This window comes from Klebsiella spallanzanii (genome assembly GCF_902158555.1).
Lineage (GTDB): Bacteria > Pseudomonadota > Gammaproteobacteria > Enterobacterales > Enterobacteriaceae > Klebsiella > Klebsiella spallanzanii.
This window is the reverse complement of the sequence record NZ_CABGGS010000047.1, coordinates 172,771-230,319: the sequence shown is the minus strand read 5'-3', so window position 1 is coordinate 230,319 and position 57,549 is coordinate 172,771. Positions and strand designations below refer to the sequence as shown.

Below are 57,549 nucleotides of genomic sequence, written 5' to 3'. Positions count from 1 at the left end.
ACGGGATAGCCTGGGTTCCAGGGCCGTATCGACCATGACCGGCTCACCGATGGCCATCAGCAATCTTTCTGCTGCGTTAGCATAAGCACTGCGATCTTGCCGACAAATGGTAAGAAACTCCTGCAGTGTGAACTCTTCGTCCTTGGCAGCTTCATAGCGCTGGCGATAGTGATCGAATATATTCATGGCATGCCGTCCTTTCGTTTTTAGCACAGGTTGAGAGCCGTTCATATGAATAGTGGGAGCCCCCGGAAGAGGTAAGCCGTACAGCGCTCTCTGATTCCACAGCAACCCTTATGCCAGGTTGGCGAAGTCTCTGGATAACGTGCCCTGCAATTACTTCTTCTAAATTAAAGCGTAGATGCATTTGGAAAACTTGCATGGCGCAGAAAATCAATTTCAATGACATATCAATAACTCATCCAGAAAAACGACCTCTTTTTCGCATCGGGTGTTCCTCGGCGTCATGGCGTTGTCATTAAGTTGTCAGTTTGTGGTCATCTGATGATGAGAGATTGGCGAGTTTAGTGTAATGACAGGTAAAGAATTTGAGGCGTAGCGTATACAACGTTAAACTGCCTGCGCTGATAATTTGACAACAGGAATATGGATCGTGACTAAAATCAAACTTCTGGCACTAGGTGTGTTGATTGCGACTTCAGCATCCGCTGTACACGCTGAAGGGAAGTTCACTTTGGGGGCGGGTGTGGGTGTCGTCGAACATCCATATAAGCAATATGATGCTGACGTTTACCCGGTGCCTGTTATTAATTATGAGAGCGATAACTTTTGGTTTCGCGGTTTAGGTGGTGGTTACTACCTGTGGAATGATACCAACGATAAGCTCTCTGTGACCGCATACTGGTCGCCGATGTACTTTAAGCCAGGCGATAGCGACAGCCAGCAAATGCGTCGTCTGGACAAGCGTAAATCCACGGTGATGGCGGGGCTTTCGTACGTTCACAATACGCAGTACGGTTTCCTGCGCACTACGCTTGCAGGCGACACGCTGGATAACAGCAACGGTATTGTGTGGGATCTGGCCTGGCTGTATCGCTACACCAACGGCAACCTGACGCTTACGCCGGGCATTGGCGTTGAGTGGAACAGCGATAACCAGAATGAGTACTACTATGGTGTTTCGAAGCATGAGTCGAATCGCAGCGGCATGCGCAGCTACGATCCGGACAGCAGCTGGAATCCGTACCTGGAGCTGTCGGCAAACTATCGTTTCCTTGGCGACTGGAGCGTATACGGTGTTGCCCGCTATACGCGTCTGTCCGATGAAATCACCGATAGCCCGATGGTGGACAAATCCTGGAGCGGTGTGATTTCTACTGGGGTCACTTACTCCTTCTGATTGTGCTTCATTACAAGGCAATTCGTGCATCTAAACAGGGCGTAATGCCCTGTTTTGCATTACGGTGGTGCAATCAAATAACAGGAGGTATCAATGGCAGAAAGGACAATCCGTTTTGGCGAGCATCCGGCGGTTCCCGTCATCGGGCAGGGAACCTGGTATATGGGCGAAAACCAGGCGCTGCGCGCTCAGGAGGCCGCTGCACTACGTGCGGGCATCGATCTTGGCCTGACGGTTATCGATACGGCGGAAATGTATGCTGATGGCGGCGCTGAAGAGGTGGTCAGTGAGGCAATTCGCGGGCAGCGCGATCGTGTGGTGCTGGTCTCCAAAGTCTATCCGTGGAATGCTGGTGGACGAAAAATAGCCAGCGCCTGCGAGGCCAGCCTGCGCCGCCTGAATACAGACTATCTTGATCTGTATTTGCTGCACTGGCGCGGTGATTATTCATTGCAGGAAACGGTTGAAGGTATGGAAGCGCTGGTTGCGCAGGGCAAAATTCGCCGTTGGGGTGTGTCGAATCTCGATTTCGATGATATGCAGCAGCTCTGGCAGGCGGACGGTGGCGATCAGTGCGCGACCAATCAGGTGCTCTATCACCTGGCTTCCCGCGGTATTGAGTATGACCTGCTGCCATGGTGTCAGCAGCAGCGGCTGCCGGTGATGGCCTACTGCCCGCTTGCTCAGGCCGGACGCCTGCGTAATGGACTTTTAAATCATACCGTTGTGAAAAATATCGCTGAAGCCCGGGGCGTCACCGCCGCACAAGTGCTGCTGGCGTGGGTGATTAGCCATCAGGGTGTGCTGGCTATCCCAAAAGCCGCAAGTATTGAGCACGTAGAGCAAAACGCCGCGGCGCTGGATGTCGTACTGACCGCTGAGGAGTTGGCGCTACTGGATAAAGCCTACCCGGCGCCGGGAAGAAAAACGACGCTGGATATGGTTTAAAGAAAAAACCGACTCAGCGGGGCTTAAGTACCGTAGGCCGGGCAAGGCGTTAGCCGCTGCCCGGCACAAATACAAGACTATCCAATCTGGATCTTAGCGTTTTACCACGCGAATGGTTTGCGCCAGGCGTGAAGGTTTCTCTTCACTAGCCTTCTGCGGTTCGACAGCACAGCAGCTTTCTACGCAAACGAAGGTTTTGTAACCATCATCCGGCATATCGCCCATACTGACAGAAAGCGCCGGTCCCGGATTCCAGCCAACCACATTGCTATTATGGTGATGGATAACGTCGATATTGCGGTTCAGCGCATCATCGTGAATCACGCTGCAGGTTTCGGCATTCAGATACACGCGGTCGGTACGATCAGGGAAAGTCTGTACGCCGTTGCTTAATACGCCTTCTTCTGCATTATTGACTTTATCAATATAACGGTCGCCCAGACCGCTCACTTTCACTGCCGCAATATCACCGACGTTGAAGTAGGTGTGCAGAGCGGAAGTGGTTTCAAATTCGCCGTGCGCTTCCAGTTCAATCTCACAGGTTTTGCCCAGTTTGAAACGCGCTAACAGCGTGAAATCGTGCGGCCAGTACTGACGAGTTGCATCGCTGCTCTTTAGTTCAAAGGTCAGCACCGCGCCGTTGTCATCTTCATCGTGTCCTTTCAACGTCCACGGCAGATTACGGGCGAAGCCGTGTGACGGCAGACCCTGCTGAGCCGCAGGACCAAACCATGGCCAGCAAATCGGCACGCCGCCGCGCAGGGCAACGCCATTTTTAAACGGGGTATTGTCGCTGAGCCACAGAACTTCCTCTTCACCTGCGGGCTTCCAGGAGAGCAGGTGAGCGCCCTGGAGGGCAAATGAGGCTTTAACCTGAGGATGGTCAACAACGATCAGTTCCAGGTCATCAAGCTGGCGGCGGGAGAGAACAGGGGTAAGCTGTTCGATAACCGGAAGAGCAAAAATTTTATTAATCATTATGCAATCCTTTAATGCTCAGATAAAAAAAAGAGCGACCGAAGTCGCCCTTACAGATTACTGTCTCATCTCAACTTATTTGGAGATGTGAGCAATCAGGTCCAGAACTTTGTTGGAATAACCAGTTTCGTTGTCGTACCAGGAAACCAGTTTCACAAAGTTGTCGTTCAGAGCGATACCTGCTTTAGCATCGAACACGGAAGTGCAAACTTCGCCGTTGAAATCGGTAGATACAACGTCGTCTTCGGTGTAACCCAGAACGCCTTTCATTGCGCCTTCGGAAGCAGCTTTGATTGCTTTCTTAATTTCTTCATAAGAAGCAGCTTTTTCCAGACGAACGGTCAGGTCAACTACGGATACGTTCGGAGTAGGAACGCGGAACGCCATACCGGTCAGTTTGCCATTCAGTTCTGGCAGTACTTTACCTACAGCTTTAGCAGCACCGGTAGAGGACGGGATAATGTTCTGAGCTGCGCCACGACCGCCACGCCAGTCTTTGTGAGACGGGCCATCAACGGTTTTCTGAGTTGCGGTGGTTGCGTGAACGGTAGTCATCAGACCTTCGATGATACCGAAGTTGTCGTTGATAACTTTAGCCAGCGGAGCCAGGCAGTTGGTGGTGCAGGATGCGTTAGAAACGATGTCCTGGCCTTCGTATTTGTCAAAGTTAGCGCCTTTAACAAACATCGGAGTGTTGTCTTTGGATGGGCCAGTCAGAACGACTTTTTTCGCGCCAGCGGTGATGTGTTTACGAGCAGTCTCGTCAGTCAGGAACAGACCCGTTGCTTCTGCAACTACGTCAACGCCTGCTTCGTTCCACTTCAGGTTAGCCGGGTCACGCTCAGCGGTAACACGGATTTTTTTACCGTTAACGATCAGATGACCGTCTTTCACTTCAACGGTACCGTTGAAACGGCCGTGAGTGGAGTCATACTTCAGCATGTAAGCCATGTAGTCAGCGTCTAACAGGTCGTTGATTGCAACGATCTCGATGTCAGAACGTTCCTGAGCAGCACGGAAAACAATGCGACCGATACGGCCAAAACCGTTGATACCTACTTTGATAGTCATATATTCCACCAGCTATTTGTTAGTGAATAAAAGGTTGCCTGTAAAATTACAAAAACCTTACGCAGCGTCAAGCGGAATCGTGTCAATCATTGCGACAAATCAATCCAGCACATACCTTTGCGAGGTCGATTTATCCCACTTTCCCTTTGAGCCCAATTCCATATGGGGGCTGCGCCCGGAATTTTAAAGGTCATTTAAGATAAAAATGTGATATTCATCACAATTGTGTGGCTGCCTTTTGCCATCGCCTAAGTTTAGAACAAAAGTCTACGCTTCATTGTTAATATTTTGTTAGAATCGACGTGAAAAAGTTGTCCTTTCACAGCGAGAAGCAAGCCAATGTCGAATAAACCCTCTTCGGACGAACTCAAAAAAAATTTGAGTGAGATGCAGTTTTACGTGACGCAGAATCACGGTACTGAACCGCCGTTCACCGGACGGTTGCTCCACAACAAGCGCGATGGCGTCTACCACTGCCTGGTGTGCGATGCCGCGCTGTTTCACTCGCAAACCAAGTATGATTCAGGTTGTGGCTGGCCGAGCTTTTATGAACCGGTAAGCGATGACGCGATCCGTTATCTCAATGACTACTCCCACGGTATGCAGCGCACGGAAATTCGCTGCGGAAACTGCGATGCTCACCTTGGGCACGTATTCCCGGATGGTCCACAGCCAACCGGCGAACGTTTTTGTGTTAATTCGGCCTCTTTAAGCTTCACCAACGATGAAAACGGTGAGCAAATTAAAGGTTGAAAAAACGATTCAGCAAATTATTCCAAACGGGGTTGGCGGAAGATGGAAATTGATCAGATTATCGACAGCATGACGCCGGAAGTTTATCAGCGTCTGGCGACGGCGGTGGAGCTGGGGAAATGGCCGGATGGCGTAGCATTGACTGCGGAACAGAAAGAGAACAGCCTACAGCTGGTTATGCTCTGGCAGGCCCGACACAACGTTGAGGCGCAGCACATGACCATCGACACCAATGGACAGATGGTGATGAAGAGCAAACAGCAGCTGAAAGTTGACTTCGGCATTACGCCGCAACCTATTGCGACGTTTAAATCCTGAGTGCGCGTGCCCGGCTAACCGAGCGCCGGGCCCTGTTGCACAACTGCGTTATTTTTTGTTCATCATCGCCTTAAGATCGGCGAAAGGGTTATATTTCGCTTCGCCGATATCTTTCTGCGCATCTTCACCTGCGACCACCGTTGAGCCGTACTGGTCCGCTTCGGTGTATTTGGAATGCTCGTGATCGTGGCAGTACAGGCACAGCATCTCCCAGTTGCTACCATCTTCCGGATTATTGGAGTGGTCGTGGTCGATGTGGTGTACCGTCAGTTCGCGCAGGTTTGAATAGACAAACTCGCGGGAGCAGCGTCCGCAGACCCAGGGGAAGATTTTCAGCGCTTTTTCGCGATAACCGACTTCCAGACGGGCGTAGTTTTTTGGGATATAAGCCATAATACCCATACCTTCTGTTGCAAATGAAAAGCTGCGCCGGGGTTGGCGCAGCGGAATACGGTTATCATAACCTATAGTGTATCCGGTGACACAGGGCAGATCAGTGTTTGATCCCTAATGATTCAGCCAGCTGTTTCGCTAGCTGGTTTTGGTCATCTGCGCCATACTCCCAGAACATCGCGCCTCCCAGACCCTTGCTCTTGATATAATCGGCCTTAATCGCCACCGAACGCGGGTTTTCATAGGAGAGGGCAAAAAGCGCTTTGCCATCGGTGGACTGCACCGACAACCACGGCACTTTCGCTTCATCATCCCAGTGCTGGGTAAAACGCTTCTGCGGATCGTTGATGAGCTTAGCCACGATATCGTTGTATTTCACATAGGTGTCTTTTGTCAGGTCAAAGCCCAGTGCTTTAAACAGTTCAACCTGCTGTGCCTCGAAGTAAGGCTGCGTTGCCGGATTTTTCTGCGCGTCTGGTTTGCTCCAGTCAATGCCCGGCTCGACGGCGCGTTTTGGTACCCGGCCATAGAAACCAATCCCCAGATTCATCTGGCTCGGTTTTAGACCAGCGGCAAGATAGTTATTGACTACAAAATCGGCGCTGTATTTATCCGCCGCTGCCACCGTCGGCCACTGCGTCGAGTCATACAGGTTGGAGTTGAAGTACTGGGTGCCGTACGCCATGTCGTAAGTCATCAGGTTGATGTAATCAAGCGACGGGGCAATCGCTTTCACATCCACCCAGCTTTTAGGACTCTCTGCGTTAGCACCCACGGCAATGGTGACCAGTTTTTTAGTACCAAACGCTGCGCGCAGCTCTTTTAACAGCGCAGTAAAGTTATCGCGATCGGCCGGTTGGCTGGCGACCAGGCCCCATGCACCGTTGACCGGGTACTCCCAATCAAGATCAATCCCATCCAGACCATATTTTTCAACAATCTCCTGTGCCGACTGAATAAACACCTCACGGGTTTCTTTGGTTGCCGCCGCGCCGGAGAATCCGCGCGCTCCCCAACCGCCGACGGAAAGCAGAACTTTCAGGTTCGGATTCTGCTGGCGCAATGTGGGGATTTTCTGCAAATCAGCCTGCACTTTTGGCGATAGCCAAATCTGGTGCAGTTTGCTTGGATCTTTTAACGCGTCGTTGGTTTCGTCTTTTTCGTCGTTATAGACCAGACCAAATGAGTAGTTGAGATGGGTAATCTGGCGTACGTCCAGCTTGTCGATATCGCCGCCAGGACCGGCAGTGACGTCGCCGCCGCCGTTAAAGTAGCCGACGGACATCAGTGAGTTAGCGGAAACAACGCTCGCGCAGAGCAGGGGTAAAGCTGCCAGTAAAGGCAAAAGTTTCATATCGAATCCTCTTTGACTTAAAAAGTAACATTGCAAAACAAACACGCCACGGAAATGGCGTGGCGAAAAAACAACCCTGGCAGGCTAGCATCTTCCGCTACGTAAAACTGCGAGGGTGTTCACGGCTACACCAGCGCAGCGGCACAGGATCCTCTCTCCTGCATTCGATCTGTCTTCAGGCGTATTTGTGATCTGAGTTGTGAAATGCAGATCAATATCTGTGTTTTAAAGATTTTTTGTTGACCTTAAAGATTTTGTGGTTAAGTATTGCTTCCACTGATGCAAAATCGATAAACAAAGGAAGACGCAATGAAAGCACTGGCAAGATTTGGCAAGGCCTTTGGCGGCTATAAGATGATTGATGTACCGGAACCGGTTTGTGGCCCGGATGACATCGTGATTGAAATCATAGCGGCGGCTATCTGCGGCGCGGACATGAAACACTACAATGTTGATAGCGGATCCGATCAGTTTAACTCCATCCGCGGCCATGAGTTCGCCGGTAAAATTGTCCGCGTTGGCGACAAAGTTAAGGACTGGAAAGTTGGTCAGCGGGTGGTTTCTGACAATAGTGGACATGTCTGCGGCGTTTGCCCAGCCTGCGAACAAGGCGATTTTCTGTGTTGTACAGAAAAAGTGAACTTAGGTCTCGACAACAACACATGGGGCGGAGGGTTCTCGAAATATTGCCTGGTGCCGGGGGAAATCCTCAAAATTCACCGCCATGCGCTGTGGGAAATCCCACAAGGCGTTGATTATGAAGAAGCGGCGGTGCTGGATCCTATCTGTAACGCCTACAAATCTATCGCTCAGCAATCCAAATTCCTTCCCGGCCAGGACGTTGTGGTTTTCGGCACCGGCCCATTAGGGCTCTTTTCCGTGCAAATGGCGCGCATCATGGGGGCCGTCAATATCGTGATGGTCGGGCTGGAAGAGGACGTCGCCGTACGCTTCCCGATCGCCAAAGAGCTGGGGGCGACAGCGGTTGTCAACGGTTCCACCGAAGATGTGGTCGCGCGCTGCCAGGAAATCTGCGGTAAAGACAACCTGGGGCTGGTTATCGAATGCTCCGGCGCCAATATCGCCCTTAAACAATCGATCGAAATGCTGCGTCCCAACGGGGAAGTGGTTCGTGTGGGTATGGGCTTTAAACCTCTTGATTTCTCCATCAACGATATCACCGCGTGGAACAAAAGCATCATTGGTCATATGGCCTACGACTCCACGTCCTGGCGCAACGCCATCCGCCTGCTGGCCAGCGGCGCGATCAAAGTTAAACCGATGATCACTCACCGTATCGGCCTGTCGCAATGGCGCGAAGGCTTTGACGCCATGGTCGATAAAACTGCGATTAAAGTGATCATGACTTACGACTTTGATGAATAACTCCATTTATTAAAGGAAGGTTCCCGGATGGAACAGATAGCAAAACCGCACTGCGGCGCCAGGCTGGACAGGCTGCCTGACTGTCGCTGGCACTCATCGATGTTTACCATGGTCGCCTTTGGATTACTGGTGTGCTGGAGTAATGCCGTCGGCGGATTAATTCTCGCGCAGTTAAAAGAACTTGGCTGGACCGATAATTCCACCACCGCTACGTTTTCCGCCATTACGACGGCGGGAATGTTTCTCGGCGCGCTTGCCGGGGGAATTATCGGGGATAAAACCGGGCGCAAAAATGCCTTTATCCTGTATGAGGCGATTCATATTATCGCCATGGTCGTGGGGGCGTTTTCGCCAAATATGACCTTCCTGATTGCCTGCCGTTTTGTCATGGGGGTGGGATTAGGTGCGCTGCTGGTGACTCTGTTTGCCGGGTTCACCGAATATATGCCCGGCAGGAATCGCGGTACCTGGTCAAGCCGGGTCTCGTTTATCGGCAACTGGTCTTATCCGCTCTGTTCGCTGATCGCGATGGGATTGACGCCGTTAATCAGCGCCGAATGGAACTGGCGCGTGCAGTTGCTGATCCCGGCCGTACTGTCGCTGGTGGCGACCGTTATTGCCTGGCGCTGGTTCCCGGAGTCGCCTCGTTGGCTGGAATCCCGCGGACGCTACGCTGAAGCTGAGAAGGTAATGCGGGCCATTGAAGAAGGGGTTGTTCAGCAGACCGGCAAGCTGCTGCCGCCTGTGGTAATTGAAGATGATGGCAAAGCCCCGCGCACGGTACCTTATTCGGCCTTATTAACGGGTGTGTTACTGAAGCGCGTTATTTTAGGTTCCTTTGTCCTGATTGCCATGAACGTTGTGCAGTACACCTTAATTAACTGGCTGCCGACCATATTTATGACTCAGGGTATTAACCTGAAAGATTCCATTGTTTTAAATACCATGAGTATGTTCGGTGCGCCGTTTGGGATTTTTATCGCCATGCTGGTGATGGATAAAATTCCCAGAAAGACCATGGGAGTGGGCTTATTAGTATTAATCGCCGTGCTGGGATATATCTACTCGCTGCAAACCAGCATGCTGCTGATTACGCTAATTGGCTTCTTCCTGATTACTTTTGTCTATATGTACGTTTGCTACGCTTCGGCGGTGTATGTACCGGAAATATGGCCGACCGAAGCGAAACTTCGCGGTTCTGGTCTGGCGAATGCGGTAGGGCGTATCAGCGGTATCGCCGCGCCTTATGCGGTCGCGGTATTGCTTAACGGTTATGGCGTAACGGGGGTGTTTGTCCTGCTGGGTGCGGTCTCCATTATTGTCGCTGTCGCCATTGCTACCATCGGAATTGAAACCAAAGGCGTCTCTGTTGAAAGTCTCGGTATTGATGCAGTTACCAGCAAATAATATTGATGGGGAAATAAAATGAAAAATTCAAAAGCGATATTAAAAACGCCGGGCACGATGAAAATTATTGCCGCCGATATCCCGGTACCCAAAGAGCATGAAGTACTGATCAAAATTGAATATGTAGGTATTTGCGGTTCAGATGTTCACGGTTTCGAATCAGGTCCCTTTATTCCGCCAAAAGACCCAAACCAGGAAATTGGCCTCGGACATGAATGTGCCGGTACGGTGGTGGCGGTAGGAAATCGCGTCAGTAAATTTAAACCGGGCGACCGGGTGAACATTGAACCCGGCGTGCCGTGCGGTCACTGCCGCTACTGTCTGGAGGGCAAATACAACATCTGTCCTGATGTCGACTTTATGGCCACGCAGCCTAATTATCGCGGCGCGCTAACCCACTATCTGTGCCATCCGGAGAGCTTCACTTACAAGCTGCCCGATAACATGGACACCATGGAAGGCGCGCTGGTAGAGCCTGCGGCGGTAGGGATGCATGCCGCAATGCTGGCAGACGTTAAACCGGGCAAGAAAATCGTCATTCTGGGGGCGGGCTGTATTGGTTTAATGACCCTGCAAGCCTGTAAATGTTTGGGAGCTACCGACATCGCCGTTGTTGATGTTCTGGAAAAACGTCTGGCCATGGCCGAGCAGCTTGGTGCGACGACGGTGATCAACGGAGCGAAAGAGGACACTGTTGCCTGCTGTCAGCAGTTCTCCGGCGATATGGGGGCTGACATTGTTTTTGAAACTGCCGGCTCGGCGATCACCGTCAAGCAGGCTCCGTACCTGGTGATGCGCGGCGGCAAAATCATGATCGTTGGGACGGTTCCCGGTGATTCGGCGATTAATTTCCTCAAAATTAACCGTGAAGTCTCCATTCAGACCGTTTTTCGCTACGCCAACCGCTATCCGGTCACTATTGAGGCCATTTCCTCCGGGCGTTTCGATGTCAAGTCGATGGTGACGCATATTTATGATTATGAAGATGTTCAGCGCGCGTTTGATGAGTCAGTCAACAACAAACGCGAAATTATCAAAGGTGTTATTAAAGTTAACCATTAATTTATTGAAAAGGGAGAGACAACCATGCTGGCAGATATTAAATATTGGGAAAATGATGCCCAGAATAAACATTATGCGATTGCCCACTTTAACGTGTGGAATGCGGAAATGTTAATGGGGGTTATCGATGCGGCGGAAGAGTCTAAATCGCCGGTGATTATTTCATTCGGCACCGGCTTTGTGGGTAATACCTCGTTTGAAGACTTTTCGCATATGATGGTTTCGATGGCGAAAAAAGCCTCGGTGCCGGTTATTACCCATTGGGACCACGGGCGCAGCATGGAAATTATCCATAACGCCTGGACCCACGGCATGAATTCGCTGATGCGCGATGCCTCCGCCTTTGATTTCGAAGAGAATATTCGCCTGACTAAAGAGGCAGTGGATTTCTTCCATCCGTTGGGTATTCCGGTCGAGGCGGAGCTGGGCCACGTGGGGAATGAAACGGTTTATGAAGAAGCGCTGGCGGGCTATCACTATACCGACCCGAGCCAGGCGGCGGAATTTGTCGAGCGTACCGGCTGCGATTCTCTGGCGGTAGCGATTGGTAACCAGCACGGTGTCTATACTTCAGAGCCGAAACTGAATTTCGACGTGGTCAAACGCGTGCGCGAGGCGGTATCCGTTCCGCTGGTGCTGCACGGCGCGTCCGGCATTAGCGATGCGGATATCAAAAAGGCCATTTCATTAGGTATTTCGAAAATCAATATTCATACCGAACTGTGCCAGGCGGCAATGGCGGCGGTGCAGGAGAACCAGAATCAGCCGTTCCTGCACGTTGAGCGTGAAGTTCGCAAAGCGGTAAAAGAGCGCGCGCTGGAGAAAATTAAACTGTTTGGTTCTGACGGTAAAGCGGAATGACAATATGGATAATATCGAGGTTATTTGTATCGGGGCGGCTATTGTTGATATTCCCTTGCAGCCAGTAAGTAAAAATATCTTTGATGTAGATTCTTATCCTTTAGAACGTATTGCGATGACGACGGGAGGCGATGCGATTAATGAAGCGACGATTATTTCTCGTCTCGGACATCGTACTGCATTAATAAGCCGGGTCGGTGACGATGCTGCGGGACATTTTATTGTCGATCATTGTCGTCGGGAGAATATTGATATTCAGAGCCTGAAACAGGATGCCGATATTGATACTTCTATTAACGTGGGTTTAGTCACCGCCGATGGTGAGCGCACCTTTGTCACCAACCGCAACGGCAGCCTGTGGAAACTGAATATTAACGATGTTGATTTTGACCGTTTCTCGCAGGCAAAGCTGCTGTCGCTGGCGAGTATTTTTAACAGTCCGCTGCTTGATGGTCAGGCGTTAACGGCCATTTTCACGCAGGCGAAAGCGCATAAGCTCATTATCTGCGCGGATATGATTAAACCGCGGCTGAATGAAACGCTGGACGATATCCGTGAAGCGCTGAGCTACGTGGATTATCTGTTTCCCAATTTTGAGGAGGCAAAACTGCTAACCGGGAAAGAGACGCTGGATGAAATAGCCGATAGTTTTCTGGGCTGCGGCGTGAAAACGGTAGTCATTAAGACCGGCAAGAGAGGCTGTTTTATCAAAAGTGTCGATATGAAAATGGAGGTCCCGGCGGTGTCAGGAATTACCGCCATCGACACCATCGGCGCAGGGGATAACTTTGCTTCAGGATTTATCTCCGCGCTGCTTGAAGGCAAACCGCTTCGCGACTGCGCGCTGTTTGCTAACGCCACGGCGGCGATATCGGTACTGAGCGTGGGCGCGACGACCGGCGTGAAGAACAGAAAGCTGGTGAAACAACTTCTCGATGAATACGAAGGGTAATAACGGCAGATGAAAATGATTCCTTTAGGCAGTACGGATATTACGCTTTCCCGCATGGGATTAGGGACATGGGCCATTGGCGGCGGCCCGGCATGGAACGGCGATCTCGATCTGCAGATTTGCATCGACACCATTGTTGAAGCACACCGCTGCGGTATTAATCTCATTGATACCGCGCCTGGCTACAACTTTGGCAACAGCGAAGTGATTGTCGGGCAGGCGCTGAAAAAGCTGCCGCGCAGCGAGATCGTTGTTGAAACCAAATGCGGCATCGTCTGGGAGAGAACAGGCAGCCTGTTCAACAAAGTAGGCGATCGTCAACTGTATAAAAACCTCACGCCTGAGTCGATTCGCGAAGAGGTGGACGCCAGTCTGCAAAGATTGGGCATCGATAGCATTGATATTTATATGACCCACTGGCAGTCGGTTGAGCCCTGTTTTACGCCGATTGCGGAAACCGTAGACACGCTGAACGCACTGAAAAAAGAGGGGAAAATCCGTTCGATTGGGGCGGCGAACGTCGATGCCGGGCATATCAGGGAGTATCTCAAACACGGTGAGCTGGATATCGTTCAGGCCAAGTACAGCATCCTTGACCGGGCGCTGGAAGCTGAACTGCTACCGCTATGCCAGCAGAATGGCATCATCGTGCAGGTCTATTCACCGCTTGAGCAGGGGTTGTTAACCGGTACTATCGCCCGGGATTATGTACCCGGCGGCGCGCGGGCCAACAAAGTCTGGTTTCAGCGGGAAAATATGCTGCGGGTGATTGATATGCTCGAGCAGTGGCAGCCACTGTGCGATAAATATCGTTGCTCGATCCCGGCGCTGGCGCTGGCGTGGATTTTAAAGCAGAGTGATTTAATCACCCTGTTAAGCGGGGCGACGGCACCTGAGCAGGTACGTGAAAATGTCGAGGCGCTGACCATCACCCTGACGGATGACGATTCATTATTGATGAGACGAATGGCGGAAGCGTTAGATACAAAATAAGAGAGAAGCTATCAACCTCTGTTTCTGTGTAAAAGAGTATTAAAATCTGTGATTCAGACATGTTCTTTTGAAAATAAACATAGCCTGTGAGATACTACGGTCTTATTATTACTTTGCAGGAAACAGAGGTGTTATTGTGGCGGCAAAAGACAGGATTCAGGCTATCAAGCAAATGGTGGCTAATGATAAGAAAGTGGCGGTTTCTCATTTAAGCTCAATTTTTCAGGTCACGGAGGAAACTATTCGCCGCGATCTGGAAAAGCTCGAAGATGAAGGTTTTTTGACCCGTACGTATGGCGGCGCGGTATTAAATACCACCGCATTGTCCGATAACATTCATTTTTATAAACGCGCAAAGTCTTTCTTTGAAGAGAAGCAGACCATTGCCCGTAACGCATTACCATTTATTAAGAATAAAACCACCATGGCTGCTGATTCCAGCAGTACGGCGATGGAATTATTAAAACTGCTGAAGGAAAGAAACGACCTCACGCTGTTAACCAACTCGGCGGAAGCTTTTCATGAGCTGGCGCAGTCGGAAATTAACGTTGTTTCTACCGGCGGCGAGCTGAATAAGAATACGCTGTCGCTGCAGGGAAGGATCACTAAGGAAATTATCAGCCGTTATCACGTAGATATTATGGTGATGAGCTGTAAAGGGCTGGATATGCAGAGCGGGGCGCTTGACTCTAACGAAGCCGAAGCGGAAATCAAGAAAACCATGATCCGCCAGGCGACGGAAGTGGCGCTGCTGGTCGATCACTCCAAGTTCGATCGTAAAGCTTTTGTCCAGTTGGTGGATTTTAGCCATATTAATTACCTTATAACCAATAAGGCGCCAGGTGCGGAATGGATAGCATTTTGTAAAGAAAATAATATTCAACTTGTTTATTAACTTTAATGCTGTTCGTATCAATATTATTTAGTTTGCACCTGGGCAATGCCATAAAAATTTAATGATGATGGATGGCGCGGCAAAAATGACTCTGCCGCGGTCGCCATACTTTATATTTTAGCTGAATTTGAGGCATCCAGATGGAACAATGTGACCCTATCGGCGCAAGATTAGACCGCTTACCCTTATCTCGATTTCATTTTCGTATTTTCGGTATTATCAGTTTTAGCTTATTAGTCACCGGTTTCCTCAGCTATTCCGGGAATGTGGTGCTGGCAAAATTAGTCAGCAACGGTTGGTCAAATAATTATCTCAATGCGGCATTTACCTCAGCGCTGATGTTTGGCTATTTTATTGGCTCGCTGACCGGCGGTTTTATTGGCGATTATCTCGGCCGACGCAAAGCGTTTCGCATGAATTTACTGATTGTCGGGATTTCCGCCTGTGCGGCAACGTTTGTGCCCAACATGTACTGGCTTATCTTCTTCCGCTGTCTGATGGGCACGGGAATGGGCGCGTTGATTATGGTGGGCTATGCTTCATTTACCGAATTTATCCCGCCCGCGGTGCGCGGGAAATGGTCAGCTCGTCTGTCGTTTGTCGGCAACTGGTCGCCCATGCTGTCGGCGGCCATTGGCGTTGTAGTCATTGCTTTTTTAAGCTGGCGGATGATGTTTCTGCTCGGCGGCGCGGCAATGCTGCTGGCCTGGTATCTGTCGGGGAAATATTTCATTGAATCGCCCCGTTGGCTGGCGGGTAAGGGGCAGCGAAATGCGGCTGAAAAGCATCTTTTGCAGGTGGAATCGCAAATTGAGAAAGAGAAAAATATCACCTTGCCTCCTTGCCAGAGCGCCGGTCTGACGGCTGACCTGTGCGCGGAAAGCGGTTCATTCTGGCTCTTGTTTAAAGGTCAAATGCTGCGGCGTACCCTGGTGGCAATCACGGTGCTTATCGCGATGAACATTTCGCTCTATACCATTACGGTGTGGATCCCGACGATTTTTGTTAACTCGGGGATCGATGTGACGAAATCTATTTTTATGACCGCGATTATTATGATTGGCGCACCGGTAGGAATATTTATCGCCGCGCTGATTATTGACCGTTTTCCACGACGATTGTTTGGCTCATCGCTGCTGATTATTATTGCGCTGCTCGGTTATTTCTATTCGATTCAAACCGAAGAGTGGGCCATTTTAAGCTATGGCCTGGTGATGATCTTTTTCCTGTATATGTACGTCTGTTTTGCCTCTGCGGTGTATGTGCCGGAGCTGTGGCCTACGCATCTCAGATTACGTGGTTCGGGCTTTGTTAACGCGGTGGGGAGGATCGTCGCGGTATTTACTCCCTATGGTGTGGCCGTATTGCTGACCCGCTATGGTTCGATTACGGTCTTTATCGTTCTCGGCGTGATGCTGGTGCTCTGCGCGCTGATTCTGTTTTGCTTTGGCATCGAAACGCGCAAAGTGTCGCTGGAGGAGATTTCGAGCCTCGGGTGATGCTTTGCTGGTGTCCCGGAGGCATCTGTCCGGGCGACCAAACCATGCGGACCGGTAGCCCGGGCAAGGCGCTTTGCGCCGCCCCCGGGAGGAAGATCGCACGGTGTTAATATTGAGGTCTGACGCCGACAGAGTTACTTACGCCTGAGTTTCTTCCCAGTCTGCCAGCGTATACAGCGTTGCCCCTGCGGCTGCCATCTCCATAAACGCCAGATTGCTGTCCTGCGGCTGAATATTTACCCCGCGACAGCCGTCGGTAATCACGTTGACGGAATAGCCCAGGTTCAGCGCATCAAGCACGGTAAACTTCACGCAGTAGTCGGTTGCCAGGCCAAGTACGGTTAGCTCGTCAATCCCACGCTCGCGCAACCATGCGTCAAGCTGTGTTTTCTGTCGATGACCGTTGTCGAAAAAGGCGCTATAGCTATCAATGCCAGGGTTTTCGCCCTTATAGAACACGGCAGCAATATCCTGCTGTTTGAGCAGCGGATGCAGCGCAGCACCTTCGCTATTTTGCACGCAATGATCTGGCCAGAAGGTTTGCGCGAGGCCGTCAAGTTCACCCTGAGTATAGGGTTCAACCTGATGCTGGCTGGCAAAGCTGCCGTGATTCGCCGGGTGCCAGTCCTGGCTGGCAACTACCGTTTCGCCCCGTGCCAGGCTCCAGTTGATAAGCTGGTTGGCGACGTCCACCGTGCTATCGCCCTGCGGGACGGCAAGTGCGCCACCGGCGCAAAAATCATTTTGTAAATCGACCAGTAGCAGCGCGCGCTGGGTCATGTGCTTCTCCTTACTCATCGGGTGTCAGTTCGCCGCGCAGATTTTCCTGCATTGCGCTACGGATAGCCGCAACGTCAAGATTCTGGCTCAGCAAATAGTGTAGCTTGGTCAGCGTGGCTTCAACGGTCATATCAAAACCACTAATTACGCCTGCCTGCGCAAGGGCGTTTCCGGTGGCGTAACCGCCCATATTGACCTTGCCGGACATACACTGGGTCAAATTAATGACCACAATTCCACGCTGGCTGGCTTCGGTCAGTACCTGAATAAACTCGCCGTTCTGCGGTGCATTACCGACGCCATAAGAGCGCAGAATCAGCGCTTTGACCGGCTGGCGCAGGAAGTTGCGCACCACGTCGGCGGAAATTCCTGGATAAATCGTCACCACGCCAATCGGCTGCGGTGTGATGGGGTGCACCACCAGTTCGCCGCTGCCCTGCGGCGCGGGAGGCGTGCCGAGGCGGCGAATATGAATACCCGCTTCCAGCAGCGGCGCCAGGTTCGGGGAGGCAAAAGCGTTAAAGCCATCAGCATGGGCTTTGGTTGTACGGTTACCGCGATAGAGGCGATTGTTGAAGAACAACGACACTTCGTTAATTGGATAGTTAGCGGCGACATACAGGGCGTTGAGCAGATTAATCTGTCCGTCAGAGCGCAGCTCGGCGAGAGGAATTTGTGACCCTGTCACTATAACCGGTTTCCCGAGATTCTCCAGCATGAAGGAGAGCGCCGAGGCGGTGAACGCCATAGTATCCGTGCCGTGAAGGATCACGAAACCATCGTACTGGTCATAATTGTCGCGAATATCGTCGGCGATATGCTGCCAGTCTTGCGGCGTCATATCGGAAGAGTCCATCAGCGGGGCGTATTCATGGATGGTAAAGTCCGGCATCTCCGGGCGGTGGAACTCGGGCATTAACGCCAGCTGGCGCTGTAAATGACCGGAAACGGGAATGTAGCCGTGTTCAGAACGCTGCATACCAATGGTGCCGCCGGTATAGGCAACGTAAATAGATTTCTTCTGCATAGCATCGCTTAGGTTATACATGGACCGGCGAAGTATATACCTGACATGCTGCAAGTTGCATGTGCGTTGGCTGCTTTCGTGTGTAATGAATGAAGTGTAAAAATGCCGCCCCGTGACTGGGGCGGCAGAGGATTAACGAATATTGGCGCAGGTTAAGCAGAAAGCGTAACGGTTTTGCGGATCGTTGAACGCCGCCAGCTTGTCGCTCTCGGTTTTCACCGCGTTAGCCGCGGCGGCTACCGGCGCAGGCAGATACGCCTGTACCGCTGCCGGCAGCGCTGCGCGGACCGAACCGGTCAGGCTATCTACCATCATCGAGAAGAAGGTGGGTTCTTCCTGATAATAGTTGATATGCCACTGCTTCAGCTTCGCCAGTTCTGCGGCTTTCGCCACCGCGTCGTCAAAGTCGCCAAGGCTGTCGACCAGGCCGTTAGCCTTCGCATCTTCACCCGTCCAGACGTGGCCCTGAGCGATTTGGTCGATTTTCTCCGGCGTGCTCTTACGCGCGTTTGCCACCAGGGTGATAAAGCGCTTGTAGCCGTTTTCGATGCTCAACTGCATTAATTGCTGAACTTCCGGCGGTAGCGCTTTAGTGGTGGAGACATCAGCCAACGGCGAGGTTGCCACGCCGTCGGTATGCACGCCAATCGAGCCGAGCGTATTTTCGACGGTATTAATTACCCCAAAGATACCGATAGAGCCGGTAAGGGTGCTTGGGTTAGCGACAATATAATCCGCTGGCGTTGAGATCCAGTAACCGCCAGAAGCAGCCATACCGCCCATCGACACAACGACGGGTTTACCTGCCGCTTTTGCCGCAGCCAGCTCTTCGCGAATCACCTCTGAGGCGCTGACGCTACCACCAGGGCTGTTGACCCGCAGCACGATAGCTTTAACTTTCGGATCCAGACGCGCGTCGCGGATCTGCGCGGCGGTCGTATCGCCACCAACGTTACCCGGCGTTTCTTCGCCATCCATTATCGCGCCGTTAGCAAAGACTACCGCAATCGCGGAACCCTGATCAGCAGGCGTTTTCACCGTGTAGTCGTAGTAGCTGATCGCGCTGTAGTTATTATCCGCTTTACTCCAGCCAAACTGCTTAGTCAGCGCTTTTTCCACATCCGTGGAGGTGCCCAGCTCATCAACCAGCTTGTTATCCAGCGCGTATTTTGCCGTGTCGCCATCGACTTTACGCAGTCCGTCAATCACGCCCTGAGCGCCGGGGAACAGCTGCTGAGCAGTGATCTGGCGGTTAGCGGCGATGGTGTTGAGGTAGTTTTGCCATAGCTCGCCAATCCAGCGGCTATCCGCTTCGCGCGCTGCCGGAGACATGTCGTCGCGGATAAACGGTTCTACCGCTGACTTATAGGTGCCGACGCGGAAAACGTGGGTCGAGACTTTGAGCTTGTCGAGCAGCGATTTATAGTACAGGCCGTTGGTGGCAAAACCGTGCAGATCCACTTCGCCCTGCGGTGAGAGCCAGATTTTATTGGCGAAGCTGGCCAGATAGTATTGACCCTGGCTATAGCTGCTGCCGATAGCGTAAACCGGTTTGCCGCTATCGCGGAATTCGCGCAGCGCTTTACCGATATACTGCATCGACGGCTGATCGCCACCGGCAAAATTCTTCAGATCCAGCACGATCCCCGTGATGTTCCGGTCATCTTTCGCCTGACGAATGGTTTGCACGATATCGAACAGCGAGTTTTCCTGCAGGCGGTCAGAGCTGGCGCCAAACAGCTGACGGCCAATTACCCCAAGTTTGCTGCTGGCCGATGGTTTATCGACCACCACGCCGGTGATATCCATCAACAGCGCGCCGCGCGTTGTGTGTTCTGTCGTTGAGCTGCTGAACTGGGCCCAGATGCCGACGCAGGCCAGCACCAACACCAGGAAAACCACGTTCAGTGCGAGCTGGCGAATGAAGTTGAGCACTCGCCATGTCCATTTAAAAATTCCGGCGAGCAATCGCCAAAGAGTCCGCATGTATTCTCCCTAACCATTATCAAAAATGGGCGAGCCGCAAAGGGCCGCCGCGTCTGGCTATCCTAAAGAGAGTGCCGACGGTTGTCAGCAGGAATCACCCATTGGGCTGTAACAAAATCCTTGCGCATGTTAATTTTATGAAAAATAACATCACAGGAGTTACACCGATGGATGCTCTCGAACTACTGGTTAATCGCCGCAGCGCTTCACGTCTGACCGACCCGGCTCCGGCTGGCGAACAGCTGGAAAATATTCTCCGTGCAGGCCTGCGCGCGCCGGACCACGGGACGCTGCAGCCGTGGCGCTTCTTTATTATTACCGACGAAGGCCGTGAGCGCTTCAGCCAGCTACTGGAAAAAGGTGCGGTAGCGGCAGGCGCAGACGAGAAAGCCATTGAGAAAGCACGCAGTGCGCCGTTTCGTGCGCCGCTGATTATCACCGTGGTGGCGCGCTGTGAAGATCACCCCAAAGTGCCGAAGTGGGAGCAGGAGATGTCGGCGGGCTGCGCGGTGATGGCCATGCAGATGGCGGCAGTCGCACAGGGCTTTAACGGCATCTGGCGCAGCGGTGCGTTAACCGAGAGTCCGGTAGTACGTGAAGGCTTTGCCTGTCGTGAGCAGGATAAAATTGTTGGTTTTCTCTATCTGGGGACGCCGCAGCTCAAAGCCTCAACCAGCTTCGCGCTGCCGGATACCGCGCCTTTCGTCACGCGCTTTTGAGTCAGCGCTTGTTATGCCGGGTGGCGGCTAGCGCCTGACCCGGCCTGTGCTTCGAATACGTAGCCCGGAAAAGGCGCGTTAAGCGCCGCCTCCGGGGATCCAACGGCGACGAAGTTACTTCTGTTGTTTAGCGAATTCGTCTTTTGCTTTCTGTAGCTGCTGCTGGAATGCCGGATTGGTATGCAATGTGGCGACAACGGCTGATCCGACGATCCGCGCCGCGTCTACGTCGCTCTGCCAGTGATAGCCGCAGATAACCCGACTTTCACCAAGCTCAAATCCGCGCTTGAGGATCTCATTTTGCCGCTGGGGGTTAATCTCAGCCAGCACCAGCGCCGTGGCCCAGCCGATAGAGGTGTGGCCGGAAGGATAGGAGCCGTTTTTCGACAGCGCATCCTGTTCCGTGGTGTTACAGGTGGCGACGCCGTAAAACGCAAATGGGCGAATACGCATATACTTCTCTTTCGCCCCGCGCGTCGCCAGATCGCCGGCATCTTCAATCATATTCGTGAGCAGCTTGTGCAACTCCGGCGTGTCTTTGGCCGTGATGGGCGAACCGAAGGCACCAGAGAAGGCATTGGCCACGCCGCCGCCGCTCAGGTTCGCGTCTTCCACAGCTAACTTGCCGCGCTCGGTGCCGCGCAGCAGACGTCCTTTCTCATACATCGCCTGATCGTTTAAAAACGCGATGCTGCCGACTTCCGGTGGCGGCGGAAGTAACGCCAGACTGTCGATGGCCTGTGCGTTAGTCAGATAGTAGAGATCGGGCTTCGTGGTGACGTCGTTACCGGTGGGAACAAGGGCAAAGGCGTTGAGAGAGAAGAAACTGGCCAGGCAAAGGGCGAGAACGCGCTTTTTCATTTAAATTTCCTTACGTTGTTATATGTCCAGAGAACTCAGAATTATTTTTGTCACATTTTTGTCATCTTTTAGTAAAGATTAAACAGCCGTTGAAAAATTGGGTCCACATCGCAAAATCGGCTTTTTGTCTGCTTAATGAGCAACCATACGCGATTTCGGACTGTCACACTTACCACTCCGGCATTTGGGCGCTACCATAGCGGGATTGCAATGACAGGAGATGTCCATGAGCGAGCAAGCCATTCGTTTAACGCAATACAGCCACGGAGCCGGTTGCGGGTGTAAAATTTCCCCTAAAGTGCTGGAAACTATCCTGCAAAGCGACCAGGCCAAATTTATCGACCCGAATCTGCTGGTGGGCAATGAAACCAGCGACGATGCCGCCGTTTATGACCTCGGCAACGGCACGTCGATTGTCAGCACCACCGACTTTTTTATGCCGATCGTCGATAGCCCGTTCGACTTCGGGCGCATCGCCGCCACCAACGCCATCAGTGATATTTTTGCCATGGGCGGTAAACCGATTATGGCGATCGCTATCCTCGGCTGGCCTATCAATACGCTGGCGCCGGAGATCGCTCGTCAGGTCGTCGATGGCGGGCGCTTTGCTTGCCAGCAGGCGGGCATTGCTCTTGCGGGCGGCCACTCTATTGACGCCCCGGAGCCTATCTTCGGCCTCGCGGTGACCGGCGTGGTACCGACCGAGAGGGTGAAGAAAAACAGCACCGCTCAGGCTGGCTGCAAACTGTATCTCACTAAACCGCTGGGTATTGGCGTGCTGACCACCGCTGAGAAAAAATCGCTATTGAAGCCTGAGCACCAGGGGCTGGCGACGGAAACCATGTGTCAGATGAACCTCGTTGGTTCAGCGTTTGCCAATATTGAAGGCGTAAAAGCGATGACCGACGTCACCGGCTTTGGGCTGCTTGGTCACCTGAGCGAAGTATGCCGTGGCGCGGGCGTGCAGGCGCAGCTAACTTACGCCGATATCCCGAAATTGCCTGGGGTGGAAGCGTATATTGCGGCGGGCGCGGTGCCCGGCGGTACCGGGCGTAACTTTGCCAGCTACGGCCATCTGATGGGCGAAATGCCGCCAGAGTGGCGCGATCTGCTGTGCGATCCGCAAACCTCCGGCGGTCTATTGCTGGCGGTGACGCCGGAAGCCGAGGCCGAAGTGCAGGCGGCTGCCGCTGAGTTTGGTATCACGCTTACCGCGATCGGCGAGCTCGTCACCGCCCGCGGTGGACGCCCAATGATCGAGATTCGTTGATTTCATGCGGCTGTTTATTGCAGAAAAACCGAGTCTCGGCCGCGCCATTGCCGATGTGCTGCCAAAGCCGCATCGCAAAGGCGACGGCTACATTGAGTGCGGTAATGGACAGGTGGTCACCTGGTGTATCGGCCACCTGCTGGAGCAGGCCCAGCCTGACGTTTATGACGGACGCTATGCGCGCTGGAACCTGCTCGATCTCCCCATCGTGCCTGAGAAGTGGCAGCTTCAACCCAAACCGTCTGTGACCAAACAGCTTAATGTGATTAAGCGCCTGCTCGGCGACGCCCAGGAAGTGATTCACGCGGGTGACCCGGACAGGGAAGGTCAACTGCTGGTGGATGAGGTGCTGGATTATCTGCAGCTGGCGCCGGAAAAGCGCCAGCAGGTGCAACGCTGCCTGATTAACGACCTTAACCCGCAGGCGGTGGAGCGGGCGATAAATCGTCTGCGCGCGAACAGTGAGTTTATCCCGCTGTGCGTGTCGGCGCTGGCCCGCGCCCGCGCCGACTGGCTATATGGGATCAATATGACCCGCGCCTACACCATCCTCGGTCGTAATGCGGGCTATCAGGGGGTGTTATCGGTCGGTCGCGTGCAGACGCCGGTGCTTGGTCTGGTCGTGCGCCGTGATGAAGAGATTGAGAACTTTGTCGCCAAAGATTTCTACGACGTGAAGGCGCATATCGTCACGCCGAAGGATGAGCGTTTTGTGGCGACATGGGTGCCCAGCGAGGCCTGCGAACCTTACCAGGATGAAGAAGGGCGCTTGCTGCATCGCTCGCTCGCTGAGCACGTTGTTAAGCGGATCGAGGGCCAGCCGGCGACGGTGACCGCCTATAACGACAAGCGGGATTCCGAGTCTGCGCCGCTGCCGTTCTCGCTTTCGGCGCTACAGATTGAAGCCGCGAAACGTTTTGGCTTTAGTGCGCAGAACGTGCTGGATATCTGCCAGAAGCTGTATGAATCCCACAAGTTGATTACCTACCCGCGTTCGGATAGTCGCTATCTGCCGGAGGAGCATTTTGCCGGACGTCATGCGGTGCTTAACGCCATCAGCGTGCACGCGGCAGACTTGCTACCGCAGCCGGTAGTGGATCCGGAGATTCGTAACCGCTGCTGGGACGATAAAAAGGTTGATGCTCACCACGCCATCATTCCGACGGCCCGCAGCTCACAGGTGAAACTCAGCGACAACGAAGAAAAGGTTTACGGCCTGATCGCCCGTCAGTACCTGATGCAGTTTTGTCCGGATGCGGTGTTCCGCAAATGTCAGATCGATCTCGATATTGCCAACGGTAAGTTCGTTGCGAAAGCGCGTTTTCTGGCGGAGGCCGGCTGGCGAACGCTGCTGGGCAATAAAGAGCGTGATGAAGAGAACGACGGCATGCCTCTGCCGGTAGTGGCAAAAGACGATGAGCTGTTGTGCGAAAAGGGCGAAGTGGTGGAGCGCCAGACTCAGCCGCCGCGTCATTTTACCGACGCCACGCTACTGTCGGCGATGACCGGTATTGCCCGCTTCGTGCAGGATAAAGACCTGAAGAAGATCCTGCGCGCAACGGATGGCCTCGGAACCGAAGCGACCCGCGCCGGGATTATCGAACTATTGTTTAAACGCGGTTTTTTGACCAAGAAAGGGCGCTATATCCACTCCACCGACGCCGGGAAAGCGCTTTTCCATTCGCTGCCCGAAATGGCAACCCGGCCGGATATGACCGCCCACTGGGAGTCGATTCTTACGCAAATCAGCGAAAAACAGTGCCGCTATCAGGACTTTATGCAGCCGCTGGTAGGCACGCTGTTCCAGCTTATCGACCAGGCCCGGAGCACGCCGGTACGTCGGTTCCGCGGGATTGTCGCGCCGGGCGACGGCAAGAAAAAGAGTGCGCCGCGCAAGCGTACGGCGAAGAAATCCCGGCCAGCGGATGAGGCGGGCGGAGAGGCGACAGCATGAGTTTTCTGCCCCGGCGGTTGGCATCGCCGGGGCAGAAAAAGGATGTCAGGAGCGTAATTCCACTCGTGAAATTTTACCGACAACCAGCAGATAGCAGAGCATTGCTGCTACCGCAGATGCGCTGACAAAAACCAATGCGCTATTGAACGAGTGCAATTCTTTAACTAAATAGCCGATCACCAAAGGCGTGACGATAGATGCGACGTTACCGAAGGCGTTAAACATTCCTCCGCACATCCCTGCGGCTTCTTTCGGTGCCATATCGGAAATCACCGTCCAGCCCAGCGCGCCGAATCCTTTGCCGAAAAAGGCCAACGCCATAAGGATGATGACCAGTATTTCGTTATCCGTGTAGTTACAGAGTATCAGTGAAGTTGCGAGTAGCATCCCGGCAACAATAGGAATTTTACGCGCTGCGGTCAGGCTGAGGCCTTTCTTTAATAGCCAGTCGGAACAAATGCCACCGGAAATGCCGCCTATGAAGCCGCAAATTGCAGGGATCGAGGCAATAAAGCCTACTTTAAGAATAGACATTCCTCGCTCTTGTACCAGATAAACGGGAAACCAGGTCAGAAAGAACCACGTAATAGTATTAATAAAGTACTGACCAAAAAATACCCCCATCAGCATGCGGCTGGAGAGCATTTGTTTCATCGCCCTCCAGCCAGCACGCGGTACTTTGGGACGGGCGCTTTTCATATCCATATCGATAATTGCGCCACCCTGGGTGATATAATCCAGCTCCTTTTGGGAAATATACGGATGTTCTGTCGGGTTATAGACAAATTTTGACCAGATAATGGTCAGGATAAAACCAATCACGCCCATTACCGTAAAAACATGCTGCCAACCCCATGCGTAGGTCAGCCAGCCTAATAGCGGTGAGAATAACGCGAGAGCGAAATATTGACCGGCGTTAAAACAGGCTGACGCGGTGGCGCGCTCATGTGTCGGAAACCAGGCGGCGACGATGCGAGCATTGGCCGGAAAAGAGGGTGCTTCAGAGAATCCAAGCATAAACCGGAGCAGAAATAGCGTCGTGACCATGGAAACGGCAGGTACAAATTCAACAAAGCCCTGTAAAAAGGTGAACAGCGACCAGAAAAACAGGCTCCATGTATAAACCTTTTTCGAGCCGTATTTATCCAGTAGCCAGCCACCGGGGAGCTGCATCAGAAGATAAGCCCAGCCGAAGGCGGAAAAAATGAGTCCCATATCACCGGGATCCAGACCCAGCTCACTGGCAACGGAACTCCCGGCAATAGATAATGTTGCGCGGTCCGCGTAGTTAACGGTCGTAATTAAAAAAACGATAATTAATATAATATATCGGGTATGACTTTTTTGTTTTGCTATCGGCGTTGTAGAGTCGCTCATTGGGTACCTCGGATAAAGGTCAGTATTTGGTTTTAATATTCTGTGCCATTGTTTTTAATAAAAGGATGGGGCGTATTCAGACCTTCCCCATCAAGGAAAATAAAAAGAGAAAAATTAAAATTGCCAGTACTTATGCTGAGATTCAGGGTGACAGAATTTTTCTATTTACCTCCTCGGATTCGTTTCAAAGCGGGCAACGGTCCAGGCCGTCGTTTGCTCGTGCAGCGTTAGCCCAAGACCATGGCGGTCAGGAACGATCATATGACCGTCGCGTATTTCCAGACGCTCGTTGAATACCGGTTCCAGCCATTCGAAATGTTCGACCCAGGTTTCATGCGCGTATGCTGCGGCCAGGTGTAGATGAATTTCCATAACAAAATGCGGAGCCATCATCAGACCATAATCTTCCGCCATATTCTGGACTTTCAGGAATGGCGTGATGCCGCCGATGCGTGGCGCATCGTGCATCACAAGGTCGACGGCGTTGCTGCGGATATAGTCGGCCACTTCTCTGGCGCTGGTCAGCATTTCCCCGGAGCCAATCGGCGTATCAAGCTGCGAAGAGAGCATTTTGTGGCCTTCGATATCCCAGGCATCGAGCGGCTCTTCAATCCATTGCAGGTTGAACTGCTCCATTGACCGCCCCATTCGTAATGCCGTTGTTCGATCCCACTGTTGGTTAACGTCGACCATCAGAGGAGTATCATCGCCCAGATGCTGACGAATCGCCGCAACGCGAGCCAGGTCGATACGCCGGTCGGGATGCCCGACTTTCATTTTGATGCCACCGATGCCCCGGGCGAGAGATTGGGCGGATTTATCCAGAATCTCGTCAACGGAGGCTTGCAGATAGCCACCTGAAGTGTTGTAGCAGCGTACCGCATTGCGCTGCGCGCCGAGCAGTTTGGCCAGAGGTAATCTGGCTCGTTTGGCCTTGAGATCCCACAAAGCGGTATCAAAAGCGGCAATCGCCTGCGGGCCCAGGCCGCTACGGCCAATGGAGGCTCCGGCCCACAGCAGTTTGTTCCATAAGCGAGCGATATCGTTAGGGTCTTCCCCCACCAGCAGAGGGGCGATTTCCCGCGCGTGGGCAAACTGTGCCGGGCCGCCGGTACGTAGCGTATAGGTGAAGCCAAGACCCTTCAGGCCTTCCTCCGTTTCAATCTCAGCAATTAACAAGGCGACATCTTGCAGCGCATTTTGCCTGCCGGTGAGCACTTTTGCGTCACTGACGGCGGTCGTCAGCGGGACGGTGACGGAGGAGAGTTTGACATTGCAGATCGGGTCTGCCGGGGTAGAAACAGGGTTTTGTAATCCAGACATAGATAAACCTTTTTATGGTGTGAATCAGGGCTTTACCAGAGTGCAACGAACGGTTCATACTGTCTAATCCAATTAGAGGATTGATTTATACCGGGTTTGTATAAATGTTTGAGTTGAGCCAGCTACGTTTCTTTATGGCGGTAGCCACCGAGTTGAACTTCTCGCGCGCAGCACGGCGCTTAAATATGACCCAGCCGCCGCTCAGCAGGCAGATCCAGCTTCTTGAGCATCAGTTGGGTGTTGAGCTGTTTGAGCGTTCGACGCGCTCGGTTGTATTGACTGCCGCAGGAAGGCGTTTTTTGGTCGAAGCGCAGGACTTGCTACAGCGGGCGCATACCGCGACTTTGACGGCGCAAAAAGTATCCAGGGGCGAGGTTGGAGCGCTAACGATAAGCTTTGTTTCAAGCGCGGTTTATGCGTTTCTGCCGCGGACGATTGCCGAAGTAAAACGGCGATTCCCGCAAATAGACATCGCGCTCAAAGAAATGACGACTAGCGAACAGTTCGAGGCTCTGCGTCTGCGACAATCTGATATTGGCATTGTTCGTGCGCCGTTGGCGCTGCCCGGCGTGAAGACCGAGTTGTTAATCAAGGAGCCGTTTGTCCTGGCGCTTCCTCGCGATAATATTCTGGCGCAGTGTGAATCTCTTGTATTGGCCGACCTTGAGAAACAGCCGCTCATTATGTATGCCATGACCTCCTGGCAGCCTTTTTATGAGCTATTAACGGGGATGTTTCGCTCTGCGGAGATCCAGCCAGAATATGTGCAGTATCTGGAGTCGACGCTGACAATTTTGTCGCTGGTTAATGCCGGAATTGGCTGTGCGCTGGTACCAAAGAGTGCGACGAGTATTATGTTTTCAGAGATGGTTTATCGACCTGTTGCTCTTCCCGCAGGGATCGAAAGTCGGCTCTGGCTGGCGTGGCGGGAGGATAATGATAACCCGGCATTTAAAGTGGTTCTGGATGCGATACGTGAGGCTGTAAGATAATTACGCTCTGAGCGCAATGCTTAAAATATTCACGTTATTAATTGTTTGTGTCTTTAACTCACCCATCCTTAATGAGTCGGCGCTTATTGCTACCCGTCTCATTTGATAATAATTAAATTTATGAATGCACTACGGTAATATTTATAAAAGCGGCATTTGGTTCTGTCTGGAAAAGTGATAACACAGGGATGAAAAAATGATTATAGGAATAGATTTAGGGACAACAAACAGTCTGGTTGCGGTCTGGCTGGAGGGAAACGCGGTATTAATTCCCAATGCCTTGGGTAAATTGCTCACCCCGAGTGTGGTTAGCGTTGACGACGACGGCATGGTGCTGGTAGGCGAAGCGGCCCGCGACCTGCAACTGGTGCGTCCGGCCAACTGCGCGGCGAACTTCAAGCGGATTATGGGCACTTCGCAGACCATTATGCTCGGCAAGCAGGCATTTCGCCCGGAAGAGCTTTCCTCACTGGTACTGCGTCAGCTAAAAGAAGACGCTGAAAATTTCCTTGGCGAACCGGTGACGGAGGCGGTGATCAGTGTTCCCGCATATTTTAGCGACGTACAGCGTAAAGCGACCAAAATCGCCGCCAGCATGGCCGGACTGACCGTTGAGCGCTTAATTAACGAACCGACCGCCGCCGCGCTGGCCTATGGTTTACACAATCAGGAAGATGAACATCAGTTTTTAGTCTTCGACCTTGGCGGCGGTACGTTTGATGTCTCTATTCTGGAATTATTCGACAATATTATGGAAGTGCGCGCCAGCGCCGGGGATAACTTCCTCGGTGGTGAGGATATCGTGGATATTCTGGTCGAGGCCTTTCGCCATCAGCAGGAATTCCCGGAAGAGATCGAATGGCGAGAGCCGACCCTACAACGGCAGCTGCGAGTAGAAGCTGAGCGGGTTAAGCGGGCATTAAGCCTGCGTGAAACGGCCATTTTCAGCGTGGAAATCGAGAGTGAGCGTTATCAGTGGGAAATCACCGAGGCGGATTTTGAACTGCTGCTGGAATCATTTTTCGCCCGCATTCGGGAACCGCTGGAAATGGCGATTCGCGATGCCCGGCTGGATATCTCGCAGCTCGATCAGGTGGTTCTGGTGGGGGGAACCACGCGGATGCCGCTAATTCGTAAGCTGGTGGCGCAGCTCTTTGGCCGCCTGCCGGCAATGCATCTGAATCCGGATGAGGTGATAGCGCAAGGGGCGGCGATTCAGGCAGCGCTCAAGATGCGCGACAGTGAACTTGAGGATGTGGTAGTCACCGATGTTTGCCCTTACACCCTGGGCGTCGATACCTCAAGGTCGCTGGGCCACACGCGAGAGTCGGGTTATTTTGCGCCGATAATTGAGCGCAACCGCAGTATCCCCTGTAGCCGGGTGCGGAATTTTTATACCGTTAATGACGACCAGACCAACGTTGATTTTAAAATCTACCAGGGCGAGAGCCGGATGGTGGAGGACAATATCTTTCTGGCCGAAATGTCTATTGCCGTGCCGCCAAAACCGGCGGGGCAGGTCGAAATACAAGTGCGTTTTACCTACGATATTAACGGGCTGCTCGATGTTGATATTCATGTACCGTTAACCGGCAACCGCAGCAGCCTGCTGATTGAGCAGCATCCGGGCACATTGACGGAAGAGCAGATCCAACTGTCGCTGGCTAAGCTCAGCGAACTGAAAATCCACCCGCGCGACGAGCAGGCGAACCGGGCGCTGATGGCCCGTCTCGATCATCTCTATCAGTTGAGCCTTGGCGATGCCCGTGAATGGGTTAGCGAGTGCTCGCGGAAGTTCAGCTATCTGCTGGAAATGCAGGAAAGCGATCGGATCGCTGCCTTTCGTGAACAGGTTAATCACATTCTCGACGGCATAGATACGGACCGGCTGCTATGAGTTGCTGGGAAATATTAGGCCTGGAGCCGGGCGCCGAGCAGCGCGAAATTAAGCGGCGGTTTGCTCAGTTAGTGAAGGTCAATCGTCCAGAGGAGGATCCGCAGGCGTATCAGCGGCTACGTGATGCCTATGAGCAGGCGCTGGCTTCTACGGATGATCACCGCTCGCAGCCAAACGTTGAGCCTTGCGCTAGCGCGGGCGTCAGGCCGCTTGTTTTGCCGTGCGTTACGCCCGTTAGCCCGCCGCCTCCGGTTATCCGGGAGAATGGCTGGGCTGAGGTGCTGGAGACTCTGTTGGTGGAAAATAAGCGCCTCCCGGAAGCTGCCGACTGGCAGCTGGAGCGGGCGCTGGTGGATCTTGTCGCGTTTGATCTGCAATCGCGTTTGCAGTTTGAAACCACGCTGATGGCAAAGCTGGCGCGGGACCATCGTCCTTTGTTGATGCTGGCGGCGGCGGAAAAGTTTAAATGGCATCTGGTGACGGATAAGGATGATACTGGCGCGCGAAGCACCATTAACGACCATTGCCTGATCTATCGGCGCATTGAGCGGGATATTGCGCCGCTTTTCTTTAACGGCATGAGCTGTATTGACGAAATAGAATGCGGCGAAAAGCTTAGCGATATTTATGCCGCATTGCAGCACGATGCGCAAAGCCTGCAATGGTTTGATACCGCTGTACTATTGAAAATAGCCGGTTTTTCTCTTTCCCCTACTTTCTTGGGTTTTTTAAGTGAAAAGATAGAGTGGGCGGTTCCGGTTGAGCAAACGGCATCGACCTGGTCGTTAAGCGAACGGTTTTATTCTTTATCGCTTATTCATCATCTGGCTTATGAAAAAGTACTCGGCTCGATGGGGTTAGAATCTGGTCATTATCACGTCTCAAAAGTGGTAGCAGGTTATATCAAAGAAGTTGAACGTGAGTATATCGTCTCATGCTATGGGCAGGAGACAACAGAGGGTTGGGGTAGAAACAGCAACAGTATGGCTTCGGGGCACCCTTATCGTCATATTCGTTCCTGGCTTACGCATTCCGCAGAGCAAGGTGATGCGCATGCTCAACATCACCTCGGATGGATTTGTGAACGAATGCGTAATAACTACGCTGCGGTACTCTGGTACGCCAAAGCGGCGGAACAAGGATTTACGCTTTCGCAAAGCGCCCTGGCGCGATTGTATATTGCCGGAAGCGGTATATCTCAAGATTATCCGCTGGCTATAATGTTGTTTACCCGGGCGGCTGAGCAAAACTGTGATATCGCCAAATATAACCTGGCGATCCTCCATCGTGATGGCATAGAGGTCAATCAGGATAAGAAGCTGGCGTTTGATCTGTTCCATCAGGCTGCGTTGCAGGGTAATTGGGGGGCACAGAACGAAGTGGCGAAAGTGTATGACCAGGGAGATGCTGCTGCGCAAAATTATCAGCAGGCGTTGCACTGGTATAATAAAGCTGCCGAACAAGGTCATCGCAACGCACAATATCGCTTAGGAAAAATCTACAGCGAAGGGATAATGATGTCTCCGGATTATCAGCGAGCGCTTTCCTGGTACAGCAAAGCGGCTGAACAGGGATCCGCCGATGCGATGTTCGAGCTGGGATATCTTTATTATACCGGAGAATATATTGCCGCTGATATTGAGCAGGCGGTTCACTGGTTTTCGGAATCGGGTCAGCGGGGCGTGGCGCAAGCAGCATTTATCCTCGCAGAGATTTATGCCACGGGTAAAGATGGCGTAAAAAAAGATGAAAGCAATGCCTGCTACTGGTATGAAAAAGCCGCCAGATTAGGTTCCGTCGAAGCGCAGGGCAAATTCGCGGCGATGTATGCCCTCGGGACGGGTAAAGAACAGAACTATCTTGAGGCCTGGGCGTGGATCATTATTGCCGGAGGCGATAATCCGCATATCGATAAAGAAACCGTACGGCAAAAACTATCCGCTGAGGAGATGGCGGAAGCGCAAGCGATGGCTGCAAGGTATCGGCGGATATTTCAGCTTAAATAAAGGTGAAAGAAGAAAAGGAGTTCTGAGATGACGTGCTGGGAAATATTAGGTCTGACGCCGGGCGCCGAGCAGCGCGAAATTAAGCGGCGGTTTGCGCAGTTAGTGAAGGTCAATCGTCCGGAGGACGATCCTCAGGCGTATCAGCGGCTACGTAACGCCTATGAAGCGGCGCTGAACTGGGAAGAGGAGGACGATGTCTTTCCTGATGAAGAAGAACACACCGAACGGGATAATATCAATATTCGTCAAGATCTTGCTGATATCCCTCAGCCGCAAATACGAACCCACCGTCGAGCGCCGGGCGCGGTGAGCGCGTCTTTGACCTGGCAAAATGTTCTGGAGCGCCTGTTTCTGGCGAATGAAAAGCTCCCGGAAAATGCGCAGAAGCAGCTAGAAAGCGCTTTGTATGAACTCGAGCTTCTGGACCTCAAATCGCGCATACGTTTTGAGGAGGCGCTGCTGGTCAACCTGCACCAGATATCGCGCCCGTTACTGGTATTAGCCGCGGCAAAAACCTTTCGCTGGCATCTGGTTGCGGGAGGCGCTCAGGCCAGTATCCAGACGGCGATAAACGAAGGCTGTATTCTGTATCGTAAAATTGAAACAGAAATAGCGCCTTATTTATTTGCCGGGATGTCGGCTAGTGATGAAGTTGAATGCGGCGATAAAATTAAAGATAGCTATTATTCCTTGCGGGATAACGAGAAAAGTAAGAAGTGGTTCAATTTTGCGCTGCTGATGCAGATTGATCAGCTTCCGTTGTCGGCACCATTTTTACGTCAGCTCACAGAATTGGTTGAATGGTCATATAAGCCGGAAAAAGAACGTCGCGCGTGGTCTTTGTCCGACCGTTTTCATGCCCTGGCTGCCGTGCATAAACAAAGTTATCGCAAGCTAATTAACGCGCTGAACGTACAGAATAATGGTTACGCCTCATCAATGGTGGTTAGCAGCTATTTAAGCGCCGCAGAACAAGGCCATGTTTTTTCATATAACAAGCTCGCACAAAAATATTTTATTGGCGCGGATGTCGAAAAAGACGATACCCAGGCGGCGTACTGGTTTACCCGCGCGGCGGAGTCAGGGCATATTTCTGCCCAGCACAACCTTGGGACCCTGTATCGCGATGGCGTTGGCGTTGAGGCAAATGCGCAAGAAGCGTTTAAATGGTTTATGCAGGCCGCGCTGCAGGGCGATGACAAGTCGCAATATGCCGTGGGGTTTATGTATAAGTCAGGTTCCGGTATCGAGCAGAATCTGACGTTGGCGTTTGAGTGGTACCTGAAGTCCGCTGAGCAGGGACATAACTGGTCACAGCTTGAAGTGGCAAAGATGTTACGTAGCGGAACGGGCGTTGAAGCGGATCTGGCTAAGGCTTTTGCCTGGTGCGTTAAAAGCGCAGGGAGTGGGTATGACGCCGCGCAAAGTCAATTGGGGATTATGTACTTTCACGGCTGGGGCGTCGCGCAGGATTATCACCAGGCCAGGAAGTGGTATCTCAAGGCGGCAGATCAGGGGGAAAATACTGCGCAACATAATCTGAGTATTCTCTACCGGGACGGGCTGGGGGTGGAAAAAGATCTCCAAAAATCGTTTGAATGGTGTTATCAATCGGCCATCCAGGGCTTTGTTAATGCGCAAAATGAACTTGGGCATAAATATTATTACGGGCAGGGCATCCCGCAGAATTACACCCTGGCCTATGAATGGTTTAGTAAAGCCGCTGAACAAAATGATTCTTGTGCGCAATTTTATCTTGGTGATATGCATCGGCTCGGGAAAATTACCAACAGCGATGCGAAACAGGCGTTTTATTGGCTAAGTCTCGCGGTCGAACAGAACTACAGCCATGCGCAATTTGCCCTCGGGATGCTCTACCTTTACGGTGTTGGTGTGGAGCAAAACAGTCGGATAGCTTTTCATTATATCCATGCCGCTGCCTTGCAAGGGATCGCAACAGCACAAAATAGAGTGGCCATTATGTTTGAGGATGGAAATGGTGTGAATCAGGATTTCCATCAGGCATGCAAATGGTACACGCTCGCGGCAGAACGGGGCGATAAGGACAGCCAGTTTAACCTTGCGCAGTTGTATAAAAAACACCTTTCTGATTGTCGTCAGGCTGTTTACTGGTTTACGCAGGCCTTTGAGCAAGGTCAGGATACCGATGCGGCATTTATGCTGCATAAGATCTATCTGGAAGGCGGCGAGGGCGTGGAGAAGGATGAGGAACAGGGCTTTACCTGGTGCGCGCGGGCGGCGCTCAGGGGCCACAAACAAGCTCAGGATGCGCTTTCTACGCTGTATCACCGTGGATGCGGGACCGAGAAAAGTAACGTCGATGCCTGGGCATGGGCGCTTATTTATGGCCCGGCAGGGATGAAGTTGAGAATAAAACGAGCGATGTCACCGGAGGAAATTGCAGAGGCGCAAGCGCTGGCAAAACAATTAATCATTCAGTGTGAGCTGGAAAGCAGCTATCATCCATTGCCATAAAAATAACGCCTCACCCATCAGGTGAGGCGTTACCGGTGCCTTAAATCACACCCTGAGCCAGCATAGCATCTGCCACTTTCACGAAACCGGCGATATTCGCGCCGCGAACGTAGTTAGTCTGTTTCGCTTCACCGCCGTATTCTACGCAGGCGTGGTGGATATCCAGCATGATGTGATGCAGACGGGCGTCCACTTTCTCCGCTTTCCAGCCCATGCGCGCGGCGTTCTGCGCCATTTCCAGGCCAGAGGTGGCTACGCCGCCGGCGTTAGCCGCTTTACCCGGTGCGAACAGTACGCCCGCTTCGAGGAACAGATCGGTTGCCGCGATAGTGGTTGGCATGTTTGCGCCTTCCGCGACGGCCTTAACGCCGTTGGCAATCAGCTGACGAGCCGCATCGACATCCAGTTCGTTCTGGGTAGCACACGGCAGAGCGATATCCGCCTGTACGCCCCACGGCTGTTTGCCTTCAAGATAGGTCAGGCCGAACTCGCGGGCGTAATCGGCTACGCGACCGTGGCAACGCTCTTTAATATCGATCAGGCGGGCCAGTTTTTCTTTGGTGAAGCCAGCTTCGTCAACCACGGTGCCGTTGGAGTCGGAAGCCGTAATCACGCGCGCGCCAAGTTCCATCGCTTTTTCAATAGCGTATTGCGCGACGTTGCCCGAGCCGGACACCGCGACGCGAGCGCCTTCAAAGCCTAAACCGTGGCGCTTAAGCATCGCTTCGGTGAAGTAGATCAGGCCGTAACCGGTTGCTTCCGGACGAATCAGGCTGCCGCCGAAGGAGAGCCCTTTCCCGGTGAACACGCAGGCGCTGTTGTTGGAGAGCTTACGCATCATCCCGGCCATAAAGCCCACTTCACGACCGCCTACGCCAATATCACCTGCCGGAACGTCGGTATCCGGGCCAAGATGACGATACAGTTCGGTCATCAGCGCCTGGCAGAAACGCATCACTTCGCCATCGCTCTTGCCTTTAGGATCGAAGTCGCTACCGCCTTTCCCGCCGCCCATAGGCAGGGTGGTCAGGGCGTTTTTGAAGGTTTGTTCAAAGCCAAGAAATTTCAGAATCGACAGGTTTACAGAGGGGTGGAAACGCATACCGCCTTTGTACGGGCCGATGGCGGAGTTGAACTGTACGCGCCATGCGCGGTTAACCTGAACCTGATTACGGTCATCAACCCAAACAACGCGGAACTGGATAGCACGCTCTGGTTCAACCAGACGTTCAAGCAAATTCAGCTGACGATAGCGCGGATTTTCCTCAAGGAAAGGCCACAGGGTGGTCATCACCTCGCGGACTGCCTGAGCAAATTCAGTTTGGTTTGGATCGCGCTGTTGAACGCGGGCAAGAAAACCTTCCAGAGTGCACGTCTGATCCATTGATATAAGTTCCCCTTATGATTGTGATTGCATTTATTTATTATGATTCGGCTCTTGAAAAGGCCGATTTTCCGACTATACCACCGGGAATCGTTAGTTAAGCAAGGAAAAATTGTTCAGAAAGCAAAATTTATAATCAGGCATTGGTCATAATCAAAAACGATGACAGTAGCCTGACAAAATTAGCGGGAAAGGAGAGATGCGCGTTGTGCGATAAAGGCTTCCAGCAGGGGGATATCGGCTGGCGCAAGGTTGAAGGTCAAGGCCTCCTGCGGTGAGCACCAGCATAGCTGGCTGTGGTAGTGGGCAGTAGGCTCACCGCTAAACTGCGCAACCCACCAGGCGTGAAGGTGTATCAGACGGGCGGAGACTTCACGCTGATGGCTGGCGATATAGCATTGCGGTTGGGCGACGATCCCGAGTTCTTCCTGAAGCTCCCGCGTTAGCGCCTGTGCCTGAGTTTCGCCTGGTTCAACTTTACCCCCGGCAAACTCCCACATTCCCGGTTGATCCGCGTGGGGGGGCCGCTTTGCCAGCAAAATTTGCCCGTTGCGTTCGATAATGGCGGCAACAACATCAATAGTTTTTAGCATGTGAATCATCGTTCTGTGCGGGATAATGGCCTATTATCACCGCCTTCGTGCCGTTCAATCAATTCTAAACCCGCTGGAGAGACTTTGTGCTTGACCGTCATCTGCACCCTCGACTGAAACCTGTGCTCAATGCGACCGCAGCCCTGCTGGATCGTCCCGCGGTCTCTCCCGATGGCCTGACGCTATTTGGCTTTGCGATAGGCGTGCTGGCGCTGCCGTTTTTAGCCCTGGGCTGGTATCAGGCAGCGCTGGTGGCGATTGTTCTTAACCGCCTGCTGGATGGTTTAGACGGCGCGCTGGCCCGCAGGCGCGGGCTAACCGATGCAGGTGGTTTTCTGGATATTTCGCTCGATTTCCTGTTTTACGCTCTGGTGCCGTTCGGGTTTATTCTTGCCGACCCGGCGCACAATGCGCTGGCGGGCGGCTGGCTGCTGTTTGCTTTTATCGGTACCGGCAGCAGCTTTCTGGCTTTTGCCGCGCTGGCGGCGAAGCATCAAATTGATAATCCAGGCTATGCCCATAAATCGTTTTATTATATTGGCGGGCTAACGGAAGGGACGGAGACCATTGCGCTGTTTGTGCTGGGCTGCCTGTTCCCTGAATGGTTTGCCTGGCTGGCATGGATTTTTGGCGCGCTGTGTTGGCTGACGACCTTTACGCGGGTGTGGAGTGGTTATGTCACACTTAAACAGGTGGGAGTTTAGTGAGCATATTTGATGCCGGGCGGCGGCTGACGGGTTCACAGTCGTCTGCGGTCCGGTAGCCCGGACAGATGCGTAGCATCGCCTCCGGGAAGCAGCACGTAGCAAAGCTGTTTCCCGGCGGCGCATGTTGCCAATAAGCGAATTACTTACTGCTATCCGGACCGCGCTCCCCGTGAGTAACCGGGTTTTTCGGATTACTGCTCCATTCGTACCAGCCGCCATCGTACACCGAGACGTTTTGCCAGCCCATTGCCCAGGCGTACATAAACGTTTCTGAGGCGCGCCAGCCGGTACCGCAGTAGAAAGAGACCTGCTGGTTCGGCAGAATATTCCATGATTTCCACATGGCGGCGATATCATCGGCGCTGCGCATGGTGCCGTCCGGATTATGGAAATCCTCCATATGGGTGGAGTCGCTTCCGGCATGGCCCCAGCGGGCCCCGGCAATCTCCCCCATCGGCTTGATGTAGCTGTAGCCGCTGGTGGCGCCAATAAACTCTGGCCAGGAACGAATGCTCACCAGAGAAGCGTCCTGGCGGTGCAGCAGGGCGCGGGCCTGCTCGGTATTAAGCATCAGCTGCGGCTGACCGGGAATCGTCGCGCCGAAGTCCGGCTCAGGTTGTTGTTTCGGCGGCGTACCACGTTCAACCGGCAGCCCGGCGTCGGACCAGGTTTTCCATCCGCCGTCGAGCAGACGCACATCTTTCACTCCGGCGTAGAGCATAATCTGCGCCACGCGGGCGGCGGCATACACATCACGACCGTACAGGATCACCGTGGTGTCATGGCGAATACCATGTTTTGCCAGCATTGTTTTAAGCTGCTCGTCGGAAACTTTGTTCCACAGCGGCTCGCTCTCCACCTCGTTGGTGTCGATATAACCCGCGCCCGGAATATGGTTAAGCAGATAAAACTTCGGCGCGCCCCAGGCGGCTTCAAACACCTTCCACTGTCCGGCAGGGGCTGCGGTGACCTGTTTACCCTGCTGGAGGTCGTGCAGCCACTGCGGATAAATCAGTTGCTCAAAATGCGGCAGCTTCTGCAGGCGGTCCGTCTGATTCAGGGCATCGCCGAGTGCGCTGAGATGAGTGAACCCGGCTGCTTTAAGGCGTGCGGCAACTTTTGCGTTGTCGTCTGTATCTCCGTACAACGCAATTGGCGTGGATGCCTGCAGATTATGCTGCTTAGCCCAGGCGCTCATCTGCTCATCGTTCATGGCGCCAAGCCAGCTGGCGGAAAGATTCAGCGCCTGCGGTTCATGGCCCTGTGGGCCGTTGGCGTTTTGCGGCCAACCGTTATAGAAAGCGCTGAGACGCGTATCAATGGCGACGCCGTTCTGCTGTTGCAGCGTGGAAAGCGTTAGCGTTGGCATGGTTTCAGCGGCGAAGGTGGAAGTAGCAGCAAGCCCCATCAGCAGGGCGAGTGCGGTCAATTGAGAAACACGTTTCATCGAAATGCCCGACAGTAGAAAATTGAGCGGCAATTCTCCGCGTTATCAGCGGAGAATTCTTTGCGATAGCGCAGGCTTTCAATGCCAGAGGCTCATATGCAAACAGCGCCCACCGGCAGGCTTATCCTGATTGTCATGGGTCACCAACACGGCAGGAATCGCCTGTCGTGTCAGTTCGCTGAACACCCACTGACGAAAATCAGCGCGCAGATCAACGTCGAGACGATTAAACGGTTCATCCAGCAGCAGCGCTCGCGGCTGGGCCAGCAGGGCGCGTAGCAGGCTGACACGTGCACGCTGACCGCCGGAAAGCGTCGCCGGATCGCGGGTGTAGAAACCGGGTAGCCCGGCCCGTTCGAGGGCCTGCTCCACCTGAACTTTGCGCTGTGTTCCCTTAATTTGCGCTGGAAGCGCCAGCAGCAGGTTCTGCCCGACGCTGAAATGGTCGAACAGCAGCGCGTCCTGGAACAAAATGCCAATGCGCCGCCGTTCAGTTGGTAAATTATCGCCGCGCTGGTTATCCAGCCACAACTCGCCTGAAGCGCGGAAATTCTCCGCCAGCGCGCCCACCATCCAGGCGAACAGGGTGGATTTGCCGCTACCGGACGGGCCCATTAGCGTCAGTACTTCGCCGGGGGCAACCGAAAAATCCACGTTGTGCAGCAGCGTCTGTTTTTTAAGGCACAGAGTGAAGTTTTTGACGGTCAACATTAGCGTAACCCTTGTCGATAGCGGCCCGTCAGCCAGGCCAGCAACGCGGTGAAGGCAAAGAAAACTGCCGGTAAAAGAAGCTGCCATAACGCCTGGGCGGCGAGGATTTGCGTATCGCCGCCGCTGCTCAGGGCCACGGCTTCGCTGGTGAGCGTTGGAATACGTCCACCGCCTAACCACAGGGTCGGTAAATATTGCGCGATGCTCACCGAAAATCCGACCGCCAGCGCCGTCAGCAGCGGGCGCGTCAGCGAAGGGAGCGTGACCCGCCAGAAGATACGCCCTTGCTGCCAGCCGAGAGTCCGCGCCACCAGCATCGCGCGCGGATCTCGCCCGCGCCACGCTGGTTGCAGAATAAACAGCATCCACGGTACCACCCACAGTAGATGTCCCCATAAAACGGTGATCCACTCGCCGTCCAGCCATGCATACAGCGCCAGCTGGTACTGGCCATCCGCCAGCGGCAGCGCGGGTAAAATCAGCGGCAGCCAGATCCCTCCGCCGAAGCGGGAAGGGCCAAGTTCCAGCCACAGCAGGCAAATGACCGCGCCGATAAACGCTGAGCATAGCCCAAGCCACAGGCTGTTGCCGACGCTCTCGCTGACCGGCGGGCTGCTCTGCGCCAGCGCGGCAAGCAGCAGGGCGCAGGCCACCCCGCACAGCGGCAGGAGTATGGCGAAACTTTTCCCGGCGAGGGCTTGCGGCTGCGGGTGACGGATTCCCTGAACCCGCGGTATTCGCCGTCGCCAGGCACGCCAGATCCCCCACGCCGCCAGCGCCATCATGACCAGAATTAGCAGTAATACCAGGCTGGCGAGCGCCCCTTTATTCTGCTGTAGTTCATCGCCCTGGTTTAACCATTGCCAGGTCAGAACTGCCAGCGTCGGCGGGTTGCCTGGCCCAATCACCAGCGCGACGTCCACCGCCGAAAGGCTCCAGGCGGTGGTCGCCAGCAATACTATCGACAGCGCCGGAAGCAGCGCGGGTAACACTAACCACTTCAGGCACTGCCAGCGGCCGTAACCGAGGCTTTTTAATACCGTGGCCTGCCCGGCCAGGCGTTTCTCCCCCAGCAGGCCATAAACCACCCACAGCAGAAACGCGCTCTCTTTAACCGCCATCGTCAGGCCCAGACCGATACCGTAGCGGTCGACAGCCGGGGATAAAAAGGGGAGCAAGCGATAGAGCCAGCCGCCCTCGGCGAACAACAGCAGGGCGGCGGTAGCGAAGGCCACGTGAGGCACCGCCAGCAGCAGCGGGAGCCTTCTCACCAGCCGTTGCCAGCCAGTCGATGGCCAAAGTGCGGCAACAACAGTGGCGGTGATAAGCAGCGCACCGCCAACCGACAGCAGGGTAGAGACGAGGGTCGCCACCAGCGCCTGAGTGAACTGTGGATCGGCAAACAGCGCCTGCCAGCAGGAGAGGCGCAGTGCTGGCAGCGCCATCAGTGAAGCCGCCGGGAGCAGCGGCAAATAGATCAGCGCTACCAATCCCCAGGTTAGCAGCGTTAGTGCGTACCGTAACGGCGCAGCCATTCCTGCTCCAGCGCATCAACCCAGGCAGCGTGCGGTTCGCCCAGCATTGGCGGCATATTCTGCGGCACAACGGCGTTAAAGGCCTGGCGCTGAGTATCCGTTAAACTCGCCGGATCCAGCACGCTGGGGTCGCCCCATATTGCCGGGTCAGCTTTGCGCAGTTGCGCTTCGGGCGAGAGCAGGAAATTGGCGACCACTTTTGCGCCCGCCGCTGCGCGGGCGTTGGCTGGGATCGCCACAAAGTGGACGTTACCGAGCATGCCCTCGCTGAAGCCGAAGCCGTAACTGTCTTTCGGCAATTCTCCGCTCGCTGCTTTTTGCTGCGCGTGAAGCGGGTTGAAGGTCAATGAAAGCTTAAGCGTGCCGCTCGTCAACATCGCATCCATACGAGCGGGCGAGGCCGGGAAGTCGCGACCCTGACGCCACAGTAAAGGGTGGAGCTGGTCAAGGTATTGCCACAGCGGCGCGGTTACGGCGGCGAAGGTGGCCTCCTGCGGCGGCTGGCGCAGGGCATCGGGTTGTTGGGTCAGCGTCAGCAGCAGTTGTTCGAGAAAAGCGGTGCCGGTGAAATCTGGCGGGCGCGGATAGGTGACGCTGCCGGGATGGGCGGCGGCGAACGTCAGCAGTTCCTGCGGGTTTTTGGGCACGTCGGGCGTTTGTGAACGGCGGGCGATAAAAGTGAGCTGCGCGCCGCCCCACGGTGATTCTGCGCCGTCGGTCGGGATAGAGAAATCCTCGCGCACCGGTTTTTGCGTATCAACAAAGCGCCAGTTGGGCAAGGTTTCTGCCCACTGGGTTTGCAGCAAATTTGCGCTTTTCAGGGTACGGAAGTTCTCGCCGTTCACCCACAGCAGATCGATTGAACCGCCTTGACTGCGTCCGGCACGGGCTTCGGTCTGGATACGCTTTACCGCATCGGCGGCATCGGCGATATGCACGATGCGCAGATCGATGGCGTAGTCGCGTTTGACCTCACCGCTGACCCAATCAAGATAGCGGTTGACCGCCGGATCTCCACCCCAGGCGTTAAACCATACCGTCTGACCGCGGGCTTCTTGTTGCGTGGATTGCCAGCTGGCGCTGGCGGTCAGCGGGGAGAGCAATAGTAAAGCGAAGACCAGCAAACTGCGCATAACCACTCCTTATGGTTTTGAATCGGTTGGGATCTGGCATAGCCCCTGTGCGGGGATCGCCATCGCCGAATTAAAGCGCGCCGACAGGTTCTGTAAACCGATAAGCGCCGTGAGTTCGGTCAGCGCCTGGGCATCAAATTGCGCGGCCATTTTACTGCGCAGCGCATCGTCGACGACCGGCGGCGTCATGCTGGCGGCTTCGGCATATTCCAGCGCCAGCCGCTCGCGTTCACTGAATAAGGTGCTGTCTCGCCACCCGGCGACCGCCAGCAGTTTATCGCTGCCGCCGGTACGTTCCGCCAGTTTCATATTGGTAATATCAATGCAAAATTCGCACAAGCACAGTTGCGCAACCCGAGCGCTGACCAGCGAACGCAGCACCGGGTCAAGGGGAGAGCGTTTACGCTCCAGGTAGCCGACAAACATCGACACCAGGTAAAATACCAGCGGAATGCGCCCCCACCAGCGGATAGGGCTGAGCACTTCGCCGTAGTGGCGGCGGTGCAGCCATGCCTGCGGGCGAAGAATCAGGGGAATTGACTTAAGGGGCGGTAAGCTCAACGTGAACTCCTCTTTTGCTGTTCAAGATAGAGTGCTTTCGCGACGGCCACCACAATCGCCAGCGCAAACAGGACTGATAAACCTGTCACCAGCCAGAAGGTGCCGCCGGTCAGCAGGCTGCTGGTCCATGAATAGACTATCGTTGCGGGCAACTGGCCAAGGCCGGTGGCCAGCATAAAGTGGCGAAAGCGCATTGACGTTAACCCGGCGGCATAGCTCACAGGATCAAAAGGCACGAAGGGCAGCAGGCGGCAAATTAAGATGGTGTGTTTACCGTAGCGGGTAAAAAAGCCATCCATACTCTGCAATACGCTTTTGCCGGTAAGCTTTTCCACCACTTCGCGACCGAGAACTCTGGCGATGAAAAAGCACAGCGCCGCCCCGGCCATGGAACTTACCCACGACAGCACGCCGCCCCAGAAGGCACCGAACAGGGAGGCGTTGGCGAAGGTTATCAGGAAGGCGGGCAGCGGGGCGATAATCGCCTGCAGAATCATCAGCGCGAAGGAGACCAGCGCGGCCTGCGGCCCCCAGGAGTCGATAAAGCGCTCAATCGCCTGCTGATCGAGTGTGGCAAAAGTCGCGAGGCTATGCTGCATAAACGCATTGACATCGGGTATGAGCCACCATGCCAACAGAGCCGCAAGCAGCATAAGGCCAATGGTTATCCGGTAGAGCGCTTTGCTATTTTTCATTATTAGCCTGCAATTGTTCGGTATCGATTCGCCGGTAGCGGGCATATCTTTTCGCCGCCTGGAGCAGGGCAAATAAGGCCAGTCCCGCGAGCGTCAGTTTAAGCACAAAGAGAAGCGTGATACCGTCGCGGATAAGCTCGCTGGCCATCAGCGTATAAATAAATATGCCGGGTAAGGTGGTGATAGCGGAAATAAAGGTGAATGACCAGAATGGAATAGCCGTCAGACCATAGGCATAATTCTGGATATTATAAGGAAATAGCGGGATGAGGCGGGTCAGAATTAAAAAATCAGTTCCGCTGCGGGAGATACCTCTTTCGATTGCCTGAAATATCGCCGTCTGACCGACGTATTTTAGCAGCAGCTCACGGCCCAGCCAGCGGGCGAACAGAAACGATAGCGAAGAGGCGACGGTCGCGGCCAGCAGCGATAGCACGGTGCCTGGCAGCGGGCCAAAAATAATCCCTCCAGCAATCACTAAAATACTGCCAGGGATCAGGCATAGGGTGGCGATAATAAACAGCAGAATATAGAGCGTATAGCCGAAGGTACCGCTTTGGCGAATAATCTCACGCAGGTACTGAAAATTGGTGACCAGCTCGGTAAAACCAGACTGCTGGATAATAAAGGCCACAATGCTCAATACGACCACAACAGAAAGCAGCTTATACTCTGCTTTATGACGGCTTCTTTTGCATTGGGTTCTCCTCTACTACGCGGGCGGTCAAAAGTGCGCGCGACAGTATAATAGTTTGCCGCCGTTCACAATCTATTACGTTAGCTTTTTTGATATGGCTCAGGCTCTCCGGGATGGAGAACCTGTCATTGCGGATATTTACGGCTTGAAGGTCGCCCATACCGGCGCGTGGTCGGATGGTTTTTCCATCCCACGGATTTCGTAGTCGATACCGGTTTCGACGCAGCGCTGCGCCAGCGGATTGCTCGCCAGCAGCAGGTCGATACGCAGCCCACGGTTATCATCAAAGCCTTTTGAACGGTAGTCGAACCACGAGAAGTGCTCGTTGTCCTGCGGATTGGCGTGGCGGTATGTATCGACCAGACCCCAGCCCAGCAGGCGCTCCATCCATTCACGCTCTTCCGGCAGGAACGAACATTTGCCGGTACGCAGCCAGCGCTTGCGGTTCTCTTCGCCGATACCGATATCCAAATCGGTTGGGCTGATATTCATATCGCCCATGATGAGAACCGGATTATCTTTATTCAGCTCAGTATCCAGATAGTTTTGCAGATTCTGGTAAAACGCTGCTTTCGCGGGGAATTTGGTTTCGTGATCGCGGCTTTCTCCCTGCGGGAAGTAACCGTTAATCACCGTCACGTTGCCAAACGGGGAAGGGACTTCCGCCATGATGATGCGGCGCTGGGCTTCTTCTCCATCGTTTGGAAACCCGCGACGCACGGAGACTGGCGTTTCTTTGGTCAGCAGCGCGACGCCGTAGTGGCCCTTCTGCCCGTGATAAAAGACATTGTAGCCAAGCTTCGCCACGTCTTCGAGCGGAAACATATCGTCATGAACTTTCGTTTCCTGTAGTCCGATGACGTCCGGCTGGTGTTTTTCGATGATGGCGGCCAGCTGATGCGGGCGGGCACGCAGGCCGTTGATATTAAAAGAGACAAATTTCATAGTCGCTGCCACTGTGCAAGGTGAATAGTGCAGGGATGGTAGCAGAAATTCGCCGGGCTGGCTGCGTTGAGGCGGTTTATTCTGCCAATTGCAGTGGTTGGTAGCCTGTTTGCACAAACTGTGCACCATTGTGGAACGCGATGCGCCAAAAAAGGGCGAATATTACCGATAAATTTCGTCAAGGATCACAATTACAGAATTATATTTTACCTCTGCATAATCTTTCTTTTTATTCCACTACAAAAGGCTCTCGTGACATTTTTATTCACTTTTTATGCATTTAATGTGAATAAGTGTATTTTATAACTTATTGATATTTCGTTGTTGACTTCAATTTATGCACTTTCCCCTCTGGCTGGCACGAACCGTGCAATCTACATTTACAGCGTAATAACCATGTTTATTAACATTATTTAAACTTTTTATTTACCGGAAGAGGTCGATATGTCTCAGTCAATTACGCGTAGCCACTTTGATGAATGGATGATGCCTGTATACGCGCCAGCGGCTTTTATTCCGGTACGCGGCGAAGGTTCACGCCTGTGGGATCAGCAGGGAAAAGAGTATATCGATTTTGCGGGCGGCATTGCGGTGAACGCCCTCGGTCATGCGAATCCGCAACTGGTGCAGGCACTGACCGAACAGGCGGGGAAATTCTGGCATACCGGCAACGGTTATACCAATGAGCCGGTATTGCGCCTGGCTAAACAGCTGATTGACGCCACCTTTGCCGACCGGGTCTTTTTCTGTAACTCCGGGGCTGAAGCCAACGAAGCGGCGCTCAAACTGGCGCGTAAATATGCTCACGACCATTTTGGTAGCCAGAAGAGCGGCATTGTGGCTTTCAAAAACGCCTTCCATGGCCGAACGCTGTTTACCGTTTCCGCTGGCGGCCAGCCCGCCTATTCGCAGGATTTCGCGCCGCTGCCGCCGCAAATTCAGCACGCTATCTATAACGATCTTGATTCGGCAAAAGCGCTGATTAATGACGATACCTGTGCGGTGATCGTCGAGCCGATGCAGGGTGAAGGGGGCGTAGTGCCCGCTGATCCCCATTTCCTGCGCGGTCTGCGCGAGCTGTGCGATGCGCATAACGCACTGCTGATTTTCGATGAAGTGCAGACTGGCGTCGGGCGCACCGGTGAGCTGTACGCCTATATGCACTATGGCGTCACGCCGGACGTGCTTTCGACCGCTAAAGCGCTGGGCGGCGGTTTCCCCATTGGCGCGCTGCTGGCAACCGAGCGCTGCGCCAGCGTAATGACCGTTGGCACTCACGGCACAACCTACGGCGGCAACCCATTGGCCTGCGCGGTGGCGGGGGAAGTACTGTCGATCGTCAATACCCCAGCCGTGCTCAACGGCGTTAAGCAGCGCCATCAGTGGTTCAGTGAACGACTCAACGCCATTAACGCGCGTTACGGCCTGTTTAAAGAGATCCGTGGTCTGGGGCTGCTGATCGGCTGCGTGCTGAAAGAGGAATATGCCGGGAAGGCAAAGGCTATCAGCAACCAGGCGGCGGAAGATGGGCTGATGATCCTGATTGCTGGTGCGAACGTGGTGCGCTTTGCGCCCGCGCTGATTGTCAGTGAAGAAGAGGTCAACAACGGGCTGGATCGCTTTGAGCTGGCCTGCAAACACTTTCTTGCGGGGGTCTCATCATGATGGTGATCCGTCCTGTTGAAAAAGGCGATCTGCCGGGGTTGATGACCCTGGCGGGCGAGACCGGCGGCGGCCTGACGTCGCTTCCGGCTGATGAGGCGACGCTCGCTGCGCGAATTGAGCGCTCGCAGATGACCTGGCGCGGTGAGCTGCCGAAAAGCGAACAGGGCTATGTGTTCGTCCTTGAGGATTGTACCAGCGGCGCGGTCGCGGGGATTTGCGCTATCGAGGTTGCCGTTGGGCTGAACGATCCCTGGTACAACTACCGCGTCGGGACCCAGGTCCATGCTTCGAAAGAGCTTAACGTCTATAACGCCTTGCCGACGCTGTTTCTCAGTAACGACCACACCGGCAGCAGCGAACTGTGTACGTTGTTTCTTGACCCGAAATGGCGCAAAGAGGGCAACGGCTACCTGCTGTCGAAATCGCGCTTTTTGTTTATGGCCGCGTTCCGCGAGCGCTTCAACGAAAAAGTGGTGGCGGAGATGCGTGGGGTTATTGATGAGCATGGCTATTCGCCGTTTTGGGAAAGCCTCGGCAAGCGTTTCTTTGCGATGGAATTTTCCCGCGCTGATTACCTGTGCGGCACTGGACAAAAGGCATTTATTGCCGCGCTGATGCCGAAGCATCCGCTGTACATCGACTTTCTATCCGATGAGGCGCGCGCGGTGATCGGCGAGGTCCATCCGCAAACGGCCCCGGCCCGCGCGGTGCTGGAGAAAGAGGGTTTCCGCTATCTTAATTACGTCGACATCTTCGACGGTGGTCCGACGCTGGAGTGTGAAATTAACCGCGTCAGGGCTATCCGCAAAAGTCGGCTAGTCACCGTCGCAGAAGGAGAGCCCGCGCCTGGAGAGTGGCCAGTGTGTCTGGTCGCCAATGAGCAATATCAGCAGTTTCGCGCCATGTTAATTCACGCAGATCCGGAAACCGATCGCTTAATGTTAAGCGCGCGCGAACTCGATGCCCTGAAATGCCACGTCGGCGACCTGGTCAGACTGGTTCGCCTGTGCCCCGAGGAGAAAAAATCATGAGTCTATGGATTAACGGCGACTGGCAAAGCGGTCGCGGTCCGACCCGCAGTAAAACTAACCCGGTGAGCCAGGCGCTGCTGTGGCAGGGTAATGATGCTGATGCCGAACAGGTTATGCTGGCGGTGAACGCTGCCCGTCAGGCGTTTCCGGCCTGGGCGCGTCAGCCTTTTTCTGCCCGCAAAGCGATCGCGGAAAAGTTCGCTACGCTACTGGAAGCGAACAAAACGGAATTAACTGCGGTTATTGCGCAGGAAACCGGCAAGCCGCGCTGGGAGGCGGCAACGGAAATTACCGCGATGATCAACAAAATCGCGATTTCGGTGAATGCTTATCATAGCCGTACGGGTGAAGCGCAGACCGCGATGGCTGACGGCGCCGCGACGCTGCGTCACCGGCCTCACGGCGTGCTGGCGGTGTTTGGTCCCTATAATTTCCCCGGACATCTTCCCAACGGGCATATCGTTCCGGCGCTGCTGGCGGGTAATACCGTGGTGTTCAAACCCAGCGAGCTGACCCCGCAGAGTGGCGAGGCGGTGGTCAAGCTGTGGGCCGAAGCGGGCTTGCCGCCCGGCGTGCTGAATCTGCTTCAGGGCGGGCGTGAAACCGGCGAGGCCCTGAGCGGGCAGGCGGATATCGACGGCCTGCTGTTTACCGGGAGTTCTACCACCGGTTTTCAACTCCATCGGCAGTTGGCCGGGCAGCCGGAAAAAATTCTCGCTCTCGAGATGGGGGGCAATAACCCGCTGATTGTCGATGAATCAGTGGACATTGATGCCGCCGTGCATCTGACCATTCAGTCCGCGTTTATCACCGCCGGACAGCGCTGTACCTGTGCGCGAAGGCTACTGGTTAAGCGTGGTGAGGCGGGGGACGCCTTTCTTCGGCGCTTCGTGACAGTGTCACAAAAATTGATTCCCGCTGCCTGGGATGCCGATCCCCAGCCTTTTCTTGGCGGGTTGATTTCAGCGCAGGCAGCGCAAAAGGTGCATCAGGCGTGGCTGACCCACGTTGCCAACGGTGGCAAGACGCTGCTGGAGCCGCGCTTGCTGCAGGCCGGAACGTCCCTGCTGACGCCGGGCATCATCGAGATGAGCGAGGTGGCGCAGGTAGCCGATGAAGAGGTCTTCGGCCCGCTGCTCTGCGTCTGGCGCTATGACGACTTTGACGAGGCGATTACCCTTGCCAACGCGACCCGCTTTGGGCTCTCGTGCGGGTTAATCTCTGCCGAGCGCGAGAAGTTCGATCGCCTGCTGCTGGAGGCGCGTGCCGGTATCGTTAACTGGAACAAGCCCCTGACCGGGGCCGCCAGCACCGCACCGTTCGGCGGTACCGGCGCATCCGGTAATCATCGCCCGGGAGCCTGGTATGCCGCAGACTATTGCGCCTGGCCGATGGCTAGCCTGGAATCGCCGGATCTGTCGCTACCGGCAACGCTCAGCCCGGGGCTGGATTTCCAGCAGGAGTCAGCCCAATGAAAGCCTGGGAAGTGAATTTTGACGGGCTGCCGGGCCTGACCCACCACTACGCCGGATTGTCCTTCGGCAACGAGGCCTCCACCAAACATCGCTATCGGGTATCGAATCCGCAGTTGGCGGCCAGGCAGGGGCTGAAAAAAATGAAAGCCCTGGCGGACGCGGGCTATCAACAGGCGCTGATCCCGCCGCAGGAGCGGCCAAACATCCCGCTATTACGCCAGATTGGCTTTAACGGTAGCGATGAGCAGGTGCTGGAAAAAGCGGCGCGACAGGCACCGGACCTGCTATCGGCGGTTAGCTCCGCGTCATCGATGTGGGTGGCAAATGCCGCCACCGTCTCCCCTTCTGCTGATTCGCTGGATGGTCGGGTACACCTGACCGTCGCTAATCTGAACGATAAATTCCATCGCGCCAGCGAAGCGCCGACCACCGAAGCGCTGCTGCGGGCTATTTTCCCTGATGAACAGCACTTTGCGGTACACGGCGCGCTGCCTCAGGTCTCGCTGTTCGGCGACGAGGGGGCGGCAAACCATAACCGCCTCGGCGACGAATATGGCGCGCCGGGCGTGCAGCTGTTTATTTATGGTCGCCAGCAAGGGGGCGAAAGCCACCCGCAGCGCTACCCGGCGCGGCAGACGCTGGAGGCCAGCCAGGCTGTTGCCCGCCTGAACCTGGTTAATCCCCGGCAGGTGATTTTCGCCCGACAAAATCCGGCGGCGATCGATAAAGGCGTTTTTCATAATGACGTCATCGCGGTGAGCAATCAGCAGGTGTTGTTCTGCCACGAGCAGGCGTTTGTTGATCAGCCGCAGTTGCTGCAACAGCTGGCGCAGCAGGTTCCCGGATTTACGCCGCTGGTGGTACCGGCAAATCAGGTCTCGGTTGAAGACGCGGTGGCAACCTATCTGTTCAACAGTCAGTTGCTCAGTAAACCGGAAGGCGGGATGCGGCTGATTCTGCCGCTGGAAGCGCAGGAGCATCCGGGTGCCTGGCGCTATCTGAATCGGCTGGTGGAGGGTGATAACCCAATAGATGAGCTGCAGGTTTACGATCTGCGCGAAAGCATGGCGAACGGCGGCGGCCCGGCCTGCCTGCGCTTGCGGGTGGTGCTGAACGAAAGCGAGCTGAAGGCCATCAATCCGGCGGTCATGATGAACGACGGGCTGTTCGTGACGCTTAATGACTGGGTGGACCGCTACTACCGCGATCGTCTGACTCAGGCGGATCTTGCCGACCCGCAGTTGCTGCGAGAAGGGCGTGAGGCGCTGGATCGCTTAACGCAAATCCTGCGCCTTGGCTCCGTGTATCCGTTCCAGCAATAAAGGAGGCGTCGTGGACGACTTTCTGACATTAACTCTGGCGGGGCGCTTGCCCCACCATTTCCATGGCCAAACCGCGCACTTTCGCTGGCACTGGATTGATTGCGGCATTCTGCAGCTCATCCCCCATGAACCTTGCGATCGGTCGCTGGTTTTATCATCGGGGCTCCACGGTAATGAAACCGCGCCGGTAGAAATCACCGATTTACTGCTGCGTCAGCTGTTTTGCGGGGAGCTGCTGCTACGCTGGCGGCTGCTGGTGGTCTTCGGCAATCCTCCGGCGCTGCGGGCCAACAAGCGCTATGTGCATAGCGACATCAACCGTATGTTTGGCGAGCGCTGGCGGACCTGGAGCGCCTGTGACGAGACCGACCGCGCACGACAGCTGGAGCATGCGCTGACGCGGTTTTATGCCTCAGGCTCCGGCGAACGCTGGCACCTGGATTTACATACCGCCATTCGCGGCTCGCTTCATCCTCGATTTGGCGTGCTTCCGGCGCGGGATAAACCCAGGGATGAACGTTTCCTGCGCTGGCTGGGGGCGGCAGGCCTGGAGGCGCTGGTATTTCATCAGCAACCGGGCGGCACCTTTACCCATTTCTGCTGTGAACGTTTTGGTGCGCTTTCCTGCACGCTGGAGTTAGGCAAGGCGTTACCGTTTGGCGACAACGATCTGAGCCTGTTTGCCGCTACCCAACATGCATTGGCACGTCTGCTGGCGGGGGATATGACGCTGGAGGAGGGGCAAACGCCGCTGCGCTACCGGGTGATACAGCAAATCACCCGCAGCAGCGAACTGTTTCGACTGCATATGTCGGCGCAGACGCTCAACTTCACGTCGTTCGCCGCCGGTACGCTGCTGGCCGAAGATGGTGATACCCGCTACGTGGTGGAAAGCGCGCAGGAATATGTGCTGTTTCCCAACCCCAACGTTGCTTTTGGTCAGCGAGCTGGACTAATGCTGGAGCGGTTCTAGATATTCCGTCGTCCGATCGGGCGGCGGTTTTTCTGTTGCCGTTTTATTTTTTCGTGCTTTGAGTTTTGATTACAGATTATTCCTGGTTAAATGCTTTGTTTTTAATCTTCTCTGTTTTATAATCTCCATAATTTCTCTATAAAACAGATTGTTAATTATTTTTACTTGCACTTCCTCCCTCATATTCCTTATTTTCTCCACAATTGGCGAGAAAATGTTTTTTACACTTTCAATGTTTTACGCTTGCTCTGACTAATTGACGATAAACGTCGTAAAGTTAATCTCGTCAACACGGCAACGCGCCGTAAGAATAACGCAAAGTAAGGATTGAACGATGAAAAAGATTACTGCACTGTTTGTTGCCTCTACTCTGGCTCTGGGCGCGGCTAACCTGGCTCACGCGGCAGATGCTACCGCCACCCCAACCGACAGCAAGCCGATGATGCACCATAAAGGCGGACCTGGTGGCCCGCACGACATGATGTTCAAAGGTCTGAACCTGACCGATGCGCAGAAAACGCAAATTCGCGACATCATGAAGAGCCAGCGTGAGAACATGAAGCGTCCATCCCTGGATGAACGCCGCGCGATGCATGAGCTGGTTGCCAGCGATACCTTTGATAAGGCAAAAGCGGAAGCGCAAATTGATAAGATGGAAGCCCAGCACAAAGAGATGGCGCTGGCTCGTCTGGAAACCCAGAACAAGATTTACAACATTCTGACGCCAGAACAGAAAAAACAGTTCAATGCTAATTTTGAGAAGCATCTGACAGATCGTAAAGCGCCTGAAGGTAAAATGCCTGCACCAGCTGAATAACTCAGCGCGCTGACTTAAGACCGCCGGTCTTGCCCAATAACGCCAACAGGCTTTGGGCAGGGCCGGCGGTTTTTCTTTATGTGAAGTCATCATCTGTAGAGAAACCTGATTTACCCGGCGGGGGCGAGTATGCCAGTATTGAGGCCTCTATTGTCACCACGGGCGCAGGCACCCTGATTCTGCTGCCCGCTATCTCTATGGATTTTGCATATGGAAATGTATATCGGCCTCGCCGTCATCGCTCTCGTCCTGGTTTGGGTCGTGATGACCTATAACCGCTTTATCTCTCTACGTCGTTTCAAAGACGAAGCCTGGAGCGGCATCGCCGTGCAGCTTAAGCGCCGTCACGATCTGGCGCCCAATCTGCTGAGCCTGGTGAAACGCTACGCGCAGCACGAAAAAGAACTGCTGGAAGAGATATCCCGCCAGCGTAGCGAGCTGGTCGGCAGCACCCGACAAATCGCCGACAGCGAACGACAATATTCCGGCACGCTGGGGCGTATTTTCGCGCTGGGTGAAGCCTATCCGGAACTCAGGGCCAGCGAAAACTTTCTCTCTTTACAGCAATCCCTCAGCGAAATAGAAGAGCAACTGCAAATGGCCCGCCGCTACTTCAATGGTACGGTGCGCGATTTCAATATTCTGGTTGAGTCTTTCCCGAGCCTGCTGCTGGCGCGGTTGTTTAATTTTAAAGCTGACGTTTTCTTCGAACTGGACTCCCCTGAAGAAGCCAAATCACCACGGATGGAGTGATTTAATGTCGCATTTACCTCTTCGGGCGCTTCGGGCGTTCGTACTGCTATTGCTGGCGGTAGCAAGCACGGCTTTCGCCGATAGCAAGATGATTATTGTCAAAGATGCCTCGCAGCTTCCCGCTGGCGCTATCCCGGCGTATGAGCATATTCTCTCTTTCAACTCACGGGCGCGCTTTAACGCAGACGGTAGCATGGAGATACGGGAAAATATCAAAGTGCTTGCGCTGGGAAAAGAGATCCGTAGAGGGATTTTCCGCACGCTACCGCTGACCTGGAATCGTCAGGACGGAAAGATTTTTCGCGTCGATTATGAGATTAAATCGGTTTCGCGTGATGGTGAATATGAGCTCTATAGCCTTGATAAAGAGGCAAAAACGTTGACATTACGCATCGGGAGCGCACAACAAACCCTCAGGCCGGGGATCTACAATTATGAGATTCGCTATCAGGTCAGTAACCATTTCAGCCGCTTCCCCGAATGGGATGAGCTGTACTGGAACGTGACGGGTAATGACTGGGCCTGGCCCATCACTAAGGCCAGCTTTCGTCTTGAATTACCGGACGCTGCCGCGAACCTCAACGCTGACGCTAAAGATGGCAGGCTGCGCTCCATTGATGTATATACCGGAACCGCAGGGGCAAAAGAGCATAATGCGGAGGTTCTTCCCGATGGCAGCGTGCGCACGTTGCGGCCCCTGGCAAAAGGTGAGGGGCTGACCGTAGTTTATACCTGGCCACGGGCGATTCTGGCCGGTGCGCCGACACCTGAAGCCGCTTTGCCGCTGGTGCATCTGCTTGTCCCGACGCTGAAAACCTCGGTGATATGGTTACCCCTGTTGCTGATGACCGGTTATTATCTGCGCTGGTGGCGGAAAAACGTAACCCAAGCTGGATTAAAGATGCCGCCGGTGGTACCGCTCTATTCGCTGCCTTCTTCAATGTCGCCCGGTTATCTGCGCTTTATTACGCGACGTAAATATGATGACGTTGCTTTTAGTAGCGATCTATTAGCGCTGGTGGCAAAGCGCGGGATGGCGGTGACCGGCGACAAAAATCAAGCCCACAGTCCGTGGCTATCGGATTCCGGCGCAAAACAGCGGCTAACCCGTTTGCCCGTCGAAGGAAACCGGCGCTTAAACAGCGATGACCTGCAGCTGTTAAGTACGCTTTTTAAGGGTAAACAAAAGAATATCGATCTCAGTAAGGCCCACCAGCGATCTATGCAGAATGCGCGTCAACAGCAGGAGAAACGCTGTGAAATCCAGCGAGCGAAACTGTTTCGTAAATGGGCGCAGCCGCTGCGGCGCACCATTTATATTGCGCTGCTGGTGCCGATAGTCTGCGGCATTTGGATTAACGCTGAGGTCGCTCTGCTCACCATCCCGGCCGCGCTCTTTATGCTGATTGGCGGGGCGATGTTGACTTTTCTGCTGCGGTTTTTATGCCGCCCACGGGAAATGTGGCGTTCCTGGGGGCCGGTCCCACTATTTTTTGCTGTTGTTTTTGGGCCGTTCGCAACGCTGGGCGGCGGGCTTTTTCTCTTCGGAATGCTGCCCATCACTCAGCTTCCGGCCGGATATATTGGCGCGTTGCTGGCGGCGATTGCGCTATGCGTTTTTGTCGGCTGGAAAACGCCTCGCTATACGCAGCATGGGCTGGACGAGCTGGCGGTCGCCAAAGGGTTGACGCTGTATCTAGGCACCGCAGAGAAGCACCGCTATCAGATTATCTACCCGCCCGCGCAGATGATTTCTCATTTTGAAGAGCTGCTGCCCGTGGCGCTGGCCCTTGGCGTGGGGAAAACCTGGGCCAATACCTTTGCTCACTATCTGAGTACCACTGGAGCCATGTCGGAAGCGTTTGCCAGCGCCGACTGGGGGAGCGTAAGCCACTTCAGTGAGTCCTGCCGTACATCCTCTATGGCAAAGCCAGATGATAGCTCAGGCAGCGGATCGTCTTCAGGTTCAGGCTACAGCGGTTCGGGATCATCAGGCGGCGGATCGTCCGGCGGTGGCTCAGGTGGCGGCGGTGGGGGTGGCTGGTAATCATTCGACCTACAGCGGATGAAGCTTATAGCTGCCGCTGAGCAGCGGTTTACACAATATTTTATAACCGTCCTGGTCAAACTTTGCCGACAGGCGCGTAAGTGATGACGCCTGCGAAAGGGAGTCTACGGCGCCTAACCACAGCCAGTTATGAATAATGTGGTATTGCGTCATATCATTGCTGCTCTCTTCCAGCGCGACTGCGCCTGCCCATGGCCAGCACACCAGCTGCATCTTTTGCAGGTTTGCCAGCAGCCGATCATAATGCGCCTCGACGCTCTCTTTCCCGCAGCAGGCACCTGCGCAGCGGCCCAGCGCGGAACGAAAGCAGGCGCGACCGCGGCTTAGCGGCTCCAGTCCCATTAACCCGTAGCACAGGCGATGCTCGTCGGCGATTTTTTGCAGCGCCTGGAGCGCTGCGCGGCGATTTGCAAACAGACCATAGAGATCGTTTTGCTGTGAGAAATCCAGTTCGCTGGCGTAGACCACCTGCGGGCGGGAGTCCGTCAGGCGTAACGAACATAGCTGGCGGTTTTGCCGCAGACGTTTATTGAACAGTGGCTGTTGCTCTTTAATCAGCTGCGCTTCTAATAATAGTGCGCCGAGTTCACCGGCCGTTCGTTGCCAGGTAATGCGCCGGGCCTGGCGAAGCATTGCCGCTTCGTCCGGCGTGCGCAGATGCGACAATACCCGGCTGCGGATATTCACGCTTTTGCCGATATAGAGCGGGAGAGTTTCGCTTTCTCCGTGGAACAGATACACGCCTGGCTGCTTTGGTAACGCCTCAAGCCACGGGCGAAGGTGTTCGGGATATTCGTAAATTGCCGCCGCTTCAAATTCGAGACGCGGGGCGGATTGCCGTCTTGCCACTATTGCTCCTGGTGCTGTTTATTTATCCAGTATAGCAGTGGAATGAAAAGCCGAAAAGGGTAAAAAATAACCCCGACCTGAGTCGGGGTGAGGAGAACGGAAGATTACTTTTTCCAGAAGTCGTCGAAGACGGTAATTGGCGGTCGTCGTTTATGCTCGGTTTTCAGGTACCAGCCTTCAATGGTTTTAGCGATTTTCTCGTCCAGCGTTTTGCCTTCCAGATAGTCGTCAATATTCTCGTAGGTCACGCCCAGCGCAACTTCATCCGGCAGGGACGGGCGGTCGTCTTCGAGGTCGGCGGTCGGCAATTTTTTATACAGATGCTCTGGGCAGCCTAGCTGGGCCAGCAGCTGTTTGCCCTGACGCTTGTTGAGGCGGAAGATGGGGTTAATGTCCGTACCGCCGTCACCGTATTTGGTGAAGAACCCGGTAATCGCTTCTGCCGCATGGTCGGTACCCACCACCACGCCGTGGGTCATTCCGGCGATGCTGTACTGTGCCTTCATGCGTTCGCGCGCTTTTTCGTTGCCGCGAACAAAGTCGCTAAGCTCAATTCCTGCCTCGCGCAGTGCCTGCTCGCTGGCCAGCACGGCACCTTTAATATTGACCGTTAAGACACGATCCGGCTGGATAAAGGCGATGGCGTCCTGGCAGTCCTGTTCATCGGCCTGTACGCCGTATGGCAGGCGAACGGCGATAAACTGCAGACTGCTATCCCCCGTTTCCGCCCGCAGCTCGTTGATGGCCTGCTGGCAGAGCTTACCGGTTAGCGTTGAATCCTGGCCGCCGCTGATGCCAAGGACCAGTGATTTAATAAAAGGATATCTTTGCAGATAGGACTTCAGAAAATTTACGCTGCGGCGTATCTCGCCTTCGACATCGATCTGGGGTTTTGCGCCCAGCGCCTGAATAATCTCTTGTTGTAGCGTCATCGCGCCCTCCGGGAAGTGAATCTGTTTGGCAATCAGCAAGGGATTAAGCTACCTCTTTGACGGTAAAACGACAAGGATCACAGTTTTGAGTGACGCAAAAGCATGCGATCTCAAGGACATCGCTTTTATTATTGGAAAGCTCTTAATTTTGGTTCATTTTTACCTTCGGCTTGAAAAATAACGATATTTATTCCAGGCTTATTAACACGCCAAAAAAAAGAGGATGGAATATGAACAAGAATTTTGCGGGATTTCTGGGCGCAGCAGCAGTATTGACCCTGCTGGCAGGGTGTACGGCCTATGACCGTACCAAAGACCAGTTCACCCAGCCGGTGGTT

At 54.1% G+C, this 57,549-nt stretch carries 52 protein-coding genes (2 of these 52 cut by a window edge); 29 read left to right on the top strand and 23 right to left on the bottom strand.

Going from position 1 to position 57,549, the window contains the following annotated elements; genetic code table 11:
- Positions 1-186, bottom strand: partial view of a protein kinase YeaG gene (gene yeaG, locus FN082_RS29385; protein WP_139537895.1) — the 5' end (the start) only. It extends 1,749 nt beyond the left edge of the window; 186 of the gene's 1,935 nt are visible here — the first part of the coding sequence; it begins with the start codon at positions 184-186; the stop codon falls past the left edge of the window.
- A 427-nt stretch (positions 187-613) separates the two neighbouring features.
- Here yeaG and FN082_RS29380 point away from each other — a divergent pair, with 427 nt between their 5' ends.
- On the top strand, positions 614-1,360 hold the full coding sequence (locus tag FN082_RS29380; RefSeq protein ID WP_139537896.1) for a MipA/OmpV family protein: 747 nt from the start codon (positions 614-616) through the stop codon (positions 1,358-1,360).
- 93 nt (positions 1,361-1,453) lie between these two features.
- A complete protein-coding gene (locus FN082_RS29375) occupies positions 1,454-2,308 on the top strand; it encodes an aldo/keto reductase (RefSeq protein ID WP_142982853.1) in 855 nt (284 codons plus the stop codon).
- A gap of 93 nt (positions 2,309-2,401) precedes the next feature.
- On the opposite strand, the gene FN082_RS29370 is transcribed toward FN082_RS29375, so the two are convergent.
- A complete protein-coding gene (locus FN082_RS29370; RefSeq protein WP_142461467.1) occupies positions 2,402-3,286 on the bottom strand; it encodes a D-hexose-6-phosphate mutarotase in 885 nt (294 codons plus the stop codon).
- 75 nt (positions 3,287-3,361) lie between these two features.
- Positions 3,362-4,357, bottom strand: coding sequence for a glyceraldehyde-3-phosphate dehydrogenase (gene gapA, locus FN082_RS29365; protein ID WP_004860805.1), 996 nt, complete (start codon positions 4,355-4,357; stop codon positions 3,362-3,364).
- Positions 4,358-4,696: 339 nt separating this feature from the next.
- On the opposite strand from gapA, the gene msrB reads away from it, so the two are divergent.
- On the top strand, positions 4,697-5,110 hold the full coding sequence (msrB, locus tag FN082_RS29360) for a peptide-methionine (R)-S-oxide reductase MsrB (RefSeq protein ID WP_004121465.1): 414 nt from the start codon (positions 4,697-4,699) through the stop codon (positions 5,108-5,110).
- A gap of 42 nt (positions 5,111-5,152) precedes the next feature.
- Positions 5,153-5,428 carry a YeaC family protein gene (locus tag FN082_RS29355; protein WP_139537899.1) on the top strand — a complete coding sequence of 92 codons (276 nt, stop codon included), beginning with the start codon at positions 5,153-5,155 and terminating at the stop codon, positions 5,426-5,428.
- A gap of 48 nt (positions 5,429-5,476) precedes the next feature.
- Here the strand turns inward: FN082_RS29355 and yajD are convergent, their stop codons facing one another.
- Positions 5,477-5,821 (bottom strand): HNH nuclease YajD, encoded by a 345-nt coding sequence (gene yajD, locus FN082_RS29350; RefSeq protein ID WP_139537900.1) that lies wholly within the window; start codon positions 5,819-5,821, stop codon positions 5,477-5,479.
- A 100-nt stretch (positions 5,822-5,921) separates the two neighbouring features.
- The gene (locus FN082_RS29345) at positions 5,922-7,175 is read right to left on the bottom strand and encodes a glycoside hydrolase family 18 protein (protein ID WP_142982852.1); all 1,254 of its coding nucleotides are present in this window, start codon (positions 7,173-7,175) and stop codon (positions 5,922-5,924) included.
- Between the two features lie 309 nt (positions 7,176-7,484).
- On the opposite strand from FN082_RS29345, the gene FN082_RS29340 reads away from it, so the two are divergent.
- From FN082_RS29340 to FN082_RS29305, 8 genes are all read left to right on the top strand, one after another.
- Positions 7,485-8,561 carry a zinc-binding dehydrogenase gene (locus FN082_RS29340; protein WP_139537902.1) on the top strand — a complete coding sequence of 359 codons (1,077 nt, stop codon included), beginning with the start codon at positions 7,485-7,487 and terminating at the stop codon, positions 8,559-8,561.
- Positions 8,562-8,588: 27 nt separating this feature from the next.
- On the top strand, positions 8,589-9,968 hold the full coding sequence (locus FN082_RS29335) for an MFS transporter (RefSeq protein WP_139537903.1): 1,380 nt from the start codon (positions 8,589-8,591) through the stop codon (positions 9,966-9,968).
- A gap of 18 nt (positions 9,969-9,986) precedes the next feature.
- Complete coding sequence (locus FN082_RS29330; protein WP_139537904.1) at positions 9,987-11,030, top strand: NAD(P)-dependent alcohol dehydrogenase; 1,044 nt, start codon at positions 9,987-9,989, stop codon at positions 11,028-11,030.
- 24 nt (positions 11,031-11,054) lie between these two features.
- Positions 11,055-11,891: a ketose-bisphosphate aldolase gene (locus FN082_RS29325; RefSeq protein WP_079938513.1), complete on the top strand. Its 837-nt coding sequence runs from the start codon at positions 11,055-11,057 to the stop codon at positions 11,889-11,891.
- Between the two features lie 4 nt (positions 11,892-11,895).
- On the top strand, positions 11,896-12,843 hold the full coding sequence (locus tag FN082_RS29320; protein WP_139537905.1) for a carbohydrate kinase family protein: 948 nt from the start codon (positions 11,896-11,898) through the stop codon (positions 12,841-12,843).
- A 9-nt stretch (positions 12,844-12,852) separates the two neighbouring features.
- Entirely contained in the window at positions 12,853-13,836 is a 984-nt protein-coding gene (gene ydjG / locus FN082_RS29315) for an NADH-dependent methylglyoxal reductase (protein ID WP_142982851.1), read from the top strand.
- Between the two features lie 136 nt (positions 13,837-13,972).
- Complete coding sequence (locus tag FN082_RS29310; RefSeq protein WP_139537907.1) at positions 13,973-14,731, top strand: DeoR/GlpR family DNA-binding transcription regulator; 759 nt, start codon at positions 13,973-13,975, stop codon at positions 14,729-14,731.
- A gap of 140 nt (positions 14,732-14,871) precedes the next feature.
- Complete coding sequence (locus FN082_RS29305) at positions 14,872-16,230, top strand: MFS transporter (RefSeq protein ID WP_142982850.1); 1,359 nt, start codon at positions 14,872-14,874, stop codon at positions 16,228-16,230.
- Between the two features lie 138 nt (positions 16,231-16,368).
- Here the strand turns inward: FN082_RS29305 and pncA are convergent, their stop codons facing one another.
- The 3 genes from pncA to sppA all read right to left on the bottom strand — a co-directional run bounded on the left by pncA (position 16,369) and on the right by sppA (position 20,023).
- Positions 16,369-17,010: a bifunctional nicotinamidase/pyrazinamidase gene (pncA, locus tag FN082_RS29300; RefSeq protein ID WP_142982849.1), complete on the bottom strand. Its 642-nt coding sequence runs from the start codon at positions 17,008-17,010 to the stop codon at positions 16,369-16,371.
- Positions 17,011-17,020: 10 nt separating this feature from the next.
- Positions 17,021-18,037: an asparaginase gene (ansA, locus tag FN082_RS29295; protein WP_142982848.1), complete on the bottom strand. Its 1,017-nt coding sequence runs from the start codon at positions 18,035-18,037 to the stop codon at positions 17,021-17,023.
- 132 nt (positions 18,038-18,169) lie between these two features.
- Positions 18,170-20,023: a signal peptide peptidase SppA gene (gene sppA, locus FN082_RS29290; protein ID WP_142461483.1), complete on the bottom strand. Its 1,854-nt coding sequence runs from the start codon at positions 20,021-20,023 to the stop codon at positions 18,170-18,172.
- Positions 20,024-20,190: 167 nt separating this feature from the next.
- Here sppA and FN082_RS29285 point away from each other — a divergent pair, with 167 nt between their 5' ends.
- Entirely contained in the window at positions 20,191-20,742 is a 552-nt protein-coding gene (locus FN082_RS29285) for an NAD(P)H nitroreductase (protein ID WP_139537912.1), read from the top strand.
- A 114-nt stretch (positions 20,743-20,856) separates the two neighbouring features.
- Here FN082_RS29285 and phoC read toward each other — a convergent pair whose 3' ends face one another.
- On the bottom strand, positions 20,857-21,603 hold the full coding sequence (gene phoC / locus FN082_RS29280; protein WP_139537913.1) for an acid phosphatase PhoC: 747 nt from the start codon (positions 21,601-21,603) through the stop codon (positions 20,857-20,859).
- 226 nt (positions 21,604-21,829) lie between these two features.
- Here phoC and selD point away from each other — a divergent pair, with 226 nt between their 5' ends.
- A complete protein-coding gene (selD, locus tag FN082_RS29275) occupies positions 21,830-22,873 on the top strand; it encodes a selenide, water dikinase SelD (protein WP_139537914.1) in 1,044 nt (347 codons plus the stop codon).
- A gap of 4 nt (positions 22,874-22,877) precedes the next feature.
- Positions 22,878-24,827 carry a DNA topoisomerase III gene (locus FN082_RS29270; protein ID WP_142982847.1) on the top strand — a complete coding sequence of 650 codons (1,950 nt, stop codon included), beginning with the start codon at positions 22,878-22,880 and terminating at the stop codon, positions 24,825-24,827.
- A 45-nt stretch (positions 24,828-24,872) separates the two neighbouring features.
- Here FN082_RS29270 and FN082_RS29265 read toward each other — a convergent pair whose 3' ends face one another.
- The gene (locus FN082_RS29265; protein WP_112217040.1) at positions 24,873-26,204 is read right to left on the bottom strand and encodes an MFS transporter; all 1,332 of its coding nucleotides are present in this window, start codon (positions 26,202-26,204) and stop codon (positions 24,873-24,875) included.
- A gap of 165 nt (positions 26,205-26,369) precedes the next feature.
- The gene (locus FN082_RS29260; RefSeq protein WP_142982846.1) at positions 26,370-27,527 is read right to left on the bottom strand and encodes an L-talarate/galactarate dehydratase; all 1,158 of its coding nucleotides are present in this window, start codon (positions 27,525-27,527) and stop codon (positions 26,370-26,372) included.
- A 104-nt stretch (positions 27,528-27,631) separates the two neighbouring features.
- Between FN082_RS29260 and FN082_RS29255 the strand changes: the two genes are divergently transcribed.
- The 4 genes from FN082_RS29255 (at position 27,632) to FN082_RS29240 (ending at position 34,918) form a co-directional block, all read left to right on the top strand.
- Positions 27,632-28,519, top strand: coding sequence for a LysR family transcriptional regulator (locus FN082_RS29255; protein ID WP_139537917.1), 888 nt, complete (start codon positions 27,632-27,634; stop codon positions 28,517-28,519).
- Between the two features lie 196 nt (positions 28,520-28,715).
- Complete coding sequence (locus FN082_RS29250; RefSeq protein ID WP_142982845.1) at positions 28,716-30,416, top strand: molecular chaperone HscC; 1,701 nt, start codon at positions 28,716-28,718, stop codon at positions 30,414-30,416.
- A complete protein-coding gene (locus FN082_RS29245; RefSeq protein WP_142982844.1) occupies positions 30,413-32,422 on the top strand; it encodes a J domain-containing protein in 2,010 nt (669 codons plus the stop codon). Before FN082_RS29250 ends, FN082_RS29245 begins: the two co-directional genes overlap by 4 nt.
- 27 nt (positions 32,423-32,449) lie before the next feature.
- Positions 32,450-34,918: a J domain-containing protein gene (locus FN082_RS29240; protein ID WP_142982843.1), complete on the top strand. Its 2,469-nt coding sequence runs from the start codon at positions 32,450-32,452 to the stop codon at positions 34,916-34,918.
- A 40-nt stretch (positions 34,919-34,958) separates the two neighbouring features.
- Here FN082_RS29240 and gdhA read toward each other — a convergent pair whose 3' ends face one another.
- Together gdhA and FN082_RS29230 are read right to left on the bottom strand one after the other, a co-directional pair.
- A complete protein-coding gene (gene gdhA, locus FN082_RS29235) occupies positions 34,959-36,302 on the bottom strand; it encodes an NADP-specific glutamate dehydrogenase (protein ID WP_139537921.1) in 1,344 nt (447 codons plus the stop codon).
- A 182-nt stretch (positions 36,303-36,484) separates the two neighbouring features.
- Positions 36,485-36,895 carry a pyrimidine (deoxy)nucleoside triphosphate diphosphatase gene (locus FN082_RS29230; protein ID WP_142982842.1) on the bottom strand — a complete coding sequence of 137 codons (411 nt, stop codon included), beginning with the start codon at positions 36,893-36,895 and terminating at the stop codon, positions 36,485-36,487.
- An 86-nt stretch (positions 36,896-36,981) separates the two neighbouring features.
- Here FN082_RS29230 and FN082_RS29225 point away from each other — a divergent pair, with 86 nt between their 5' ends.
- Entirely contained in the window at positions 36,982-37,599 is a 618-nt protein-coding gene (locus FN082_RS29225; protein WP_139537923.1) for a CDP-alcohol phosphatidyltransferase family protein, read from the top strand.
- Positions 37,600-37,741: 142 nt separating this feature from the next.
- Here the strand turns inward: FN082_RS29225 and FN082_RS29220 are convergent, their stop codons facing one another.
- From FN082_RS29220 to xthA, 8 genes are all read right to left on the bottom strand, one after another.
- Complete coding sequence (locus FN082_RS29220; protein WP_142982841.1) at positions 37,742-39,049, bottom strand: rhodanese-like domain-containing protein; 1,308 nt, start codon at positions 39,047-39,049, stop codon at positions 37,742-37,744.
- A gap of 78 nt (positions 39,050-39,127) precedes the next feature.
- Entirely contained in the window at positions 39,128-39,760 is a 633-nt protein-coding gene (locus tag FN082_RS29215) for an ATP-binding cassette domain-containing protein (protein WP_139537925.1), read from the bottom strand.
- On the bottom strand, positions 39,760-41,295 hold the full coding sequence (locus tag FN082_RS29210; protein WP_142982840.1) for an ABC transporter permease family protein: 1,536 nt from the start codon (positions 41,293-41,295) through the stop codon (positions 39,760-39,762). The genes FN082_RS29215 and FN082_RS29210 overlap by 1 nt, the downstream gene beginning before the upstream one ends.
- The gene (locus FN082_RS29205) at positions 41,268-42,428 is read right to left on the bottom strand and encodes an ABC transporter substrate-binding protein (RefSeq protein ID WP_139537927.1); all 1,161 of its coding nucleotides are present in this window, start codon (positions 42,426-42,428) and stop codon (positions 41,268-41,270) included. Before FN082_RS29205 ends, FN082_RS29210 begins: the two co-directional genes overlap by 28 nt.
- Positions 42,429-42,437: 9 nt before the next feature.
- Positions 42,438-42,989, bottom strand: a complete 552-nt coding sequence (locus FN082_RS29200) for a carboxymuconolactone decarboxylase family protein (protein WP_142461500.1) — start codon at positions 42,987-42,989, stop codon at positions 42,438-42,440.
- Positions 42,986-43,684: a TVP38/TMEM64 family protein gene (locus FN082_RS29195; RefSeq protein ID WP_142982839.1), complete on the bottom strand. Its 699-nt coding sequence runs from the start codon at positions 43,682-43,684 to the stop codon at positions 42,986-42,988. Before FN082_RS29195 ends, FN082_RS29200 begins: the two co-directional genes overlap by 4 nt.
- Positions 43,674-44,336 carry a TVP38/TMEM64 family protein gene (locus FN082_RS29190; protein ID WP_142982838.1) on the bottom strand — a complete coding sequence of 221 codons (663 nt, stop codon included), beginning with the start codon at positions 44,334-44,336 and terminating at the stop codon, positions 43,674-43,676. Before FN082_RS29190 ends, FN082_RS29195 begins: the two co-directional genes overlap by 11 nt.
- 183 nt (positions 44,337-44,519) lie before the next feature.
- On the bottom strand, positions 44,520-45,326 hold the full coding sequence (gene xthA, locus FN082_RS29185; protein WP_112216759.1) for an exodeoxyribonuclease III: 807 nt from the start codon (positions 45,324-45,326) through the stop codon (positions 44,520-44,522).
- Positions 45,327-45,770: 444 nt separating this feature from the next.
- Here xthA and astC point away from each other — a divergent pair, with 444 nt between their 5' ends.
- From astC to FN082_RS29145, 8 genes are all read left to right on the top strand, one after another.
- A complete protein-coding gene (astC, locus tag FN082_RS29180) occupies positions 45,771-46,991 on the top strand; it encodes a succinylornithine/acetylornithine transaminase (protein WP_139537931.1) in 1,221 nt (406 codons plus the stop codon).
- Complete coding sequence (astA, locus tag FN082_RS29175; protein ID WP_139537932.1) at positions 46,988-48,022, top strand: arginine N-succinyltransferase; 1,035 nt, start codon at positions 46,988-46,990, stop codon at positions 48,020-48,022. Before astC ends, astA begins: the two co-directional genes overlap by 4 nt.
- Positions 48,019-49,497, top strand: a complete 1,479-nt coding sequence (astD, locus tag FN082_RS29170; RefSeq protein ID WP_142982837.1) for a succinylglutamate-semialdehyde dehydrogenase — start codon at positions 48,019-48,021, stop codon at positions 49,495-49,497. Before astA ends, astD begins: the two co-directional genes overlap by 4 nt.
- Positions 49,494-50,819: an N-succinylarginine dihydrolase gene (gene astB, locus FN082_RS29165; protein WP_139537934.1), complete on the top strand. Its 1,326-nt coding sequence runs from the start codon at positions 49,494-49,496 to the stop codon at positions 50,817-50,819. The genes astD and astB overlap by 4 nt, the downstream gene beginning before the upstream one ends.
- Positions 50,820-50,829: 10 nt before the next feature.
- Positions 50,830-51,792 carry a succinylglutamate desuccinylase gene (astE, locus tag FN082_RS29160; protein WP_142982836.1) on the top strand — a complete coding sequence of 321 codons (963 nt, stop codon included), beginning with the start codon at positions 50,830-50,832 and terminating at the stop codon, positions 51,790-51,792.
- Positions 51,793-52,126: 334 nt separating this feature from the next.
- Positions 52,127-52,609 carry an ATP-independent periplasmic protein-refolding chaperone Spy gene (spy, locus tag FN082_RS29155; RefSeq protein WP_139537936.1) on the top strand — a complete coding sequence of 161 codons (483 nt, stop codon included), beginning with the start codon at positions 52,127-52,129 and terminating at the stop codon, positions 52,607-52,609.
- Positions 52,610-52,819: 210 nt separating this feature from the next.
- Positions 52,820-53,362, top strand: a complete 543-nt coding sequence (locus FN082_RS29150) for a LemA family protein (protein ID WP_142982835.1) — start codon at positions 52,820-52,822, stop codon at positions 53,360-53,362.
- A gap of 4 nt (positions 53,363-53,366) precedes the next feature.
- On the top strand, positions 53,367-55,409 hold the full coding sequence (locus tag FN082_RS29145) for a DUF2207 domain-containing protein (RefSeq protein ID WP_139537938.1): 2,043 nt from the start codon (positions 53,367-53,369) through the stop codon (positions 55,407-55,409).
- 9 nt (positions 55,410-55,418) lie between these two features.
- On the opposite strand, the gene cho is transcribed toward FN082_RS29145, so the two are convergent.
- Positions 55,419-56,279, bottom strand: coding sequence for an excinuclease Cho (cho, locus tag FN082_RS29140; RefSeq protein ID WP_139537939.1), 861 nt, complete (start codon positions 56,277-56,279; stop codon positions 55,419-55,421).
- Between the two features lie 104 nt (positions 56,280-56,383).
- Positions 56,384-57,211, bottom strand: a complete 828-nt coding sequence (nadE, locus tag FN082_RS29135) for an ammonia-dependent NAD(+) synthetase (RefSeq protein ID WP_139537940.1) — start codon at positions 57,209-57,211, stop codon at positions 56,384-56,386.
- A gap of 230 nt (positions 57,212-57,441) precedes the next feature.
- Here nadE and osmE point away from each other — a divergent pair, with 230 nt between their 5' ends.
- Positions 57,442-57,549, top strand: the 5' portion of a protein-coding gene (gene osmE, locus FN082_RS29130) for an osmotically-inducible lipoprotein OsmE (RefSeq protein ID WP_139537941.1). It continues 231 nt past the right edge of the window; only the first 108 of its 339 coding nucleotides appear in the window; it begins with the start codon at positions 57,442-57,444; the stop codon falls past the right edge of the window.

Excerpts from the sequence above, each read along its gene's own strand:
- astC (WP_139537931.1), top strand. The coding sequence starts at position 45,771 with ATGTCTCAGTCAATTACGCGTAGCCACTTTGATGAATGGATGATGCCT.
- astA (WP_139537932.1), top strand. The coding sequence starts at position 46,988 with ATGATGGTGATCCGTCCTGTTGAAAAAGGCGATCTGCCGGGGTTGATG.
- sppA (WP_142461483.1), bottom strand. The coding sequence starts at position 20,023 with ATGCGGACTCTTTGGCGATTGCTCGCCGGAATTTTTAAATGGACATGG.
- FN082_RS29195 (WP_142982839.1), bottom strand. The coding sequence starts at position 43,684 with ATGAAAAATAGCAAAGCGCTCTACCGGATAACCATTGGCCTTATGCTG.
- FN082_RS29265 (WP_112217040.1), bottom strand. The coding sequence starts at position 26,204 with ATGAGCGACTCTACAACGCCGATAGCAAAACAAAAAAGTCATACCCGA.
- FN082_RS29285 (WP_139537912.1), top strand. The coding sequence starts at position 20,191 with ATGGATGCTCTCGAACTACTGGTTAATCGCCGCAGCGCTTCACGTCTG.
- FN082_RS29220 (WP_142982841.1), bottom strand. The coding sequence starts at position 39,049 with ATGAAACGTGTTTCTCAATTGACCGCACTCGCCCTGCTGATGGGGCTT.
- FN082_RS29240 (WP_142982843.1), top strand. The coding sequence starts at position 32,450 with ATGACGTGCTGGGAAATATTAGGTCTGACGCCGGGCGCCGAGCAGCGC.
- FN082_RS29150 (WP_142982835.1), top strand. The coding sequence starts at position 52,820 with ATGGAAATGTATATCGGCCTCGCCGTCATCGCTCTCGTCCTGGTTTGG.
- FN082_RS29210 (WP_142982840.1), bottom strand. The coding sequence starts at position 41,295 with ATGGCTGCGCCGTTACGGTACGCACTAACGCTGCTAACCTGGGGATTG.
- gdhA (WP_139537921.1), bottom strand. The coding sequence starts at position 36,302 with ATGGATCAGACGTGCACTCTGGAAGGTTTTCTTGCCCGCGTTCAACAG.
- FN082_RS29345 (WP_142982852.1), bottom strand. The coding sequence starts at position 7,175 with ATGAAACTTTTGCCTTTACTGGCAGCTTTACCCCTGCTCTGCGCGAGC.
- xthA (WP_112216759.1), bottom strand. The coding sequence starts at position 45,326 with ATGAAATTTGTCTCTTTTAATATCAACGGCCTGCGTGCCCGCCCGCAT.
- FN082_RS29325 (WP_079938513.1), top strand. The coding sequence starts at position 11,055 with ATGCTGGCAGATATTAAATATTGGGAAAATGATGCCCAGAATAAACAT.
- FN082_RS29245 (WP_142982844.1), top strand. The coding sequence starts at position 30,413 with ATGAGTTGCTGGGAAATATTAGGCCTGGAGCCGGGCGCCGAGCAGCGC.
- FN082_RS29335 (WP_139537903.1), top strand. The coding sequence starts at position 8,589 with ATGGAACAGATAGCAAAACCGCACTGCGGCGCCAGGCTGGACAGGCTG.
- phoC (WP_139537913.1), bottom strand. The coding sequence starts at position 21,603 with ATGAAAAAGCGCGTTCTCGCCCTTTGCCTGGCCAGTTTCTTCTCTCTC.
- FN082_RS29340 (WP_139537902.1), top strand. The coding sequence starts at position 7,485 with ATGAAAGCACTGGCAAGATTTGGCAAGGCCTTTGGCGGCTATAAGATG.
- FN082_RS29270 (WP_142982847.1), top strand. The coding sequence starts at position 22,878 with ATGCGGCTGTTTATTGCAGAAAAACCGAGTCTCGGCCGCGCCATTGCC.
- FN082_RS29215 (WP_139537925.1), bottom strand. The coding sequence starts at position 39,760 with ATGTTGACCGTCAAAAACTTCACTCTGTGCCTTAAAAAACAGACGCTG.
- FN082_RS29320 (WP_139537905.1), top strand. The coding sequence starts at position 11,896 with ATGGATAATATCGAGGTTATTTGTATCGGGGCGGCTATTGTTGATATT.
- yajD (WP_139537900.1), bottom strand. The coding sequence starts at position 5,821 with ATGGCTTATATCCCAAAAAACTACGCCCGTCTGGAAGTCGGTTATCGC.
- FN082_RS29355 (WP_139537899.1), top strand. The coding sequence starts at position 5,153 with ATGGAAATTGATCAGATTATCGACAGCATGACGCCGGAAGTTTATCAG.
- FN082_RS29260 (WP_142982846.1), bottom strand. The coding sequence starts at position 27,527 with ATGTCTGGATTACAAAACCCTGTTTCTACCCCGGCAGACCCGATCTGC.
- selD (WP_139537914.1), top strand. The coding sequence starts at position 21,830 with ATGAGCGAGCAAGCCATTCGTTTAACGCAATACAGCCACGGAGCCGGT.
- FN082_RS29370 (WP_142461467.1), bottom strand. The coding sequence starts at position 3,286 with ATGATTAATAAAATTTTTGCTCTTCCGGTTATCGAACAGCTTACCCCT.
- gapA (WP_004860805.1), bottom strand. The coding sequence starts at position 4,357 with ATGACTATCAAAGTAGGTATCAACGGTTTTGGCCGTATCGGTCGCATT.
- astD (WP_142982837.1), top strand. The coding sequence starts at position 48,019 with ATGAGTCTATGGATTAACGGCGACTGGCAAAGCGGTCGCGGTCCGACC.
- ansA (WP_142982848.1), bottom strand. The coding sequence starts at position 18,037 with ATGCAGAAGAAATCTATTTACGTTGCCTATACCGGCGGCACCATTGGT.
- spy (WP_139537936.1), top strand. The coding sequence starts at position 52,127 with ATGAAAAAGATTACTGCACTGTTTGTTGCCTCTACTCTGGCTCTGGGC.
- ydjG (WP_142982851.1), top strand. The coding sequence starts at position 12,853 with ATGAAAATGATTCCTTTAGGCAGTACGGATATTACGCTTTCCCGCATG.
- pncA (WP_142982849.1), bottom strand. The coding sequence starts at position 17,010 with ATGACCCAGCGCGCGCTGCTACTGGTCGATTTACAAAATGATTTTTGC.
- FN082_RS29375 (WP_142982853.1), top strand. The coding sequence starts at position 1,454 with ATGGCAGAAAGGACAATCCGTTTTGGCGAGCATCCGGCGGTTCCCGTC.
- msrB (WP_004121465.1), top strand. The coding sequence starts at position 4,697 with ATGTCGAATAAACCCTCTTCGGACGAACTCAAAAAAAATTTGAGTGAG.
- FN082_RS29205 (WP_139537927.1), bottom strand. The coding sequence starts at position 42,428 with ATGCGCAGTTTGCTGGTCTTCGCTTTACTATTGCTCTCCCCGCTGACC.
- FN082_RS29305 (WP_142982850.1), top strand. The coding sequence starts at position 14,872 with ATGGAACAATGTGACCCTATCGGCGCAAGATTAGACCGCTTACCCTTA.
- FN082_RS29330 (WP_139537904.1), top strand. The coding sequence starts at position 9,987 with ATGAAAAATTCAAAAGCGATATTAAAAACGCCGGGCACGATGAAAATT.
- FN082_RS29230 (WP_142982842.1), bottom strand. The coding sequence starts at position 36,895 with ATGCTAAAAACTATTGATGTTGTTGCCGCCATTATCGAACGCAACGGG.
- astB (WP_139537934.1), top strand. The coding sequence starts at position 49,494 with ATGAAAGCCTGGGAAGTGAATTTTGACGGGCTGCCGGGCCTGACCCAC.
- FN082_RS29145 (WP_139537938.1), top strand. The coding sequence starts at position 53,367 with ATGTCGCATTTACCTCTTCGGGCGCTTCGGGCGTTCGTACTGCTATTG.
- nadE (WP_139537940.1), bottom strand. The coding sequence starts at position 57,211 with ATGACGCTACAACAAGAGATTATTCAGGCGCTGGGCGCAAAACCCCAG.
- FN082_RS29250 (WP_142982845.1), top strand. The coding sequence starts at position 28,716 with ATGATTATAGGAATAGATTTAGGGACAACAAACAGTCTGGTTGCGGTC.
- FN082_RS29255 (WP_139537917.1), top strand. The coding sequence starts at position 27,632 with ATGTTTGAGTTGAGCCAGCTACGTTTCTTTATGGCGGTAGCCACCGAG.